The organism is Hymenobacter jeongseonensis (assembly GCF_015694725.1).
Lineage (GTDB): Bacteria > Bacteroidota > Bacteroidia > Cytophagales > Hymenobacteraceae > Hymenobacter > Hymenobacter jeongseonensis.
The window spans coordinates 172,160-228,778 of record NZ_JADQDQ010000007.1; the positions used below are offsets into that span (position 1 = coordinate 172,160).

Annotated in this window: 57 protein-coding genes (1 of these 57 running past the window's edge); 3 read left to right on the forward strand and 54 right to left on the reverse strand. The window is 56.9% G+C overall.

Annotation, left to right across the window (positions count from 1 at the left end; translation table 11 throughout):
- Positions 1–995: the 3' portion of an Ldh family oxidoreductase gene (locus I2I05_RS15070; protein WP_196283105.1), read on the forward strand. Its footprint begins 70 nt before the window's first position; only the last 995 of its 1,065 coding nucleotides appear in the window; its start codon lies off the left edge, out of view; the stop codon is at positions 993–995.
- Positions 996–1,301: 306 nt separating this feature from the next.
- Here I2I05_RS15070 and I2I05_RS15075 read toward each other — a convergent pair whose 3' ends face one another.
- Together I2I05_RS15075 and I2I05_RS15080 are read right to left on the reverse strand one after the other, a co-directional pair.
- Positions 1,302–2,141 carry a murein L,D-transpeptidase catalytic domain family protein gene (locus tag I2I05_RS15075; RefSeq protein WP_196283106.1) on the reverse strand — a complete coding sequence of 280 codons (840 nt, stop codon included), beginning with the start codon at positions 2,139–2,141 and terminating at the stop codon, positions 1,302–1,304.
- A 244-nt stretch (positions 2,142–2,385) separates the two neighbouring features.
- Positions 2,386–3,243: a murein L,D-transpeptidase catalytic domain family protein gene (locus I2I05_RS15080; protein ID WP_196283107.1), complete on the reverse strand. Its 858-nt coding sequence runs from the start codon at positions 3,241–3,243 to the stop codon at positions 2,386–2,388.
- Between the two features lie 352 nt (positions 3,244–3,595).
- Here I2I05_RS15080 and I2I05_RS15085 point away from each other — a divergent pair, with 352 nt between their 5' ends.
- Positions 3,596–5,965 (forward strand): alpha-amylase family glycosyl hydrolase, encoded by a 2,370-nt coding sequence (locus tag I2I05_RS15085; RefSeq protein ID WP_196283108.1) that lies wholly within the window; start codon positions 3,596–3,598, stop codon positions 5,963–5,965.
- 115 nt (positions 5,966–6,080) lie between these two features.
- Here the strand turns inward: I2I05_RS15085 and I2I05_RS15090 are convergent, their stop codons facing one another.
- From I2I05_RS15090 to I2I05_RS15115, 6 genes are all read right to left on the reverse strand, one after another.
- Complete coding sequence (locus I2I05_RS15090; protein ID WP_196283109.1) at positions 6,081–7,643, reverse strand: DUF4139 domain-containing protein; 1,563 nt, start codon at positions 7,641–7,643, stop codon at positions 6,081–6,083.
- 134 nt (positions 7,644–7,777) lie between these two features.
- Complete coding sequence (locus I2I05_RS15095; protein ID WP_196283110.1) at positions 7,778–10,114, reverse strand: TonB-dependent receptor; 2,337 nt, start codon at positions 10,112–10,114, stop codon at positions 7,778–7,780.
- 140 nt (positions 10,115–10,254) lie between these two features.
- Positions 10,255–10,650 (reverse strand): hypothetical protein, encoded by a 396-nt coding sequence (locus I2I05_RS15100; protein WP_196283111.1) that lies wholly within the window; start codon positions 10,648–10,650, stop codon positions 10,255–10,257.
- A gap of 33 nt (positions 10,651–10,683) precedes the next feature.
- Positions 10,684–11,379 (reverse strand): HupE/UreJ family protein, encoded by a 696-nt coding sequence (locus I2I05_RS15105; RefSeq protein ID WP_196283112.1) that lies wholly within the window; start codon positions 11,377–11,379, stop codon positions 10,684–10,686.
- A gap of 1 nt (position 11,380) precedes the next feature.
- Positions 11,381–12,709, reverse strand: coding sequence for a tetratricopeptide repeat protein (locus I2I05_RS15110; RefSeq protein ID WP_196283113.1), 1,329 nt, complete (start codon positions 12,707–12,709; stop codon positions 11,381–11,383).
- Between the two features lie 111 nt (positions 12,710–12,820).
- Positions 12,821–14,968: a DUF4331 family protein gene (locus I2I05_RS15115; protein ID WP_196283114.1), complete on the reverse strand. Its 2,148-nt coding sequence runs from the start codon at positions 14,966–14,968 to the stop codon at positions 12,821–12,823.
- A 312-nt stretch (positions 14,969–15,280) separates the two neighbouring features.
- On the opposite strand from I2I05_RS15115, the gene hscA reads away from it, so the two are divergent.
- Entirely contained in the window at positions 15,281–17,155 is a 1,875-nt protein-coding gene (gene hscA / locus I2I05_RS15120) for a Fe-S protein assembly chaperone HscA (RefSeq protein WP_196283115.1), read from the forward strand.
- Positions 17,156–17,206: 51 nt separating this feature from the next.
- Here hscA and I2I05_RS15125 read toward each other — a convergent pair whose 3' ends face one another.
- The 46 genes from I2I05_RS15125 to secE all read right to left on the reverse strand — a co-directional run bounded on the left by I2I05_RS15125 (position 17,207) and on the right by secE (position 56,604).
- A complete protein-coding gene (locus I2I05_RS15125) occupies positions 17,207–17,707 on the reverse strand; it encodes a hypothetical protein (protein WP_196283116.1) in 501 nt (166 codons plus the stop codon).
- Between the two features lie 80 nt (positions 17,708–17,787).
- Positions 17,788–21,804: a CARDB domain-containing protein gene (locus tag I2I05_RS15130; protein WP_196283117.1), complete on the reverse strand. Its 4,017-nt coding sequence runs from the start codon at positions 21,802–21,804 to the stop codon at positions 17,788–17,790.
- 102 nt (positions 21,805–21,906) lie between these two features.
- Positions 21,907–22,221, reverse strand: coding sequence for an FtsB family cell division protein (locus I2I05_RS15135; protein WP_196283118.1), 315 nt, complete (start codon positions 22,219–22,221; stop codon positions 21,907–21,909).
- A 74-nt stretch (positions 22,222–22,295) separates the two neighbouring features.
- Positions 22,296–23,567, reverse strand: coding sequence for a phosphopyruvate hydratase (gene eno, locus I2I05_RS15140; RefSeq protein WP_196283119.1), 1,272 nt, complete (start codon positions 23,565–23,567; stop codon positions 22,296–22,298).
- A 210-nt stretch (positions 23,568–23,777) separates the two neighbouring features.
- Positions 23,778–24,380: a 50S ribosomal protein L17 gene (gene rplQ, locus I2I05_RS15145; RefSeq protein ID WP_196283120.1), complete on the reverse strand. Its 603-nt coding sequence runs from the start codon at positions 24,378–24,380 to the stop codon at positions 23,778–23,780.
- Positions 24,381–24,559: 179 nt separating this feature from the next.
- On the reverse strand, positions 24,560–25,549 hold the full coding sequence (locus I2I05_RS15150; RefSeq protein WP_196283121.1) for a DNA-directed RNA polymerase subunit alpha: 990 nt from the start codon (positions 25,547–25,549) through the stop codon (positions 24,560–24,562).
- Between the two features lie 90 nt (positions 25,550–25,639).
- The gene (gene rpsD / locus I2I05_RS15155) at positions 25,640–26,245 is read right to left on the reverse strand and encodes a 30S ribosomal protein S4 (protein ID WP_196283122.1); all 606 of its coding nucleotides are present in this window, start codon (positions 26,243–26,245) and stop codon (positions 25,640–25,642) included.
- A gap of 26 nt (positions 26,246–26,271) precedes the next feature.
- Complete coding sequence (rpsK, locus tag I2I05_RS15160) at positions 26,272–26,664, reverse strand: 30S ribosomal protein S11 (protein ID WP_035567868.1); 393 nt, start codon at positions 26,662–26,664, stop codon at positions 26,272–26,274.
- Positions 26,665–26,751: 87 nt separating this feature from the next.
- On the reverse strand, positions 26,752–27,129 hold the full coding sequence (rpsM, locus tag I2I05_RS15165) for a 30S ribosomal protein S13 (protein WP_046246596.1): 378 nt from the start codon (positions 27,127–27,129) through the stop codon (positions 26,752–26,754).
- Between the two features lie 108 nt (positions 27,130–27,237).
- A complete protein-coding gene (rpmJ, locus tag I2I05_RS15170; RefSeq protein WP_046246595.1) occupies positions 27,238–27,354 on the reverse strand; it encodes a 50S ribosomal protein L36 in 117 nt (38 codons plus the stop codon).
- A 21-nt stretch (positions 27,355–27,375) separates the two neighbouring features.
- A complete protein-coding gene (infA, locus tag I2I05_RS15175) occupies positions 27,376–27,594 on the reverse strand; it encodes a translation initiation factor IF-1 (protein WP_035567874.1) in 219 nt (72 codons plus the stop codon).
- 5 nt (positions 27,595–27,599) lie between these two features.
- Complete coding sequence (gene map / locus I2I05_RS15180; RefSeq protein WP_196283123.1) at positions 27,600–28,385, reverse strand: type I methionyl aminopeptidase; 786 nt, start codon at positions 28,383–28,385, stop codon at positions 27,600–27,602.
- Between the two features lie 7 nt (positions 28,386–28,392).
- Positions 28,393–29,712 (reverse strand): preprotein translocase subunit SecY, encoded by a 1,320-nt coding sequence (gene secY, locus I2I05_RS15185; protein ID WP_196283124.1) that lies wholly within the window; start codon positions 29,710–29,712, stop codon positions 28,393–28,395.
- Positions 29,713–29,727: 15 nt separating this feature from the next.
- Positions 29,728–30,177, reverse strand: a complete 450-nt coding sequence (gene rplO, locus I2I05_RS15190) for a 50S ribosomal protein L15 (RefSeq protein WP_196283125.1) — start codon at positions 30,175–30,177, stop codon at positions 29,728–29,730.
- Between the two features lie 13 nt (positions 30,178–30,190).
- A complete protein-coding gene (gene rpmD / locus I2I05_RS15195) occupies positions 30,191–30,370 on the reverse strand; it encodes a 50S ribosomal protein L30 (RefSeq protein ID WP_092676456.1) in 180 nt (59 codons plus the stop codon).
- A gap of 5 nt (positions 30,371–30,375) precedes the next feature.
- Entirely contained in the window at positions 30,376–30,867 is a 492-nt protein-coding gene (rpsE, locus tag I2I05_RS15200) for a 30S ribosomal protein S5 (RefSeq protein ID WP_035567955.1), read from the reverse strand.
- A gap of 90 nt (positions 30,868–30,957) precedes the next feature.
- Positions 30,958–31,308: a 50S ribosomal protein L18 gene (gene rplR / locus I2I05_RS15205; RefSeq protein WP_196283126.1), complete on the reverse strand. Its 351-nt coding sequence runs from the start codon at positions 31,306–31,308 to the stop codon at positions 30,958–30,960.
- A 9-nt stretch (positions 31,309–31,317) separates the two neighbouring features.
- Complete coding sequence (rplF, locus tag I2I05_RS15210) at positions 31,318–31,872, reverse strand: 50S ribosomal protein L6 (protein WP_196283127.1); 555 nt, start codon at positions 31,870–31,872, stop codon at positions 31,318–31,320.
- A gap of 27 nt (positions 31,873–31,899) precedes the next feature.
- The gene (gene rpsH / locus I2I05_RS15215) at positions 31,900–32,298 is read right to left on the reverse strand and encodes a 30S ribosomal protein S8 (RefSeq protein WP_068191741.1); all 399 of its coding nucleotides are present in this window, start codon (positions 32,296–32,298) and stop codon (positions 31,900–31,902) included.
- 923 nt (positions 32,299–33,221) lie between these two features.
- Positions 33,222–33,491, reverse strand: coding sequence for a 30S ribosomal protein S14 (gene rpsN / locus I2I05_RS15220; protein WP_035567891.1), 270 nt, complete (start codon positions 33,489–33,491; stop codon positions 33,222–33,224).
- A gap of 12 nt (positions 33,492–33,503) precedes the next feature.
- Positions 33,504–34,058: a 50S ribosomal protein L5 gene (gene rplE, locus I2I05_RS15225; RefSeq protein ID WP_196283128.1), complete on the reverse strand. Its 555-nt coding sequence runs from the start codon at positions 34,056–34,058 to the stop codon at positions 33,504–33,506.
- Positions 34,059–34,072: 14 nt separating this feature from the next.
- Complete coding sequence (rplX, locus tag I2I05_RS15230; RefSeq protein ID WP_196283129.1) at positions 34,073–34,417, reverse strand: 50S ribosomal protein L24; 345 nt, start codon at positions 34,415–34,417, stop codon at positions 34,073–34,075.
- A gap of 3 nt (positions 34,418–34,420) precedes the next feature.
- Positions 34,421–34,789: a 50S ribosomal protein L14 gene (gene rplN / locus I2I05_RS15235; protein ID WP_035567895.1), complete on the reverse strand. Its 369-nt coding sequence runs from the start codon at positions 34,787–34,789 to the stop codon at positions 34,421–34,423.
- Between the two features lie 9 nt (positions 34,790–34,798).
- Positions 34,799–35,098, reverse strand: a complete 300-nt coding sequence (rpsQ, locus tag I2I05_RS15240) for a 30S ribosomal protein S17 (RefSeq protein ID WP_196283130.1) — start codon at positions 35,096–35,098, stop codon at positions 34,799–34,801.
- Between the two features lie 5 nt (positions 35,099–35,103).
- Positions 35,104–35,316, reverse strand: coding sequence for a 50S ribosomal protein L29 (rpmC, locus tag I2I05_RS15245; RefSeq protein WP_196283131.1), 213 nt, complete (start codon positions 35,314–35,316; stop codon positions 35,104–35,106).
- 3 nt (positions 35,317–35,319) lie between these two features.
- The gene (gene rplP / locus I2I05_RS15250; protein WP_035567899.1) at positions 35,320–35,745 is read right to left on the reverse strand and encodes a 50S ribosomal protein L16; all 426 of its coding nucleotides are present in this window, start codon (positions 35,743–35,745) and stop codon (positions 35,320–35,322) included.
- A 106-nt stretch (positions 35,746–35,851) separates the two neighbouring features.
- A complete protein-coding gene (rpsC, locus tag I2I05_RS15255; RefSeq protein WP_092676431.1) occupies positions 35,852–36,742 on the reverse strand; it encodes a 30S ribosomal protein S3 in 891 nt (296 codons plus the stop codon).
- Positions 36,743–36,748: 6 nt separating this feature from the next.
- Positions 36,749–37,204, reverse strand: a complete 456-nt coding sequence (rplV, locus tag I2I05_RS15260) for a 50S ribosomal protein L22 (protein ID WP_230688359.1) — start codon at positions 37,202–37,204, stop codon at positions 36,749–36,751.
- The gene (rpsS, locus tag I2I05_RS15265; protein WP_068191730.1) at positions 37,173–37,451 is read right to left on the reverse strand and encodes a 30S ribosomal protein S19; all 279 of its coding nucleotides are present in this window, start codon (positions 37,449–37,451) and stop codon (positions 37,173–37,175) included. Before rpsS ends, rplV begins: the two co-directional genes overlap by 32 nt.
- Before the next feature lie 3 nt (positions 37,452–37,454).
- Positions 37,455–38,282, reverse strand: a complete 828-nt coding sequence (gene rplB, locus I2I05_RS15270) for a 50S ribosomal protein L2 (RefSeq protein ID WP_196283132.1) — start codon at positions 38,280–38,282, stop codon at positions 37,455–37,457.
- A 44-nt stretch (positions 38,283–38,326) separates the two neighbouring features.
- Positions 38,327–38,614, reverse strand: coding sequence for a 50S ribosomal protein L23 (rplW, locus tag I2I05_RS15275; protein ID WP_196283133.1), 288 nt, complete (start codon positions 38,612–38,614; stop codon positions 38,327–38,329).
- Positions 38,614–39,252, reverse strand: coding sequence for a 50S ribosomal protein L4 (gene rplD / locus I2I05_RS15280; RefSeq protein ID WP_196283134.1), 639 nt, complete (start codon positions 39,250–39,252; stop codon positions 38,614–38,616). The genes rplW and rplD overlap by 1 nt, the downstream gene beginning before the upstream one ends.
- A gap of 9 nt (positions 39,253–39,261) precedes the next feature.
- On the reverse strand, positions 39,262–39,882 hold the full coding sequence (gene rplC / locus I2I05_RS15285; RefSeq protein WP_068191721.1) for a 50S ribosomal protein L3: 621 nt from the start codon (positions 39,880–39,882) through the stop codon (positions 39,262–39,264).
- A gap of 380 nt (positions 39,883–40,262) precedes the next feature.
- Entirely contained in the window at positions 40,263–40,568 is a 306-nt protein-coding gene (gene rpsJ, locus I2I05_RS15290; protein ID WP_035567915.1) for a 30S ribosomal protein S10, read from the reverse strand.
- A 39-nt stretch (positions 40,569–40,607) separates the two neighbouring features.
- Positions 40,608–42,746, reverse strand: a complete 2,139-nt coding sequence (gene fusA / locus I2I05_RS15295; RefSeq protein ID WP_196283135.1) for an elongation factor G — start codon at positions 42,744–42,746, stop codon at positions 40,608–40,610.
- Between the two features lie 106 nt (positions 42,747–42,852).
- Positions 42,853–43,320 carry a 30S ribosomal protein S7 gene (rpsG, locus tag I2I05_RS15300; protein WP_035567919.1) on the reverse strand — a complete coding sequence of 156 codons (468 nt, stop codon included), beginning with the start codon at positions 43,318–43,320 and terminating at the stop codon, positions 42,853–42,855.
- 90 nt (positions 43,321–43,410) lie between these two features.
- Positions 43,411–43,842 carry a 30S ribosomal protein S12 gene (gene rpsL / locus I2I05_RS15305; protein WP_068191715.1) on the reverse strand — a complete coding sequence of 144 codons (432 nt, stop codon included), beginning with the start codon at positions 43,840–43,842 and terminating at the stop codon, positions 43,411–43,413.
- A gap of 183 nt (positions 43,843–44,025) precedes the next feature.
- A complete protein-coding gene (locus tag I2I05_RS15310) occupies positions 44,026–44,349 on the reverse strand; it encodes a DUF3467 domain-containing protein (RefSeq protein ID WP_035567389.1) in 324 nt (107 codons plus the stop codon).
- Positions 44,350–44,647: 298 nt separating this feature from the next.
- A complete protein-coding gene (rpoC, locus tag I2I05_RS15315) occupies positions 44,648–49,000 on the reverse strand; it encodes a DNA-directed RNA polymerase subunit beta' (RefSeq protein ID WP_196283136.1) in 4,353 nt (1,450 codons plus the stop codon).
- 389 nt (positions 49,001–49,389) lie between these two features.
- A complete protein-coding gene (rpoB, locus tag I2I05_RS15320) occupies positions 49,390–53,259 on the reverse strand; it encodes a DNA-directed RNA polymerase subunit beta (RefSeq protein ID WP_196283167.1) in 3,870 nt (1,289 codons plus the stop codon).
- Positions 53,260–53,534: 275 nt separating this feature from the next.
- Positions 53,535–53,915, reverse strand: a complete 381-nt coding sequence (gene rplL / locus I2I05_RS15325) for a 50S ribosomal protein L7/L12 (RefSeq protein WP_068191708.1) — start codon at positions 53,913–53,915, stop codon at positions 53,535–53,537.
- Positions 53,916–53,983: 68 nt separating this feature from the next.
- Positions 53,984–54,532 (reverse strand): 50S ribosomal protein L10, encoded by a 549-nt coding sequence (gene rplJ, locus I2I05_RS15330; RefSeq protein ID WP_196283137.1) that lies wholly within the window; start codon positions 54,530–54,532, stop codon positions 53,984–53,986.
- Positions 54,533–54,547: 15 nt separating this feature from the next.
- Positions 54,548–55,246, reverse strand: coding sequence for a 50S ribosomal protein L1 (rplA, locus tag I2I05_RS15335; protein WP_196283138.1), 699 nt, complete (start codon positions 55,244–55,246; stop codon positions 54,548–54,550).
- Between the two features lie 19 nt (positions 55,247–55,265).
- A complete protein-coding gene (gene rplK / locus I2I05_RS15340; RefSeq protein WP_196283139.1) occupies positions 55,266–55,709 on the reverse strand; it encodes a 50S ribosomal protein L11 in 444 nt (147 codons plus the stop codon).
- Positions 55,710–55,830: 121 nt separating this feature from the next.
- Positions 55,831–56,397 (reverse strand): transcription termination/antitermination protein NusG, encoded by a 567-nt coding sequence (nusG, locus tag I2I05_RS15345; RefSeq protein WP_068191701.1) that lies wholly within the window; start codon positions 56,395–56,397, stop codon positions 55,831–55,833.
- Positions 56,398–56,409: 12 nt separating this feature from the next.
- The gene (gene secE / locus I2I05_RS15350) at positions 56,410–56,604 is read right to left on the reverse strand and encodes a preprotein translocase subunit SecE (protein ID WP_196283140.1); all 195 of its coding nucleotides are present in this window, start codon (positions 56,602–56,604) and stop codon (positions 56,410–56,412) included.
- Between the last annotated feature and the right edge of the window lie 15 nt (positions 56,605–56,619).

A 56,619-nucleotide genomic window follows, 5' to 3' on the forward strand; every position in this document is an offset into this window, starting at 1 on the left:
AAGATGCCACCCTCGCCACCGAAACCCTGCTTTCGGCCGACCTGCGTGGCATCGATTCGCACGGTGTGGCCCGCTTGGTGGGCTACGTGCGCCTCTGGGAAGCCGGTCGCATTAACCCCACGCCCCGCGTAGGCGTGACCTACGAAACCCCCAGCACCGCGGTGGTAGACGGAGACGGCGGCCTGGGCCTAGTGGTGGGCCCCAAAGCCATGCGCGTGGCCATCGAAAAAGCACAGCAAGTGGGTACGGGCTGGGTATCGGTAAAAAACTCCAACCATTTCGGCATTGCCGGCTACCACGCCATGCTGGCTTTGGCCCACGACATGATAGGCGTGGCCATGACCAATGCCTCGCCCCTGGTCGCGCCCACCTATTCGCTCGACCGCCTGCTCGGCACCAACCCCATTGCGGTAGCTGTGCCCGCCGGCGAGCAGCCCGATTTCGTAGCCGACCTCGCCACGACCACCGCCGCCAACGGCAAGCTCGAAATTGCCCAGCGCAAGCAACTGCCGGTGCCCGAAGGCTGGGTGCAGAACGCCGACGGCAGCGGCTCGACCGATGCGAACGCCGTGAAAAATGGGGGCGCCCTGCTACCCCTGGGCGGCGCCACCGGCTCGCACAAAGGCTACGCACTGGGCTCGGTGGTTGATATTTTTTCGGCGGTGCTCTCCGGCGCCAACTACGGCCCGTGGGTGCCCCCATTCGTGGCGTTCCTGCAGCCCCCTACTGACCCCGTAGGCCAGGGCCTGGGCCACTTTTTCGGCGCTATGCGCGTAGATGCTTTCCGGCCCGCCGACGAGTTCAAGGCCCACATGGATAACTGGATTACCACGTTCCGTAACGCGCACGCCATCGAGGGCAAAAAAGTCCTCATCCCCGGCGACCCCGAGCGCGAAATGGCCGCCGTGCGCCTGCTAGAAGGCATTCCGTTGCTGGATGCCGTGGTGAAGGATTTAGAGGGTGTCGGGCAGAAGTTTGGGGTAAAGCTGGGGTAGCCAGTTTATTTAAAGAAGCTTCTTTATCAATAAGCTTCACTCAAACGAATGTCATGCTGAGTGGAGTCGCAGCATCTGGCTCACGCCATATGTCATCCTGAGCATGTCGCGAATCAAGCGAGGTCGAAGAACCTTATCACGGCTGAACGAGAGTCGTTCTGCGGGGATAAGATGCTTCCTTCATCAGCATGACAGATGTCGCGAGTGGAAGCTTCGACAAGCTCAGCAGAAAATCTGGTTTTAACCAAAAGGAAAGGCCCTCCTGGAAATCCAGACGGGCCTTTCCTAATGCAACAAGTTTGTTTTCTAGCTTTGATTAGCGGCAGTAGAAGTCGACACCAGGGCGGCGATGGCGGCTTCTTGATTTAGATATTTCGAATCGTAACCGGCGTTTGACTTATTGATGAACAAGCAAGTGCCACCGTTTACGGCATCAATAATTTCATCCTTCAGGTCCATGGGCAAGGCGGGGCAGCCGAGGCTACGGCCCAAGCGGCCGTTCTGCTTGATGAAGTCTTCGCTGACATAATCTGCGCCGTGCATCACCACCGAACGGGCCGCCGCGTTGGTATTAAAGCCCTCATCGAGGCCTTCGAGGCGCAGGCTGCGGCCGTGCTTGCCCTGGTATTCTTTGCTGGTGGCATAGAACCCGAGACTGCTCATGTTGCTCTGGTCGGTGTTGGAGAAGTTGGTGGCTTCGTTCTCACCGGAGTTGTGGCCGTGGGCCACCAGCGTGTGGAATTTGGTTTGGTTGGTGGCCAAATCGAACACCCAAAGCCGCTTTTCGGTTGAGGGCAGGTCGAAGTCTACCACGGTCAGCAATTGCTTGTCGTCGGCTAGCTGGCCGGCTTCGCGCAGGTTGAGGTAGCCCGTCATGGCCTTGGCGAAGGTTTCAAACTTGAGGCCCTGCTGCTCGGCACCCAGCGCGTCGTAAGTAGCGCGCAGTTTCATATCGAAAACAGCGGTGGGCGAAGTGGCCACGTTGGGCATACGCACCTCGTTACCAGTCCCACCGGCCATGGATTTGGTCACGGGCGTTGCCAGCGGGGTAGCCAGGAACAATGACGCCAGAAAGGGCAGTACGCGACGGGCCACGCGAGCCCGCATCATCTTGCGTTTGCGCTGAATTACGCTGGTCTGGTGCATATTTTCTTGGAATTAGCAGGTGAAGCAAGTAGAACCACTGGTCCTGCATGCAGCTGTTGATTTGCAACCTTATACGTAGTTCGCAGTCCGGCGGCTGGTTTATAAACGGTTAGTTGGCCCAAATGATTCCTTCAGCGGGTTTTGGAACGGTAGCGCGAGGCTTGCGCTTCGCGTGTCGTTGAAGAATCCACTACTTCAATAAACAGCTGTTTTACAAAGTAATATAACGCAAAAATGGCCATTACTACTCCCAGCCCCGGGCCAGAAAGCGCTTGCCGGCGGCCCGGCCATCGAGCCAGCGCGAGGCCAGTCCCGGCCCGCTAATCAGCAGCATGCTGCCCACCCGCACCGAGGCGATAATTTCCTTGAACTGCTCGGGCGGCAGCGCAGGGCAGCCGCGGCTGTAGCCCAGGCGCCCGTGCTGCTGAATGTACTTCGGACTGGCGTAGTCGGCGGCATGCAGCACCACATAGCGGTCGAAGGCGTTGGCATTTTGGCCCTTGTCGAGGCCTTCAATGCGGCGCGAATAGCCGTGAATGCCCTCGTACGTGCCGGCCGTGCGGTAGAAGCCCAGCGAGGTGCAGGCCGATTTTTCCAGGTTGGAAAACCGGGTGGCCCGCAGCTTGCCCGAGCCCTCGCCATGGGCTACTAAGCTGTGGTGCAGCACGCGGCCGTTGCGCAGGTCCAGTACCCAGAGGCGCGGGGTAGTGTTGGGCAGGTCCATATCGGCCACGGCCAGCAAGCCGGCGCGCTCGATGCGGCCGGTGGGGTGCAGGGTGAGGTAGCCTACGCAGGCTTGCTCGAGTACTTCGGGGCGAAGGTCGGCGGCCTCGGGCCCCAGGGCGGCGTGCAACTGCTGGATAGCTTGACGCAGGGTATCGGGCACCTCGGCCAGCAAAGGAATAGGCGTCAGGGCCAGCGAGTCGGGGATGGTGGCGGGTGCGGGGGGCGAGGCCAGGGCCGCCCGGTGGGTCGTAACCGGTAGTTTGGTTGAGACACCGCCAAGCTCATCGGCCCGAAGCTGACAGCCCGCGGCGAAAGCTGCCAGCGCAATCAATAACCCGCGACGTCCCCAAACTTTCGCGGCAGTAGAATTCCTCATCCTTTTCAGCTTAAGATTTCCTGAAAGTACTCCGGGCGCACGCATCAGACCAATATTTCTCGTGCCAGCCTTGCGGATGCGAGGTAATTAAAGAGTTGCTGCCCCTATCTGGCTATTCCAGTTGGCTGTTGCCCGTTGCCTGTAGCGGGCGACGTATGCACCAGCTTTGAATATTACTAAAGCCCAAAACACAGCAGGCAGTGCCGGGCATCAAAAGATTCTGGCATTCATAGAGTAGAATGCTGCTAAATCGCTACCTTACTGAGCCAAATGGCCGTTTCAGCTTTTGCTTATTCGGCAATAAAATCGGTACACATTCTTCTTCTTTTTTTCATAAACCCAATTCCCACACATGAAGCATTTTACAAAATTTTCTTTTAAACGTCCGCTCCTGCTGCTGGCTCTGCTCTTGGGCATGGGCAACCAAGCGGTGCGCGCTCAACAGGTGGTGCTGCAAGGCTTCTGGTGGGACTACTGGAACAGCAATTACCCCAACGGCTGGGCGAACTACATCGCCGACCTGGCCCCGCGCCTGAAGGCCATGGGCATTGATGCCGTGTGGATGCCGCCCACCGTGAAAAGCCCCAACCAAGGCAACGGCTACTCGCCCTTCGACAACTACGACCTGGGCGACAAGTACCAGAAAGGCTTTTTGGCCACCCGCGTGGGCAACAAGGACGAATTGCTGCGCGGCGTGGCCATTCTGCACGCCAACGGCATCGACGTGGTGCAGGACATTGTGCTGAACCACAACGACGGCGCCGGCTCGGCTAGCGGCGGCGGCGGGCAAGACCCGGGCGCCTGGGAAGACTACACCACCAGCAAGTACAAGAACTTCCGCTACGTGAGCTACGCCACGCCGGCCGTGGACGAAAGCGCCGCCAACTATTTGGCCCGCAACGGCCGCTTCTCCAAAAACTGGCAGAACTTCAACCCCAACCCCGGCAACAATTCCACCAGCGGCGACTGGAACCAGGTGCTGTTCGGGCCCGACATCAGCTACTACAACGGCTCCTACGGCCAAAGCTCCAACGCCACCTTCAACCCCGTGCAAAGCGCCGACTACATGCGCAACAAGCAGCGCGAATGGCTGATTTGGTACAAGAAGCAAGTTGGCTTCGACGGCGTGCGCCTCGATGCAGTGAAGCACTTCCCGGACTTCGCCATGGAAGACTTCCTCTACAACCTGCAGAGCAACGCCGGCTGGGCCAACGGCAGCCCCACCATGTACGCCGTGGGCGAATGGGTGGGCTCCTCGAGCCAGATGGACGGCTGGGTGGCCAACGTGCAAAGCCGCGCCGGCACCTTCGACTTCTCGCTGCGCAACGGCCTCTACAGCATCGTGAGCGGCGGCGGCAACTTCGACATTGGCTCGCTGCCGGGCTTCCAGCAGGGCACCCGCGTGGTCCTCACCAACGGGACCTACGTGCACCGCACCGTGCCGTTTGTGAACAACCACGACACTTTCCGGCCCCAGGTGGGCAGCACTGGCAACTACACCGGCTGGAACACCGGCTCGGAGTTGGCCCCCCACATCGACCCGTTTGACCCCCGCCTGTCGGCGGCTTACGCCGCCGCGCTGGCCTTCGATGGCTCGCCCCAGATTTTCTTCGAGGACTTGTTCAACATCGGTAACACCGGCAAACGCTACTCGCACAGCCCCAAAAGCACCACGGATTTGCCGGTTCGCTCCGACATCGAAAACCTGATTTGGTGCCACCAAAACCTGAAGTTCAAGCAAGGCGCCTACAAGGTGCGCTGGCAGGCCGCCGACCACCTCGTGATTGAGCGCAGCACCAAGGCCATCATCGGCATCAACGACAACTTCAGCACCTGGCAGAACTCCACCGTGAGCTGCGACTTCGCGCCCGGCACCGTGCTCAAGGACTACTCCGGCGCCAACGGCACCGCCACCGTCACGGTGAGCGGCTCGCAGACGGTGGCCATCAACACCCCACCCTGCAACGGCACGGCCGCCGGCGGCCGCCGCGGGTACTCGGTGTGGGCACCCACCAACGCCGCCACCGGCTACGTGAAAACGGCCCGCACCACCACCCAGGAATGGGAGTTGGCCGATGACCTCGGCGACAAGGACAGCCGCTCGCTGGGCCAGGGCGGGCAGTTGCCCGCCTCTTCCACGGCCATTCGCAAGGCAGGCCGCATCTACGTGGCGTCGGGCAAAGTCATTTCCTACGTTCTCTACCCCACCGATGCCACCCGCAGCCTCACCGTGTCGGTGACGAACAGCGCCGGCACCGTTGTGAGCACCCTCACCGGCACCGGCAACCTCACGGGTTCCTACACCACCCCGGCCGAGGGCTGGTACACGTTGCGCGCTAATAACGCCTCCACGGCCAACCCTGCCCAGCGTTGCTTTATCAAAGCCACCTACATGCCGCCCGCGGTGGTAACCGGGGCCATGACCGGCCGCCGCGACAACGACACGCCCGCTGCCATCCCAGCCGCGCTGAGCACCGATTTGAGCGTGTACCCCAACCCCACCACCGCCGACCGCATCGACGTGGTGCTGCAATCCAAGCTCCAGCAAAACGCCACCATCCGCCTGCACGACCTCACCGGCCGCCTGGTGCACGAAGAAACCGTGCGCCTCTACCCCGGCTCGAACGAAGTGCGCCTGGGCGTGAAGCGGGCACTGGCTTCGGGGATGTACCAGCTGTCGGTGCCGGAGTTTAAGCTCAGCCGCAAGCTGGCCCTGCGCTAACCCTTCAGCCCAGCCGAACTGGCCCGTTGCCAGCCGGCTTTAGCACAAAAAAGCCTCTCCGAATAGCTCGGAGAGGCTTTTTTGTGTTTGTTGATTCAGTAGCTGCCGGGGCTTACTAGCGGAATTTGGGGCTGGAAATCCGGACTTGGTGGTTGATGATTTCTACTTTCTTATCCTTTGGGTAATCAACTTGGAAGCTAAACCGGAGCCGCTGATTCGCGCCCGAAGGCAAGGTCAGCAACCACGTTAGCTTGCCAGAACGCGCGTCGAGCTGGGCGCCGCTGGTTTCGAGCACTTTCACGCTGATTTCCTTCTCCTCCGATACCGGCACTTGGTCGAGGAGGCGGAGACGTACGGTTTCGGGATGGCGGTTGCGCACGTTGAGCTCATACGTGAGGCGCACGCGGCGCTTGTCGCTCAGGGGCACGTTGCCGCTGAAGTCTTCCAGTTTGGCGCGGCCCACCACCAGCTGCTCGTCGTGGCCCAGGGCCACTTCCAACGAGTCGTTAAACGCCCGGTCGTTCAGCTCCGTGTTGCCCACGTACATGCCTTGGTGGAATATCTTGGCGTCGTCGGGCAGCTGCAGCCCTTCCCAGCCCGATACTTTGGATTGCAGAAACACGTGCTCTGATACCCGCGGCACGGCCAGGTACTCGGGCCGGCCCACCAGCTTCACTGCAGGCAGCGTGAGTTCGCGCCGGGCGCCAGTGGCCAGCGTTACCAGTTCCGGCACCTCGTAGCGCGTGCCTTGCGACACTTCTATCGGGCGGCCCTTGGCCGTGCCCTTCACCACAAACTCGTCGATGCGGCCCTCGCCGATGTGGTCGCCGCCGTCGAAATCCAGTTCCCAAGGTGCTAGCTCAGGTCGCGAGATATCGTCGCCCTGCGCATGGCGCATCAGCACGAGGCGCACCTGCTGCCACAGCAGCCCTGTACCGTTGCGCAGCAGCCCGTGCGTCACGAACTCCACTTCCCGGCCTGTGGCGTTGGCCCGAATATCGAGCCGTGGAAGCCACAGTATCCGGGTGCGGACAAAGTACCGCATGGCCAGTGGCACTGTCACGGCGCGTGGGGCGCGCACCAGTAGCACCTGCCAGCTGCCCAAGTTGGTTTCGGTGGCGCGCGGGCGCAGCTCTTTGGACTGGGCGTTCAGTACCTCCTGCCGGGCTTTGAGCCGCTCTGTTTCGCGCTGAATGGCCGGCAGGCGGGTGCGCATTAGGCTGCTGCCCTTCTGCACCTCGGCGCTCCAGTTGGCCTGGGTGCCCGAGGGCAGGGTTTGGTTGGCCAGCAAGAAAGCCTTTTCCTGTTGCAACCCCTGCAACTCGCCTTCGATGATGCTCAGCTCGGCTTCGGCCCGCGTCAGGCTGTCGGCGGCAGTTTGGTTGAGCAGCTTGGGGACTGGGGCTTCGTCATCGTCGTCGCTCACGGAAAGCAGTTCGGCGGCCTCGCCCAAGCGCACCTCCAGCGTCTGGGCGTCGATGCGAGGCGACAGGTTGCCCACTACCAAACGGTTCAGGCCAGCGGCCAGGGTTACCTGGCCCTGGTGTTCCAAAGCCGAACCGTTGAGGTAAACCGTGACGTTGGTGAGGCGGGGCTTGATGGTTTGCGCGGGCGTTTGGGCCGCGCTGCCCAAGGCCAAAAGCAGGCCCGGTAGAAGCAGCAGTAAGTGTTTGGACATAAGTTGGGCCAAAGGCAAGAGGCATTGGCAGGGCGAAGTTGCACAACTTTATGCCCCAGAGGCCCGGGCCTGTCTTATTCGCTCATCCATTGCGGACGCAGAGCTGCTGGCGTCACTTCTCTTAAAGCGGCTTTTTAGAAAAACACGCTCGCATTCACCTTTATAAAAAACGGCGTGCCGGGCGTGAAATGCAGTTGCTCCACCACGGGCGTAGTTTGGCCGCGCAGGCGGCTGGGGTTGGCAAACTGGGCCTCGTTCCAGGCCACGTTGAATAGATTTTCGGCGGTGGCCCCGAGCTGGAAGCGCGAGCGAGTATAGCTCAGCACACCGTCGAGCAGGAAATAGCCGCGGGCTTGAATGGAGTTGTCCTCGTTGGCCGGGCGGCGGTCGAGGTGGCGGTAGCGCAGGCTGGCGCCGAAACCCTGCGGGCTTTTGAGGGTGAGGCCGCCCACGCTGGTGAAGCGCGGCGCCAGCGGAATGTAGTTCTGGCCCTCGGCCACGCCCACCAGGCGGCCGTGGTTGTAGTTCAGGTCCACGTCGGCAAACAGGGCGCGGGTGAGTTGGTAGCGCACCGAGAAGTCGGCGCCGTAGCGGCGGGTGCGGCCGGCGCTTTCCACAATGGCTTCGTCGCCCACGTACATCAGCTCGTCTTCCAGGTGCAGGGCCCAGAATGCGGCATTCACCACCACGCCCGGCAGGGGCTTGAAGGTGCTGCCCGCCTCGTAGCCCAAGGCACGGGGCAGCACATTATCGTTCCGGGTGCCGCGCACCACGCCGCGCGCATCGTTGGAATGAAACCCGTAGCCGGAGCGCGCAAACAGCTGCACCGTCGGGGTCAGCTCATAGTACACATTCAGCTTGGGCGACACGCGGGCGCGGGTTTTGCGGCCGTTCAACGGCTCTGGATTCCCGTTGTCGTTGGTGATGATGCCTTGAAAATCGAACGTAAACACGTCGGCCCGCACGGCGGCATTTAGCGTCAGGCGGTCGGTCAGGGCCAGGGTTTCGTCGAGGTAGGCGTTTAGGTTTTGCTCAAATACCCGGCCCGCCGTAATGGTATCGGAGATGGTGCGGCGCACAGCGCGGCGCAGGGTTACGTCGGCGGCGTCGATGCGGGTGCCGAGACCGAAGGTGGTGTGCAGGCTGCGGGCGCCCAGTTGGTCGTCGCGGTCGTAGGTACCGGTGTAGCCGTAGATGTTGCGGGCGTCGGTCTGGTTGATTTCGTCGCCGTTTTCCTCGTCATTCAGGAAGAAGGTAAAGTTGGAAAATAGGTTGAAGTTGTAGCGGGAATAATAGAGCTGCTGCCGAATCACGGCGTCGCCGGGCAGGCCGGTGGTGAGCACCACCGAGGCATTGGTGCGGTTGGTGTGGCCGCCTTCGCTGGGGTCGAGGCTGCCAAAACGGGAGATGATGCCGTCGCGCACGGCGCTTTCGGGAATCTGGCCGCTGGCATCCCAACTCGACGTAAAGTGCGAGCCTAGTAGCGTGAGGGCTGTGCGGTCCGAAAGCTGGCCGGTGTACTTGGCCAGCCCGTTGAAGCGCCGAAAATCCTGCGGCTGGTCAAAGTAGGCGTTGGTAAAGCTATACTCGGCGGCCACGTAGGCGCTTTCGGGCTTTTTGGAGAAAAGGTGGCGGTTGTTGTTGCCCAAAAGGTCCAGCATCACCAGCGCCCGGCGGGTGTCGAAGCGGCCGACTTCCAGCTTTACTTGGCTGGCATCGAGGCGGGTTTTGGTGCTGAACTCGCCCGCGCCGGCCGTGGCAAAATCTCCGAACCGCGCCGTGTACGGCCCTTTGTATACCTTCAACTGCTCCACCGTTTCGGGTATCACGAAGTGAAAATCGGCGTAGCCCTGGCCGTGGGCGTGGCTCACCATGTTCACCGGCAGGCCGTCTACGCTCACCGCGAAGTCGGTGCCGTGGTCCACGTCGAACCCGCGCAGGAAAATCTGCTCGGCCTTGCCGCCGCCCGCGTGCTGGGCAATGAACAGGCCCGGCACCAGCCGCAGCAGGTCTTGGGCCGAGTTCACGGGCCGTAGCACCTTGTCGATTTGGTTGATGGCGGCCAGGCTTTGGTTGGGGTCGCGGGGCTGGCTCACGGTCACTTCGGCCAGGCTCAGGGCCGCAGGCGCAATGCGGAACGTGCGCGTAAGCGTTTCGCCGGCCGCCACCGTCACCGGCTGCGCCGCGTTGCGGTAGCCCAGCGCCCCCACGCGCAGGGTGTACGTACCGGCCGCGACTCCGGCAAACCGAAAGCGGCCCAGGGCGTCGGTGGCAGTGCCGCCGGGCTGGCCTTCGAGGCCTACGCTAACGCCCGCCAATGGCTGGCCCGAGAGCGAATCGGCCACGGTGCCCCGCAGAATGGCAGTGGGTTGAGCAAAAGCCACTGGCCTGCCCAGGGTAGTGAGCAGCAGGCCCATAAGTGCCCCCACCCGCCGGAAGCGGGTTGTTATCAAAAAATAAAGAGAGTGCATAAAGCCGGAGAAATGATGGAACGCAAGCCGAAAGCTTGTGCGGCATCAGATAGAAAATAAGATGAGCAGGCGCTGCTGCAGGAGCGCGCCTCGTGAATGCGCCCAGGTTCGCCTAGAACTTGGCACATTCGAAACCCAGCTTATCCCCGGCGGGGTGGTGGATAATCACGGCTGCCAAATCCGGCCGCCATCGCGGCAGCGGCCGCCGCAGGTTGTGGCTTGCCCAAGGGCCGAATTACCAGCCGCGGGCTCAGCAGGGCAAACGCGGCGGGGCAATGCACGTCCAAACCCTTCAACTGGGCCAGGAAATGCAGCCCGGCGCCGGTGGGCAGTTTGGCCTTGGACGCCTGCTGCCGGCCGTTGCACTGCTCAAAACAGTCCAGCCGCAGGTAGTTCTGCTGCTGGCAGTGCTGGCTGTGCTCGTAGGGGTGGGCAGCCGAAAAAGTGGGCGCCGCCGCTCGCGCTACCCCAAGCCCCGCCCCTACCACCAGCAGGTAGTTGGCCAAGAGCAAGAAAGCGAGCAGAGTGCGCAGCATCGAAGCGTAAAAAGTAATTAGTTAAACAACTGTTTAAGTAAAAAACACCCGCTCCACTGTCCAGTAAGCGGCCACTAAGCCAATGGCCACGGAAACGGGAATGACGACCCGCTGCTTGTACCAAGCTTTATCGGCGGCCCACCGCCCCACCAGCCCCCAGGCCAGCAGTATCACGGCCACTTGGCCCAGTTCCACGCCCACATTGAAGGAAATCAGCGAGCCGAAGTAGTCCTTTTCCGGCAGTCCCAGCCCCGTGAGGGCACTGGCGAACCCCATGCCGTGTACCAACCCGAAACCGAACACAATGGCCACTCGCCACGGATTGAGCTTGTTGGTAATAATATTCTCGATGGCCACAAACAGAATGGACAGCGCAATAATTGGCTCAATAACTTCCGAAGGGGGCGAAATCAGCCCGTACATGGCCAGCCCCAGCGTGATGGAATGGGCCACCGTGAAAGCCGTGGCTTGCAGCAGCACCGGCTTCAGGCGCGGCTCCAGAATATAGAGGCTGATGATGAACAGAATGTGGTCGAACCCCAGCGGAATGATGTGCGTGAACCCCAGCTTCAGGTAAGTCCCAAAAATTTCGGTGCGCGAGAGCTTGCTCAGGTCGGTATTGAGGACGTGGGCGGCGGCGGGCAGGGCCAGCAACACCAGCAGCGGCACGGCCGCTAGGCTGCGCCAAGCGGCTTTTTTCACCCAAGCTGGTCGGCCGGCAGTAGTCATGTTAGCGGGCGGCCAGCAGTTTTTTGCCTTCCGCTTCCAATTCCGGATTGAGGTAGGGCGCGGTTTTCAGTGCGCTTTCAATCAGGCGCTGGCCTTCGGCCGTTTTGCCTACTTTGGTCAGGAGCAGGCCCGCCCGGCACAGCAGCGCGGGATTTTTGGAACCGGTGCGGCGGGCCACCTGCATGTATTTCTGGGCCTCGGCGTAGTCGCCGCGCTTGTAGAGCACCCAGGCCACGGTTTCGTTCACGTCGATGTTATCGGGGCGGCGGTCATATTCAATTTTGGCGTGCTCCAAGGCCTTGTCCAGCTCATTGGTTTTGAGGTAGGCATAGGCTAGCTCCCGGTCCACGTAATGGCCGAGCTGCTCGTTGTCGTCGGCTTCCTGGGCCGCGCCCGCCAGCATTTCAATGGATTCTTTGGCCATTTTCTGGGCTTCTGCGGGCTGCCCGTTGAGGCGGTACAAGTCTGTCAGCTCATCGGAAAAGGCATAGTCCTTCACCATGGCGCGGGCCTGCTGGTGAAGCTTGATGGCTGTGGCGTAGTCCTTTTGGGCGGCGGCCAGGCGGCCCAGGCCCGCTAATGCGTAGGCGTAGCCGGGGCGAGCCGCCAGTGCCATCCGAAACGTGTTGCGGGCGCGGGCGGTGTCACCGCTCACTTCGTAAAGGTGCCCGAGAGCCACGCGGGTCCATTCGGTTTGCTCCAGGCCGATGTAGCCCGCTTTCACGGCGTAGCTCATGGCCTCAATGGCGCCCGGCACGTCGCCGTAAATTTCACGCAGGTAGCTCACGCGGGCATAGGCCGGCAGGTCGGGGCGCAGGGTATTCATCTTGTCAGCCATTTTCACGGCTTCCTCGTAGTGGCCCATCTCCACGTTGGCGTCGGTCAGCAATCCGTATACGAAACCACTGTTGGGATTCAGCTGCTGGGCTTGCTGGGCCAGGCCGAGGCCTTGGGCAAAGTGATGCTGCGTGAGGCTGAGCGAGGCTTTGCAGCACAAAGCCTCAAAGTTGTCGGGCTCGGCTTTTAGCACCACATCCAGCAGCTGCACGGCGGCGCCGTCATAATACGGGTGGTCGCCGGTCACGCGGGCTTCCTGCATGTAGGCTTGCGCCAGCAACAAGCGGCTTTTCTGGTCGTCGGGATTGGTGCGCAGCTTGGCCAGCAAGCCCTGAATGGCAGCCTTGGTATTCAACCATTCTTTGCCCACCGAAAGGTCGGCGTGACGCTCTTTGAGTTCGGGCGTCCGGACCGCTGGTTTTTTGAAGATAAATATGGCCGCTGCCAAACAGCAGAACACCACAATTAAGCTGGGGTAAAGGTATTTTTTCAAAGCATCGGGAAGTAAATAGCCGTGGAAAACCAGCCGTTAAAACTACCAAAAAAGAGCCGCCGACAGCCCAACCTGGACCTACGACGGCTCTCGTTTGCTAGCTACGGAAGCTTATTGGCGCTGCAGGCGCACCGATTGCACCACCGTTTTGCCGTTGTAGAGCGTGGCGATGTACTGGCCGGGGGCCACGTCGCGGCCCGGCTGCCAGCTTACTTCGTTGGCCCCTTTGGCAAAAGCCTTATCCTTGGTGATGGTGGCCACCTTGCGGCCCGTCAGGTCGCTGACGACGATGCTCATGTTGGCTTTGGCAGGCAACTCAAAGCGCAACGTAGTGCGGTCGAGGAAAGGGTTCGGGTAGGCTTGCGCCACGGTCAGGTTGGGCGAGAAGCCGAGGCCGCTGCGTTGTGAGAGAGCGGTGCGCTGGGCGGTGGTACCGCTCCAAGGCGTCTGAGCGTAGGGGAAGGCGGCCCGGAACGTGGTGTCGTTGGCCGTGATGCCGGCGTTGAAACCAAGCACGTTGCCCAGTTGCGCCGTCACGGGGTTCGTGGCGGTAGCGGTGTAGTCGTCGTACCACAGGCCGATGGCAGCCAATACTACCCCACCCACAGCTTGCAGCTCGATGCGAACTACGTCGTCCTCCAAGCGGCGGCCGTTCGGGAAGCCGTCCATGTTCGGGATGTTCTGGATGGTAGTGGTGGTGTTATAGCGCGCATCGGTCAGGCCCAGCACGGCGGCGGCCAAGAGGCCTTCCGAGCTGAAGTCGGCCGAGTTGCGGGGCGTGGGGGGCACGGCCATGTTCAGGCGGAGTACGTCGCCACCGGGATTGGTGGCACTTCCGCCCACCAGCAGGAAGTTGTTGATGAATGGCTTGCCGGCGGCTAGGGGGTTGCCGTTTTTGCCGGTAGCCAGTTGGTAAGGGGCCAGGTTGGGCACGCCGGTGTGGAAGATGGGCAGGATGTCCACCGAGCGGGGCTTGTTGGCACGCAGCAGGTATGGGCCATACGCATTGGCGGCCAGCGCCGTGCCGTTGAGGGCCGCGTTACCGGCTAGGCCACTCAAGCCGTCGGCGCCGTTGCGGAAGTCGAAGCCAGCAGCAGGCAAACCGGGGCGGCCAGCCAGCGACTTGGTTTGAATGCGCAAAGGGCCAAGGCCGGGCACGGCCTCGCCGTAGTAGGTTTGGCCAGCGGGCTTGGGCGCCGCAGGGGCCACGGGAACGTTGTCGGCCATGTACAGGCCCAGTTCGGGGTTCGAGAGGTAGTCGTCGGTGTCGGCGTCTTCGGCGTAAGGCGTGCGGGCATTCCAGCCATCCTTTTCGCCAATTGGCTCAATTACTTCGTTGGTCAACGGCATGCCGATACGCGACACTTGCACAAAAGCACCGGTGTGGGTCTGGGTACCGTTCACGTTCAGGGTACGCAGGGTGGGGCGGCTGGCCGAAGCCCACACGCCAATGATGTAGTTGCTGTCCAAAATGTTGGTGGTAGCCGTCAGGGCCGGAGCGCTGGCTTTCTTCAGCACCGACACCGGAATTTGCATGGCAATGGCGTGGGTGTTTTTGCGGGCCAAGCCGTCGCGAGCAGCGCCGGGGGCACGAATGCCGCCCAGGTCAAAGATGCCGCCCAGGTCCGCGAAAAACGGGTCATCGGTCGGGCCGCAGAATATTTTGGTGCCATCAGACAGCTCCTCGATGGCACTCGTCATCAGCGCGTTGTAGCTGGTGCTCAAGCCAGCCGCACTTGTGATGGAGCGCGGACCGACATTAGGCGGGGGCACCGCGCCATCGGTCACGATGGTGGTGAAGGCGCCACCGCCTACGCTCTTCTGGCAGGTATACGTGGTTTTGAGGTTTTCCTGCCCCAGGCGGATGTTGAAAAACGTGGTGGGGTCCTCGTTGGTCCGGTCGAACACGAAGCGGTAGGTGATGTCGTCGCCCGTAGTAGTTGGGTCGTTTTTCACGTGGATTTCGTAGCGCACGTTCTCACCAAACGTATTGTAGTTGGGGCCGCCCTGGGGCAGTTCCAACGGAATGTAGTTGGCGATAATGGTGACGCTGGCGTTGCCGTTGTTAGCCGCCGATTCCGGGCTGCGGAACGCATACAAGTCGGTGTTATCGGCCAAGGGGTCATCGGCGATAAGCGGGGCTTCGCGGTGGCTCGAAGCCTCCAAGGCATTGTGCTGACCACTCCAGGCCAATATCCCTCCCACGGAAGTTGCGAGCAGAGCAACGTGGAAAAGGGGACGAGTAAGCAAGTTTTTCATAAACTGAAAAGGGCTTGAGATGAAAGGAAATAGGAAACGAAGAAAACCGGTCATCCTGGGCATAACTCGCCGAAATCAGGTCGCTGTATCCAGCATATCCCGGTATTCTATATCCTACGAGAGCCGTTGCCCATCCGGTTTTAAACGCTTGAATATTCTTTTAATAAGATTATGGCATGGGCGTAGCCCGACAATGACGCGTGTGCGTTGTTTCAATGCCGGGGTGGTTTACCCGCTACTTTTGCAGCGCGAGGCCGGCCGTTTTTCTTATCATTCCCTGAGCTGTTTTTCGAGCAGCACCGACTATACCCTATGGCTACTGTAGCTATCAATCTTGCCACTGGCACCTTTCAGCAGGAAGAAATCATCGTTGGCATTGACCTGGGCACCACCAACAGCTTGGTGGCCTACGTGCACCCCGACAGCCGCCAGCCCGTGGCCATCAACGACCAGGGGCGCGGCAGCATCGTGCCCTCGGTGGTGCACTTCCCGGCCGACGGCGCCGAACCCGTGGTGGGCACCGAAGCCCGCGAATTCCTGCTCACCGACCCGCAGCGCACCATTTATTCGGTGAAGCGCCTGCTGGGCAAAAGCTACCGCGACCTAGGCAACCACGCCGACCAGCTCGGCTACAAAGTCATCGACGACAACTCCGAAAGCCTGGTCAAAATCCGGGTTGAGGACCGGTTCTACTCTCCCATCGAGCTGTCGGCGGATATTCTGAAGGAGCTGCGTGCCCGTGCCGAGCACGCCCTCAAAACCCCCGTGAACCGCGCCGTTATCACCGTGCCGGCTTACTTCAACGATTCCCAGCGCCAAGCCACCCGCGACGCCGGCCGCCTCGCCGGCCTCGAAGTGCTGCGGATTGTGAACGAGCCCACGGCCGCCGCGCTGGCCTACGGCATCGGCCTGGACCCCAGCGACGAGAAAACCGTGGCCGTGTACGACCTCGGCGGCGGCACGTTCGACATCAGCATTCTGCGTATTCAGCAGGGCATTTTTGAGGTCCTGAGCACCAACGGCGATACCTACCTCGGCGGCGACGACTTTGACCGCGTGGTGGCTGAGTACTGGACCAGCGCGTTCCAGCTGCCCGCCGCTTTTCGCTCCAACCCGCATCTGCAGCAGCAGTTGCGCCTGGCCGCCGAAATGGCCAAGAAATACCTCAGCCAGCACGACGATTTCACTACCCACCTCACCGACGAGGCCGGCCAGAACATCGCCGTCATGCTCACCCGCGCGCAGTTCAACGACCTGATTCGCCCGTTGGTGGACCGCACCATTGCCGCCTGTCGGCAGGCGCTGCAGGATTCAACGCTTGCGGCCACCGACCTCGACGCCGTGCTGCTGGTAGGCGGCTCGACGCGCGTGCCGCTGGTGTACGACGCGGTTTCGGCGTTTTTCGGCCAGCCGGCCAACAATTCCCTCAACCCCGACGAAGTGGTGGCCTTGGGCGCCGCTATTCAGGCCGACATTCTGGCGGGCAACCGGCGCGATGTGCTGCTGCTCGACGTGACGCCCCTCACGCTGGGCATCGAAACCCTGGGCGGCTTGCTGGACCCCATCATCCCGCGCAATTCCAAGATTCCGACCAAAGCTGGCCGCCAGTACACCACCAGCATCGACGGCCAGGTAAACCTGAAAATTGCCGTGTACCAAGGCGAGCGCGACTTGGTAAGCCAGAACCGCAAGCTGGGCGAATTCGTGCTGACGGGCATTCCGGCCATGCCCGCCGGCCTGCCCAAGGTCGACGTCAACTTTCTGCTGAATGCTGACGGCATTTTGCAGGTGGAGGCCATTGAACTGCGTTCCAACACCCGGCAGCAAGTCGAAATCAAGCCGCAGTACGGCCTGACCGACGAACAGGTGGAGCAAATGCTCATGGATTCGCTGGTGAATGCCAAGGAAGACGTGGCCGCCCGCTTGCTCATCGAAGCCCGCACGGCAGCCGAACAGCTACTTTATCAGGTTGGTAATTTCACGAAGAAGAACCGCCAGCACCTGACCGAGGAAGAGCTGACCGCCACCGAGGCGCAGGTTGGAAAAGTACGCAGCGCCCTCGCTGGCCCTGAGCGTGACCCCATTCTCAAAGCCATGGATGAACTGGACGAGCTGACCCGGCCTTATGCCGAGCGGGTGATGAACATCTCCATTCAGCAAGCCATGGCGGGTAAAAAAATCGGCTAACTTCAATGCGCGCTTAGGTAATTACCCCCGCGGGCCGAGCGTTGCTCCGCCTCAGCGGCGCTGTCCGCTCGTTTTGGCAGGAGTAGGCGGCGGCCGCAACACCGGGCGCAACCCAAACCCTAAAACGGCCCGGGCTGCCGTATCCCGAAAAACCACTTCCAAAACGGCTGGTGGTGGTTTGGCTGCTGAGTCGCTGGCGAACGCAAAAGCATAAAACAGCCTCGATGAACCGCCGTCACCGAGGCGGACGCCCAGTTTGTAGAGCTCTATTCCCTGCCCGCGCCGCTGCCCGCTCTTCCACAAGGGGCGGGCAGCGGCCATAAAGCGCTGCAGGGTGATGCCCCGGCGCACTTCGGGCGCCAGCCGACTGTAGGCCGTTGCGTAATCGGCGCGGAGCACCGCGCGCAAAAACTGATATGCAGCTTGGCCCTGACTGAGGCGCGCAGCCGAACGAGATTGGGCGAGCAAGGGCTTCCCTCCTATTCCCGTAGCAACTACAGCCAAGTGCAGCGCAAAAGCCAGCGCCAGCCGACGAGTAAAGGGTAGCTGCATGAACAAAAATAAGCGGAGGCAACTGCCCCGGCTGCCTGCCAGCCCAGTCACCCCGCTCCAATCTGTTCCGGACAGTGGATTTATTCAATTATTACGCGGCGCGTGACGTTCAGCCCCGGCCCCCTCAGGCGCACCACATACACGCCTGTGGCCAGGTTTTGGGTGGCCACTTCCGCTTGATTGGCCCGACCTGCGCCCAACGGCAACGGTTGGGAACGGACGCGCTGCCCCAGGGCATTATAGAGGTCGAGCGTGGCGGTGCACGTGGCCCCCACTCCGCTCAGCTGCACGCGCAACGGACTGCCACTGGCAACGGGATTGGGGGCAATGCCCACGGTGTAGCCCGCCGTTTGCTCGCGGTTGGGCAACACCTGGGTGAGCGTCACGGCCAGTGCCGCAAGGTTGTTGCTCTCGTCCAATTCACTCACCGCATTCAGCGGGTCGGCCACAAACAGCACGTAGTACGTGCCTCCGGGCATAGTACTCGGCACGGCGGCGGTCATGCGGCGCGTGGCGCTCAGGTTAGCGGCCATGAAGCTGCCGGAACTGGTGCCCAGCAAGTGGTCGCCCGCATCCAGGGTTTGATTGGTGGAGAGGTAGTAGCCCAGCACCGAACTGGCGGCTGGGCCGGCGCCTTCGTTGGCAATTACCCCGCTCAGGGATAAGCTACTGCCCGCGGCCACGGTCGAGGGCGAAGCGCCAATCTGCGTGAGCAGCAAGTCGGATTGCGGAGCCGTGCGGCAGGTCACCGTGGCATCGAAGCCGGAGCCATTCACGTTGGCGTCGCTGGTGAACTGTACCGTGAGGGCGCCATTGATGTTGGTGGCTACCAAGGGAGGGGGCATTTGGTAGCCGGTATAAATGCCTAACAACGGCGCGTTGGCGTTCAGCCCATCGTAAACCCGCACGAAATCAAATCCCGATTCCATCGAAAACGTGTTGAATACCAACTCAACCACGGTGCCCGGGGTGGCGGGCAAAATGGTCAGCGAGCCGTTGGAGTAATCGACGTAGTTGTTGTAGCCGCCGTTGTCGTAAATCGTGGTTGCACACGTGGTCACGGTGGCACCGCCCATCGCCGGCACGATGCTGCCGGCAAAAGGCCCGAGTACGGTGATGGGCAGCAATCCAACGTTGTTGGCTTCGTTGGTTTCAGCCACAACGCCCTGGGGGTCGGCCACATACAGCAGGTAGTAATTGCCGGCTGGGGTGCCAGTGGGAATCATTAAATTGGAAGTGCGCACCGAACTGATGCCTGCTTGCAGCAAACCGCCAGCCGTGGTGTTCAGCAACACGTCGCTGGCATCTAAGACTTGGTTGGTCGAGAGGTAAAAGCCTACCGTGCTACTCGCAGCCACGGCATTCCCGGCGTTTTGAATGTAGCAACTGGCTGCAATAGCAAATCCCGGCGTTACGCTGCTCCCCGAATGGTTGGGCTGCTGAATCGCCAAATCGATGCCTGGGGCCTCCACCAGCAGCGCCACGGCAGCCACGTTGTTGGTTTCGTTTGTCTCTGTCACCGCATTCAGCGGGTCGGCCACAAACAGCACGTAGTAGGTGCCCGGCGTTACGCTGGCCGGAATTACTGGATTGCTGTTTCGGTAGTCGCTTTGGCCAGCCGCTAAAGGACCGCCAACATTGGTTGCAAGCAATACATCGCTGGCATCCAGCACTTGGTTAGTGGATAAATAGTAGCCAATTGTACTATTGGCTACCACCGAATTGCCCGAGTTCTGAATGGAGCAGTTGGTACTAATGGCATTGCCCGGCGCAGTTGCCAATGGGTTCACGTAGGGCTGGGCAATCGATAGTTCGACCTCCCGTGCCACCACTAGCAACGGCTGCGCGGTCACGTTGTTGGTTTCATTGGTTTCGGCCACGGCATTCTGCGGGTCGAGCACAAACAGCACCTGATAAGAACCCGGCACTGTCCCAACGGGCACAATCGGGGCGTTGTAGCGCGAGTAGTATTGGCTGGCAGGCAGCACACCGCCCGGGCTGGTAAGCATCAACACGTCGCCGGCATCCAACACTTGATTGGTCGACAAATAGTAGCTCACCGTGCTGCTGGGCGAAGGTGTATTGCCCCGGTTTTCGACGTAGCAACTGGTGTTGATGGCATTGCCGGGCGCCGTGGTATACGGCGAAACGTAGGCCTGCGAGAACGAGAGGTCTATGCTGGGCGCGACAACCTGTAGCATGACACTGGCCAAGTTGTTCCCTTCATTGGTTTCGACGAGTTGATTGAGGTAGTCGGCCACAAATAACACGTAGTAGGTCCCCACTGCCGTGCTTGCCGGCACCGTCAGGTCAACGTAAGGCGACAAATAGCTGCCGCCCACCAACGGGCTTCGGCTATTGCCCAGCAGCACATCGCTGGCATCCAAAACCGAATTTGTCGATAGGTAATAGCCCACCGTGGCCGGATTGGCCATTGCATTTCCTTGGTTATAGAGGTAGCACGAGGCCGAAGTAGTGCCGCCCGTGGCCACCGAAGTGGGGTTGAGATACGCACTCTGTACCACCAAATCAATGGTAGGCGGCACCACCGTAAGCGGCAGGCTGCGCACGTTGTTGGTTTCGTTGGCTTCTACCACCGTGTTCTGCGGGTCGGCCACAAACAGCACGTAGTAGGTGCCCGGCGCCGTGCCCGCGGGCACCACCGGATACGCCGAATTGTAGCTGTATTGGTAAGGCGCCAGCATGCCGCTGATGCGGTTGCTCAGCAGCACATCGTTGGCATCGAAGGTTTGATTGGTCGAAAAATAAAAGCCCATGGAGCTGCTATTGGTCGCCGTGTTGCCCTCGTTCATCAGCGTGGCGCTGACTTCAATTTGCTGGCCCGCCACCACCGTGCTGGGCGACAGCTGCTCGTACTGAATGACCAGGTCAATGCCGGGCGGCGCCACCGTGATGCTCACCGCCGACACGTTGTTTGCTTCGTTGGTCTCGCCGACCTGGTTCTGAAAATCAACGACGAACAAAATGTAGTACGTCCCCGGCACCACCCCAGTGGGCACCGCCGCCGTGCCGTAGCGCTGCTCCGAATAAGGCGGCGACAGCTGGCCGCCGTATTGCGAAGTCAGGAGTTGGTCAGTGGCATCCAATGTGGCATCCCGCGAGAAGTAAAAGCCCACGCTGCTGCTACTGGCCACGGAATTGCCCTGGTTGGTGATATAGCAGCCCAAATTGAGCGGATTCCCCGCCGCCGTACTGAGCGGCGACACCGATGCTTGCTGCGTAATCAGATCGATGCTGGGCGGTGTTACCGTGAGGTTGACCGCCGTCACGTTGTTGGTCTCGTTGCTTTCGCTGATTTGGCTCAGCGGGTCGGCCGCGAACAGCACGTAATAGTTGCCCGGGGCCGTGCCCGTAGGCACCGTAAAATTGTCGTAGCGCGAAGAGTACTGGCCCACCGGCAGCGGATACCCCTGAACACTGCTCAATAGCTGGTCTGCGGCATCCAGCACCGGGTTGCTCGAGAGGTAATATCCAATGGGGCTGCTACTAGCCTGCGACCCCGACAGGTTGTAAATCGAGCAGCTTGCCGTAAGCAAGCCGCCGGCTACCACACTCATCGGCGAAACCGAAGCCCCTTGTACCGTAAGGTCCGGCTGCGCCTGGGGCGGGATGGTTCTCACGCACTCGATGGTAGCGGCAAAGCCACTCAGCTCAACCGACCCGTCCGACGTCAAGCGCACCGTCAGCGCCCCCGAGGCGGAAGTGCCATACACGGTGCCGGGTTGGTTGGTGGAGTTGTACGTGCCAATCAGGGGCGCATTTGTGCTGGTCCCGTCGTAGATGTACACGTAGTCATAACCGCTCTCCAGGGAGATTGACGTAAACTGCAGCTTAACCTTATTGCCTGCAATGGCGGGCATAATCGTCGTCGAACCATTGGCATAAGGAGAATAAGATGCGCTGGCCCCGCCGTTGTCATACAACATGCCCGAGCAAGCGGTTACCACATTGGTGCCCGTAGCGGGCAACTGGTAAGCCTGAGCACGCAGGGAACCTGGTACGGCAATTCCCACAATAAATAGTAGACTCAGAACCCCAATAAGCAGCCGCAAACCGGCAGGGTAGATGTGCTTCATACCGAAGTAAAGAAAAGAACAGACAGCAGAATATTCAGATGAAAGGAGCACCCAGAGAAACGGTTACCGTGGGAAATGCTTCCCCAAAACCTCCTTCGTGGATTACTCCTCAGTTGCCGGAACCAGCACGAAAACGTCCTCACCTGGCCGCTTCATCAGGTAACGCTCCCGGGCAAATTTTTCCAGCAGCGCCGGCGAGCTCATCAATTCAGCCCGTTCCCGCTTCACTACCTCGATATTGTCGAGGTAATACTGCTTCTCGTTGCGCAGCTCCTTCCACTTTTGATAAATGTCGAACTGCTTGCCCAAATCGTTGGCATCAAATACCAGCATCCAAACCAGAAACCCTACTCCAGTAAGGAAATAAAAGCTGCGGACGACGCGCAGAATTGGGCTAATAAAAGGAGGTAATTGCATCAAAGTAAAAGTAATACAAACGGCCGATTCAGCTCTCGCTAAATCGGCCGTTTGGCAGTTACACAACCAGGAAATTACATTTTGCGACCGGGGAAGTAAGCAACCTCGCCCAATTCCTCCTCAATGCGAAGCAGCTGGTTGTACTTCGCCATCCGGTCCGAGCGCGAAGCCGAACCTGTCTTAATCTGGCCGGTGTTCAGGGCCACGGCCAAGTCGGCGATGGTGCTGTCTTCGGTCTCACCCGAGCGGTGGCTCATGATGCTCTTGTAGCCGTTACGGCGGCCCAGGTTCACGGCCGCAATGGTCTCGGTCAGGGTACCAATCTGGTTTACCTTGATGAGAATGGCATTGGCAATGTTCTCGTCGATGCCGCGCTGCAGGCGGTCCACATTGGTCACGAACAAGTCATCACCCACCAGTTGGATTTTGTTGCCCAAGCTCTCGGTGTGCAGTTTCCAGCCGGCCCAGTCGTCCTCGTCCATGCCATCCTCGATGCTGATGATGGGGTACTTGCTTACCCAGTCAGCCCAATAGTCGGCCATCTGCGAAGACGTCAGCTTATCGCCGGTGCTCTTTTTGAAGTGGTACACGCCATCCGAATAAAACTCCGAAACAGCCGCGTCCATGGCAATCATCACGTCCTCGCCGGGGCGGTAGCCCGCTACTTCAATGGCCTGCAATACCACCTTGATTGCTTCCTCGTTCGATTTGATGTTCGGTGCAAAGCCGCCTTCATCGCCCACGTTGGTGCTTAGGCCCTGCTTCTTCAACACGCCTTTCAGCGTATGAAAAATCTCCGAGCCCCAGCGCATGGCTTCCGAGAAAGACGACGCACCCACAGGCATAATCATGAATTCCTGGAAGTCAATCGAGTTGTCGGCATGCGAGCCGCCGTTGAGGATGTTCATCATAGGCACCGGCATGGTGGAGGCACCAACGCCGCCCACGTAGCGGTACAGCGGCATGTTGGCATCTAGTGCCGCCGCGCGGGCCGCCGCAAGGCTCACGCCCAAAATGGCGTTGGCACCCAAGTTAGCCTTGTTGGGCGTACCGTCCATCTCCAGCATAATCTTGTCGAGCAGCGCCTGCTCGTACACCGAGAAGCCTACCAATTCTTCCGCAATGCGGGAATTGACGTTATCTACGGCCTTCAGTACCCCCTTGCCCATGTACTGGGTGTTGTCTTCGTCGCGCATTTCCACGGCCTCGTGCTTGCCCGTGCTGGCGCCGGAAGGCACCGCCGCGCGGCCCATAACGCCCGAATCAAGCGTTACATCAACTTCTACCGTGGGATTGCCGCGGGAATCAAAAATTTGGCGGGCGTGAATTTGCGAAATGAAGCTCATAGGGTCTCGGTTTTAAATCAGTTTACGTTGCCACAAACCTACGGGAATCAGCCGGCATAAGCACGTTTTGCTTGCAAATCGTCCATACGAACGCATGACCTAGCCCCAATCGTTTGCAGCGCGAGGCTTTGCGTTACTAGGGTGTAAACACAAACAAAAAAGGGACGCACCTCACGGCGCGTCCCTTTCGATTCTAACAGTTAGTGCGAATTAAGCCTTAGCCTCGTCAGCCTTAGCTTCATCGCGGCTTTCGCCTTCTTTAACAGTCTCAGTAGCGGTATCAGCCGTAGCCGACGTCTCAACTACAGCAGCAGGAGCAACTGCTTCGCCTTGTACTTCGGTAGCCGAAGTAGCAGCGTCGCCAGCAGCTTTCTTACCACCACGGCTGCGCGAACGACGGGTCGTAGCAGTAGCCTTCTCAGCAGCAGCCGACTTAGCTTCGAGCAGGGTCTCGTTGAAGTCAACCAGCTCGATGATGCACATCTCCGCGTTGTCGCCCAGACGGGTGTCGCTCAGCTTCAGGATGCGAGTGTAGCCACCGGGACGGGTAGCAATTTTGCTCGAAATGTTACCGAACAACTCCTTGATGGATTCTTTGTCCTGCAATGCGGCGAACACCATCCGACGCGAGTGCGTGGTGTCTTCCTTCGACTTAGTCAGCATCGGCTCCACGTACTTGCGCAGGGCTTTGGCCTTAGCCACAGTCGTCGTGATGCGCTTGTGGAGGATGAGCGACGAAGCCATGTTCGACAGCATCGCGTGACGGTGGGCGGTAGTCCGGCCCAGGTGGTTGATTTTTTTTCCGTGTCTCATTGGACGTTTGAAAAGATGTGCGCTTGCGGGCGGCGACCACGGCGGGCCTTGAAGGCCTCATTAGAACCGCTGCCCCAAGGGCGCACTAGTAAAAAAGAAAATGATATAAAAAGCGAATGGCTGAACCGTTGGCCGCCGACTGCAACACAGTCAACTTTCCAACGGTTCAGCCATTACGACTAGTCTTCTTCGAGGCGATACTTGCCCAGGTCCATGCCGAACTCCAGGCCACGCTCTTCAACGAGGTTCTCCAATTCGGTCAAGCTCTTCTTACCGAAGTTGCGGAACTTCATCATGTCAGCAATTTCGAGCTGCACCAATTCGCCCATCGTTTTGATATCGGCAGCCTTGAGGCAGTTCTTGGCACGTACGCTGAGCTCCATGTCCTCCAGCGGAGTCTTGAGCATCTTGCGCATTTGCATGGTTTCCTCATCAATCGGCTCGTCTTCGGTAACGCGAGGACCTTCGAGAGTCATCGTATTATCCGAGAATAGCATGAAGTGCTGAATGAGGATATTGGCCGCACCTTTCAGTGCTTCCTCCGGGTGAATCGAACCGTCGGTCTGAATCTCAATGATGAGCTTCTCGTAGTCGGTCTTTTGCTCCACGCGGGTATTCTCAATGCTGTACTTCACGTTCTTGATGGGCGTGTAGATGGCATCGATAGCAATCTGACCGAAAACTTGGTCAGTTGGCTTGTTCTCGTCGGCGGGCACATAGCCACGGCCACGGGCAATCGTCAACTCAAACTCCAGCTCAGTGCTAGGGTCCAAGTGAGCAATTACGTGGTCGGGGTTCAGTACTTCGAAACCGCTGGCGAACTTGGCAATATCGGCACCCGAAAAGGTCTCCTGACCTTTCACGCGCACCGTAATTTTATCAGCAATGGCGTCGCTGGTCTTCTTGAACCGGACCATTTTCAGGTTCAGGATGATTTCGGACATGTCCTCAATCACACCTTCGATGGTCGAAAACTCGTGCAACACGCTGTTCGTGCGAACCGACGTGATGGCGAAACCCTCCAGCGACGACAACAGAATGCGACGCAGCGCATTGCCGATGGTGACGCCGTAGCCCTTCTCGAGCGGCTTAAATTCAAACGTCCCGGTGAAGTCGTCGGATTTCTCCATCACCACTTTCTCCGGCATCTGAAAAGCTAAGATTGACATATGTGGGGCGTAAAAAATGTAAAAAAAGTTGGTGAAGTATAAGCACAAGTGCGGCCCGACAAACTGCCGGGCCGCTACCAGTAGCGTTACTTACTTCGAATACAATTCGACGATGAGCTGCTCCGTGATTTTCTCCGGAATCAGCTCGCGGGCCGGGGCGTTGATGAACTTGCCAGCCATCTCCTTGCCGTCCCACTCCAACCAGGAAAACTGGCGCGAGTTGCGAACCGACAGGCTCGTGGTGATGGCTTCCAACGACTTCGACTTCTCGCGAACACCTACCACGTCGCCAGCCCGGAGGTGGTACGAAGGGATGTTTACAACTTCGCCGTTAACGGTGATGTGCTTGTGGCCCACCAGCTGGCGAGCAGCGCGACGCGTCGAGGCGATGCCCAAACGGTACACGGCGTTGTCCAGACGGGCTTCCAGCAGAGCGAGCAAGTTGTCGCCGGTGATACCGGGCATGGTAGCTGCTTTGTGGAACAGGTTTTCGAATTGCTTCTCCAACATGCCGTACATGTACTTAACCTTCTGCTTCTCCATAAGCTGGACAGCATACTCCGACTGCTTCTTGCGACGGCCGCGGCCATGCTGGCCCGGAGGATAGGCTTTCTTATTGAGCGCTTTGTCGGGGCCGAAAATCGGCTCGTTGAAGCGACGGGCAATTTTTGAGGTAGGGCCGGTATAACGTGCCATCTTAATCTAATACTAGAAGTGAAAAACTAAACGCGACGACGCTTGGGGGGGCGGCAGCCGTTGTGCGGCAGCGGCGTTACGTCGCGGATGGTGGTCACCTCAATACCCACGTTGCCGAGGGCGCGGATGGCCGACTCACGGCCCGAACCCGGACCTTTAACGAATACTTCGGCTTTGCGCATGCCCAGGTCGTGGGCTACTTTACCGCAGTCGCTCATCGCCATTTGGGCAGCGTAGGGCGTGTTTTTCTTCGAACCACGGAAGCCCATTTTGCCGGCCGAAGCCCACGAAATAACTTGACCGTTGTTATTGGTGATGGAGATGATGATGTTGTTGAACGAGGCACGGATGTGTACCTGGCCAACCTGCTCCACCACGACAACGCGCTTCTTGGCTTTGTCTTTTCTTTTTTGTGCCATTTGGTTATCGCAAAAAATGCGGGAGGTGTTGGCGCTGGCCGCGCAAGTGTATTACTCGCAGCCGCCAGCGCCGATTCCCGTGTGAGATTATTTGGTTGCCTTCTTCTTGCCGGCCACCGTCTTCCGCTTGCCCTTGCGGGTACGCGAGTTGTTCTTGGTGCGCTGACCACGAACTGGAAGGCCTTTGCGGTGACGCAAGCCACGGTAGCAACCAATGTCCATCAAACGCTTGATGTTGGTGGTTACTTCCGAGCGCAGAACGCCCTCGGTCTTGTGCTCAGCAGCAATGATGGCACGGATAGCGCCCGACTCCTCGTCGGTCCAGTCCTTTACCTTCTTGTTGATGTCAACCCCGGCTTTCACCAGAATTTTCTGAGAATTGCTCCGGCCAATGCCAAAGATATAAGTCAGGGCGATTTCGCCGCGCTTGTTGTCCGGGATATCAACCCCTGCGATACGAGCCATTTTGTGTGGTTATGTGTTTGCGGACAGAAACCCGGCAACTGCTTGGAAGGCGGGAAGAAGGATTAACCAACTCCTCAGTACCCAAGGTTCCGGGGTTCTAAAATAGGATTAACCCTGGCGTTGCTTAAAGCGGGGGTTTTTCTTGTTGATGACGTAGAGCTTGCCATTACGGCGGACCAATTTGCAGTCCACGCTACGCTTTTTCACCGAGGTTTTTACTTTCATGACCTGTGAAGGAAAACGGGTTTATTTATAACGATACTTGATGCGGCCCTTCGACAAGTCGTAGGGAGACATTTCCAGTTTCACCTTGTCGCCGGGCAGAATCTTAATGTAGTGCATCCGCATCTTGCCCGAGATGTGGGCAATCAACTGGTGGCCGTTTTCCAATTCCACGCGGAACATGGCGTTGGAAAGGGCTTCGAGGATGGTACCGTCCTGCTCAATCGAGGCTTGTTTTGCCATAAGGGCTACTGCTGCAATGCTTTTTCTATGTACTCAAAGGAGGTGAGAATCTCCGCCTTATCTTTTCTAACTACTACGGTGTGCTCGAAGTGAGCTGAAGGCTTACGGTCCTTAGTGCGGATAGTCCAGCCATCCGCTTCCTGTACCACGTCCTTCTTGCCCAGGTTCACCATTGGTTCAATGGCAATCACTAACCCGGTTTGCAAGAGCGGCCCGGAACCCCGTTTGCCGTAATTCGGCACCTCGGGCTTCTCGTGCAACTTAGCGCCAACTCCGTGGCCAACCAGCTCACGCACCACCCCGTAGCCCATCGGGGCCACATGGTTCTGGATTGCAAAGCTAATATCGCCCACGCGGTTACCACTCACAGCTTGTTCAATGCCTTTGTACAGCGCTGCTTTGGTTTCCCGCAGCAGAGCCAATACTTCCGGCTCTACCTCCCCGATTGAGTAGGTATAAGCACTGTCTGAATGAAAACCATTAAGAAAAACCCCACCATCCACCGTCAAGATATCGCCACTTTTGAGGGGCTCATCGGTAGCGAACCCGTGCACCACCACCGAATTCGGTGAAAGGCACAGGCTGAAGGGAAACTTATTATAACCTTTGAAAGAAGGTACCCCGCCGTGGTCCCGGATGAATTCTTCCGCACGCTTGTCAAGCTGTCGCGTCGTTACTCCTTCCTTCACCATGCCCGCGACTTCGCCATGGGCCTTAGCCAGCACCAAGGCGCTGGCCCGAATAAGGTCAATCTGTTCTTCGGTTTTATACTGAATGCTTCCGCTTGCCATGATTGGTTTACGAGGCCACCGAAATAGGCTGGGCTGTGCGACCGCGCAGCTTGCCTGATTTCATCATGCCATCGTAGTGTTGCATGAGTAAGTAGCTCTGCACTTGGTTTACCGTATCAAGCACCACACCCACCATAATGATGAGCGATGTACCGCCATAGAAAGCCGAGAAAGGACGCGTAACGCCAAGCAACAAAGCAATAGCAGGGAAAATTGCAATCAGTGCAAGAGCAACAGCACCGGGCAGCGTAACACGGGTCAGGATTTCATCGATGAATTCCGACGTATCCCGACCTGGCTTCACACCTGGCACAAAGCCCCCGCTACGCTTCAGGTCATCGGCAATCTGGTTAGGATTGACGCTGATGGCTGTATAGAAGTAAGTAAAGATGATGATGAGCAATGCAAAAGTCAGATTGTACTGCCACGACGTGTAATCCGAGAACTTCACACCGATGTAGCTTGCCATGTCGCTCTGGTTTTGCCATACCGAAGCCACAATGGCCGGCACGAACATCAACGACTGAGCGAAAATGATGGGCATTACTCCAGCCGCATTCACCTTGAGGGGAATAAACTGACGCTGGGCATCCAACTGCGTAGTACCGCCTACCTGCTTGGCATACTGCACCGCAATACGACGAACAGCCTGGGTTAGCACGATTACGGCCATCACGACAAGGAACAGAACCACCATTTCCAGAAGGAAGATGAGTGACTTGTTAACTCCTTTCGCAACTGCCTCACCGATAATAGCACCGGGCAGACGCGACACAATGCCAATCATGATGAGCATTGATATACCGTTGCCGATGCCTTTATCCGTGATTTTCTCACCCAGCCACATGCAGAACAATGTACCGGCTGTGATGATAATCATGGTCGACACGGTGAAGAACGTGCCCGGATTGATGATGGCATCCGCGTTGATGGTAGCAATAAAGCCAACCGACTGAGCCAACACAATTGGGATTGTGAGAATGCGCGTGTACTGATTGATTTTCTTACGGCCCGACTCTCCCTCCTTCTGCAATTTCTGGAAGTAAGGAACAGCAATAGTGAGCAGTTGCAACACAATGCTGGCGGAGATGTACGGCATGATGCCCAACGCGAAAATGGACGCGTTGCTGAATGCACCTCCGAGGAGGGTATCCAGAATGCCAAACAAACCTTCGGCACCCGTCTTAAGGCGAGTCGGGTCTACACCCGGCAACACCACGTAAACGCCGAGGCGATAGATGGCAATGAAGAAAAGCGTATTGAGGATTCGCGTACGCAAATCCTCAATACGAAAGATGTTCTTTATCGACTCGATAAACTTATTCATTGCCGAAGGTAGGCTTTAGAGCGTTACGGCTTTGCCGCCGGCCTTCTCAATGGCTTCTACAGCCGACTTTGAGAATGCATGGGCGTGAACCTCCAAGGCAGTGGTTACTTCACCACGACCGAGGATTTTGATTTTGGCATTTTTCGAAACCAGACCGTTGGCGATGAAGTAAGCGGCATCCATGGTGGTGGCGCTGTTCTTCTCGAGCAGGGTAGCAAGCGCATCAAGGTTGATGGCTTTATACTCTACACGGTTGATGTTGGTGAAGCCAAACTTAGGCACACGGCGCTGGAGGGGCATCTGGCCACCTTCAAAGCCGGACTTGCGCTTGTAGCCCGAACGCGACTTGGCGCCTTTGTGACCACGGGTCGACGTGCCACCGCGCGTGGAGCCTTCGCCCCGGCCAATCCGCTTCTCGTTTTTAGTCGAGCCGTAGGCGGGCGATAAATTGCTGAGATTGAGCATGACGATAATAGTCTTACAGTTCGGTTACTTCTAGCAGGTGCTTCACGCTGTTCACCATGCCCATGATGGACGGGTTTACTTCGTGCTGCGCGGTGCTGTTCATTTTGTTCAGGCCGAGGGACTGAACGGTGCGCTTTTGACGCTCGGGGCGGTCAATGGCGCTGCGCACGAGCTTTACTTGAATTTGTGCCATGTCAATTAACCGTTAAAAACGCGGGCAAGAGAGATACCACGTGCCTGTGCGATTTGCAACGGGTCACGCATTTTGGCCAAGGCAGCAAAGGTAGCCTTTACCACGTTGTGGGGGTTCGACGAGCCTTTCGACTTCGCCAACACATCCTTGATACCAGCGCTCTCGAACACGGCGCGCATTGCACCGCCGGCGATTACACCCGTACCAGCCGCTGCGGGCTGGATGAGCACGAAACCACCTCCGTAGCGGCCTTCCATGAGGTGAGGAACGGTGTGCTTGTACATGGGTACTTTCACTACGTTCTTCTTAGCGTCGTCAATGCCTTTGGCAATGGCGTCAGTTACTTCGTTGGCTTTGCCGAGGCCGTAGCCTACATTGCCGTTGCCGTCGCCTACTACCACGATGGCAGAGAAGCTAAAGCGGCGACCGCCTTTCACCACCTTCGCTACGCGGTTGATGGCTACTACTTTTTCTTTGAAGTCGGAATCAGCCCCCATGCGGGAGTTGTCCTTGTTCCGGTCGCGGTCGTTGCTGCGCTGACGGTCTCCGCCAGGACGATTAGTGTCGCGTTCTTGCGCCATGATAGTTTAGAAATTGAGGCCGCCTTCGCGAGCACCTTCAGCCAATGATTTAACGCGACCGTGGTAGAGGTAACCTGAGCGGTCAAACACCACTTTGGTAATACCCTTCTCCAGAGCAACGGCGGCAACCTGCCGACCTACGGCGGCGGCCAAAGCCACGCCATTGCCGCCTTCGGCGGTTACTTTTTTCGACGTAGCAGCCGCCAGCGTGCGGCCGGTGGTGTCGTCGATAATCTGAGCGTAGATGCCCGTGTTGCTACGGAACACCGAGAGCCGCGGCCGCTCGGACGTGCCAGCCACCTTGGTACGGATGATGCGCTGAATCCGCTTGCGGCGTTGTGCCTTATCAAATGCCATGATACGAACTTATTTAGAGGCCGTTTTACCAGCTTTGCGACGGATGATTTCGCCCACGAAGCGTACACCTTTGCCTTTATAAGGCTCGACTTTACGCAACGAACGAATTTTAGCGGCTACCTGACCCAGGAGCTGATTGTCGATGCTGTTGAGCGTGACAATCGGGTTTTTGCCTTTTTCGGTAACGGCTGTAGCAGTTACCTCTTTCGGCAGAGCAATGAAGATGTTGTGCGAGAAGCCCAAAGCCAGCTCCAGCGTGGTGCCAGCCAAAGATGCTTTATAACCTACACCTACCAGCTCCAGCTTCTTCTCGAAACCGTTGCTTACACCTTGCACCATGTTGTTGATGAGCGAGCGGTACAGGCCGTGCATGGCCTTGTGGCGCTTCTGCTCCGTGGGACGGGTTACCGTGAGGGTACCGTCTTCGATGGCAACGTTGATGTCGCGGTCCACTTGCGTGGTTAGCGTGCCCTTTGGGCCTTTCACCGTTACCACGTTGTCTTTCTCAACCGAAATAGCGACCCCGGTAGGGACGGAAATCGGCAGTTTACCAATACGTGACATAATTGAGTTAGCTAAAGCGGTTCCGGATTAGTACACGTAGCACAGCACCTCGCCGCCCACGTTCTCGGTTTTGCACTCTTTCTCCGTCATCACACCCTTCGAGGTGGAGATGATGGCGACACCCAGGCCGCTGAGGACACGGGGCAGGTTGTCGGCGGCCACGTACTGACGCAAGCCGGGCGTCGAAACGCGCTGCAGCTTGGTGATGGCGGGGGCCTTCGTGGTCGGGTTGTACTTCAGAGCAATTTTGATGGTGCCCTGAACCGATGAATCATCAAAACGGTAGGACTGAATGTAGCCCTTGTGGTAAAGCACTTTCGTGATTTCCTTTTTGATGTTGCTGGCCGGGATTTCTACCACCCGGTGGTTCGCCTTGATGGCGTTGCGTACCCGGGTCAGGTAGTCGGCAATGGGGTCAGTGTTCATTATTTAGTAAATACGTCCGCTTTTTTCGGAGCGCAAAGATAAGAAAATTTCGCCGGGTGCCCAACGGGACCAACGAAATTTCGGTTAAGACTACTTGGCACGTCCGGCGACGGTCCGGCCAATGGTTTCTTTTGGCAACCTGCCAAATGGTTTTGAGGCAAGCCTCAGGGTTTTGGGAGTGCAAAGGTAGCAGGCTTACAGGGCTTTTGCAAGGGGAGCGTGGAAATTCCTTTTGCACAGACCAGTATACTTAGGCTTCAATTAATTGACTCCCCTACCCACCCGGCGCGCACCTGGATAAACTTGGAGTGGCAGAAGGCTCGGCAGATACTTGGTTATAAATTTCTCTTTGCCCTTTTTGACTCCATTGAATCAATGAATGCTTTTCGACCCGTATCAAAATCACTCAGATTTATCCTCACGTATTTTCCATTTGGCAGAATCCACAAGGTGTCGCTGACCACTCCAGGTCCTTGGCTTATGGACGCGGGTGTCTCAAAACTGATGCAGCCCTGTCGTAATGTAAGAGTATCACCCCTAGCTTTAAGCTTTAAGCTATGGTGACCCTGATAACTTTAAAGAAACAGTTGATTATTCACTTCTCGAATGCCTAACCAATTATTCATCCAACTAGGATTAAATCCTCCGAACCGATTCTTCTTAGGTGCAGGCGTTACCCTTTGCCATCCATCAATAATGTCTGCTTTATATATTCTCGATTCTTTTTTAACACAACTGAATAAGATACTACTTGTGCTGAGAAGCATGCATAACATAATGAGCTTCATATCAACAACATTACTTGATTTATATATAAAATTGGTTTCTCGAATAAAAAAGCAATCTGATGTATAAAAGAAAAATCCCCAAGCCAAAGCTAAAAGCTTCAACTTGGGGATTTAAACTTACATCGAAACCGGATACTACCAGCTCGACTTGGTCACACCGGGAATTTTGCCGGCGAGAGCCATTTCGCGGAAACGCACGCGGCTGATGCCAAACTTGCGCATGTAGCCGCGGGGGCGGCCGTCAATCATGTCGCGGTTGTGCAGGCGCACGGGCGAAGCGTTTTTGGGCAACTTGTCGAGACCTTCGTAGTCGCCGGCAGCTTTCAGAGCCTTGCGCTTTTCAGCGTAGCGGGCCACGGTGGCAATGCGCTTGCGCTCCCGTGCTTTGATGGATTCTTTAGCCATGAGTTCGGGAGATTAAGCTTCTTTTTTAGCGTTGGCGAAAGGCATACCGAACGCTTTGAGCAGCTCGTAGCTCTGCTCGTCGTTCTCGGCGGTGGTCACGAACGTAATGTCCATGCCCGAGATGCCTTTGATTTTGTCAATCGAGATTTCGGGGAAGATGATTTGCTCCTTCACGCCGAGCGTGTAGTTGCCACGACCATCGAACCCTTTATCGTTGATGCCTTTGAAGTCACGTACGCGGGGCAGGGCTACCGTCAGGAGACGGTCCATGAACTCGTACATTTTTTCGCCGCGCAAGGTCACTTTTGCACCGATAGGCATACCTTCACGGAGCTTAAAGTTCGACACTGAACGCTTGGCGATGGTCGCAATGGCTTTCTGACCGGTGATGGTCGTCAGCTCTTCCACGCCGTTATCCACCAATTTCTTGTCGGCAACCGCCGCGCCAATGCCGCGGTTGATGCAGATTTTGGTGACACGGGGTACCTGCATGATGCTCTTGAACTGGAATTTCTCCTGGAGCGCGGGTACGATGTCTTTGTTGTAAATGTCTTTGAGACGGGCCATGATGCAGGGGGCAGTTACGCCGTTTTCTTGGCAGTGGCACGCTTGGCCTTAGCAGGAGCAGCCGGAGCTGCGGCCGCTGCAGCGCCTTTGCGCACACGCTCACCAGTGGTGGGGTTGATAGCCTGCACGTTGCTCACGTGCATGGGCGCCTCCATCTTGGTGATGCCGCCCTGGGGCGATTTGGCGCTCGGCTTGTTGTGTTTCGTCACCAGGTTCAAACCTTCAACGGTTACACGCTGGGTCACCCGGTTTACCGACTTGATAACGCCGGTTTTGCCACGCTCGTCGCCTGCAATCACCTTCACGGTATCGCCCGACTTTACGTGCAGTTGCACGGGGTCTGCTTTCTTGATAGCCATGGCTTAGAGTACTTCGGGGGCTAGGGATACGATTTTCATGAACTGACGCTCACGCAGCTCGCGGGCCACTGGGCCGAAGATGCGCGTGCCGCGGGGCTCGTCGTTGTTGTTGAGCAACACAGCAGCGTTGTCGTCGAAACGGATGTACGAACCGTCTTTGCGGCGTACTTCCTTCTTCACACGCACTACTACGGCCTTGCTCACGGTGCCTTTCTTGGCGTTGCCCGAAGGGATAGCTGACTTGATGGCCACCACAATCTTGTCGCCAACGCTGGCGTATTTCTTGCCCGTGCCACCCAAAACGCGGATGCAGAGGACTTCCTTAGCGCCGCTGTTGTCGGCCACCGTCAGGCGGGATTCTTGCTGTATCATCGAATTAGATTATTTAGCGCGTTCAATAATTTCCACCAGGCGCCACCGCTTGGTTTTGCTCAGCGGGCGGGTGCTCATGATGAGAACCGTGTCGCCTTCGCCGCACTCGTTGTTCTCGTCGTGGGCGTGAAATTTCGTGGTTTTGGTCACGAACTTGCCGTACATGGGGTGCTTTTGTTTCTGCACCACAGCCACGGTGATGGACTTGTCCATCTTGCTGCTTGTCACCTTACCGGTGATTTCCTTGCGCATGTTGCGCGAGGCTTCAGCAGCAGCGGTTTGGTCTTGGGTTGTTTCGTCGGTTGCCATCGGAATTAAGCGGGGTTAGAGGCCTGCTCGTTGTTCCGACGAGTCTGCTCGGTGAGCAAGCGGGCGACGTTTTTACGGTTGGCCTTGAGGCGGGCGGGGTTTTCCAAGGGCGAAATCGCATGAGCGAAACGCAACTGCTGGCCCGTAGCCTGCTCGGTTTTGATTTGCTCTTTCAGCGCTTCGGCGGAAAGGCCTTTGTGGTCGGTCTTGTTCTTCATGACTTAGGCGGCGTCCGTGTAGTCGCGGCGAACCACGAATGAAGTACGAACCGGCAGCTTCTGAGCCGCGAGACGCAGCGACTCTTTGGCTACTTCCAGCGATACGCCGTCCGACTCGAACATGATTTGACCCGGCTTCACGCAGGCTACCCAATACTCGGGCGAACCTTTACCCTTACCCATCCGCACTTCAGCAGGCTTCTTGGTAATGGGTTTGTCGGGGAAAATGCGAATCCATACTTGCCCTTCGCGTTTCATGGCGCGGGTCATGGCGATACGGGCAGCCTCAATTTGGCGAGCCGTAATCCAAGACACTTCCAGCGACTTGATAGCGAACGAACCGAAGTCTATGGAGCTGCCGCGGTAGGCGAGGCCTGTTACGCGACCCTTTTGCATCTTGCGATACTTGGTCCTTTTCGGTTGTAACATTTGATTTTAATAAAAGAGAGTGTTCTGTAAGAGAGAGGGTCGAACAGCCGAACATTTCGCTTCGTTCACCAAAGCGGCAAACGAAGCGAAATGCCTTGACTTTGTTCTAGCGACGTGGGCCGCGAGCGGCACCACCGGCAGCTCCACCACCTTGGGCGGGGCCGTTGCGGCGGGGACCAGCGTTGTCGCCGCGGGGAGCACCGCCGCCGGCGTTGCCACCACGGTCGTTGCCACCACGGCCACCAGCACCACCATCACGACGCGGGCCGCGGTCGCCTTCACGACGCTCGCCACGAGGGCCACGGTCGTCACGACGTCCACCGGCATCGCCACCGGGGTTGGTGAGCTGCTGGTTAGGCGAGAGGTCGGGCTTGCCGAACACCTCACCGCGCATTACCCACACTTTAATGCCGATTTTGCCATAAACGGTCTGAGCTTCCGACAAAGCGTAGTCGATATCGGCGCGCAGCGTGTGCAGCGGCGTACGACCTTCTTTGTACTGCTCCGAGCGGGCAATTTCAGCACCGCCGAGACGGCCACCGCACTGAATCTTGATGCCTTCGGCACCAACACGCATAGCAGCCTGAATCGACATTTTCATGGCGCGACGGAAGGAGATACGAGCGGCCAGCTGCTGGGCGATACTCTCGCCAACCAGCTTGGCATCCAACTCCGGACGCTTAATTTCGAAGATGTTGATTTGAACGTCTTTGCTGGTGATTTGCTTCAGCTCGTCCTTAATCTTGTCAACTTCCTGGCCGCCTTTGCCGATTACCACACCCGGACGCGCCGTGTTGATGGTGATGGTGATGCGCTTCAGGGTGCGCTCAATCACAATGCGGCTGATGCCACCTTTCTGAATGCGCGCGTTGATGTACTTGCGGATTTTCTCGTCCTCCACCAGTTTCTCGGCGAAGTCCTTGCCGCCGTACCAGTTGGAGTCCCAGCCTTTGATAACTCCCAAGCGGAAGCCAACCGGATTTACTTTCTGTCCCATATTAAATTAGGATTTGGCGTCGGCCTTAGGTTTTTCGGTAGTACCAACTTGCTTGGCGTGCTCGGTGGTTTTCTTGCCGAGCTTCTCCACTTTCGTGTCGATTTTCAGCGTCACGTGGTTGCTGCGCTTGCGGATGCGGTGACCACGACCCTGAGGGGCGGGGCGCAGGCGCTTGAGCTGGCGTCCTTCGTCCACGAAGATTTCGCTGATGTAGAGGTTTGCGTCCTCAATCCGCTCTTCTTCGTTGTGCTGCTGCCAGTTGGCCAAGGCCGAAAGGAGCAGTTTCTCAATCTTCTCGGCGCCGATGTTGGCTTCGAAGCGCAACAGGCCGAGGGCCTGGGTCACTTTCTTGCCGCGCACGAGGTCGGCCACCAGTCGCATCTTACGAGGCGAGGTCGGCACATTGCGGAGTTTTGCTACTGCTTCCATCTTAGCGCTTGCCTTTATCTTTTTTGGCGACATGACCACGGAAGTTACGCGTCGGGGCGAATTCGCCCAACTTGTGCCCTACCATGTTCTCGGTCACATACACCGGGATGAACTTATTGCCGTTGTGAACAGCGAACGTGTGGCCAACGAAATCCGGGGAAATCATCGAGCGGCGCGACCAAGTCTTTACCACCGATTTCTTACCAGCCGTTTCGAGTGCCGTGACTTTCTTTTCCAGCCGGAAGTCAATGTACGGCCCTTTTTTGAGTGAACGTGCCATATATTACTTCTTGCCTTTGCGGCTCACAATCAGGTTCTCCGAATACTTGTTCTTGTTACGGGTCTTTTGGCCCTTAGCCAAAATGCCGTTGCGGCTCCGTGGGTGACCACCCGACGATTTGCCTTCGCCACCACCCATTGGGTGGTCGACAGGGTTCATGGCTACACCACGAACGCGAGGACGACGACCAGCCCACCGGTTACGGCCAGCCTTACCCATCCGGGTGTTCATGTGGTCACCATTCGAAACCGTTCCAACCGTAGCCATGCAAGTCACGAGGACCATACGCATTTCGCCGGAAGGCAATTTCAACGTGGCGTACTTCTCTTCGCGGGCTACGATTTGGGCGTAGGTGCCGGCCGAGCGAGCCATGGCCGCGCCCTGACCGGGCTGCAGCTCAATGTTGTGGAGGATGGTACCGAGGGGAATCTCGCGGAGCGGCAAGGTATTGCCTACTTCGGGAGCTACGCCCGTGCCCGATACTACCGTCGTACCTACCTGCATGCCGGCGGGCGCGATGATATAGCGCTTCTCGCCGTCAGCGTAGCTGAGCAGGGCGATGCGGGCGGTACGGTTGGGGTCGTACTCGATGGTCTTCACGGTAGCCGGAACACCGGCTTTATCGCGCTTGAAGTCCACGATACGATACTGGGTTTTATGACCACCGCCGATGTAGCGGTTGGACATTTTACCGGAAGAGTTCCGGCCACCCGATTTGGGGAGGGAAGTCATCAAGGACTTCTCCGGGGTCGACGAGGTAATCTCGTCGAACGCCGGCGCAACGCGGAAACGTTGCCCTGGGCTGGTTGGTCTGAGTTTTTTAAGTGCCATTACTAGCTAGTTGTGCTTTTGCGGCGGAAGAATTAAGGCGAAGCCTAGAGGTTGCTATAGAAGTCGATTACGTCGCCCTCTTTAACAGTCACAATGGCTTTCTTGCCGTGGGCACGACGACCGGAAACCTGGCCGCCTTTGGTGCCTTTCGACTTCATTTTGCCAATGGTGCGCATCGTGTTGATGTCGGTTACCGTCACGCCGTACAGCGTTTCGATGTCCTTCTTGATTTGCACTTTGTTGGCGGTGCGCTCCACTTCGAACGTGTAGCGACCTTTCTCGTTGAGGCCGGTGGCCTTTTCAGTAACGATGGGGCGTTTCAGGGTGCTCATTATTCGGCGGTGCTATAGAGTTCAACCAATGAAGCCATGCCGTCTTCCGAAATCAGCAGCGTGTCCGTGTTCAGCAGGTCGTGGGTGTTGAGGCCGATGGGCGTCGACACGGTCACTTTCTGCAGGTTTCGGGCGCTGAGAACAACGTTCTTGTTTACCTCACCGGTAACCAGCATGGTCTTTTTGCCATTGTTCAGTTTGAGGCCGTTCAGGATGGCCAAGAAGTCCTTGGTGCGGGGAGCATCCATGGCGATGTTCTCCACGAGGGAGATTTTGCCATCCTTCGCCAGGCTCGACAGAGCCGAGAGACGAGCTACGCGCTTGGTCTTCTTGTTCAGCTTGAAGCCGTAGTCGCGGGGCTGCGGACCGAACATCCGGCCACCACCTACGAACACACCCGACTTCATGCTGCCGGCGCGGGCACCGCCCGTACCTTTTTGTTTCTTCAGCTTCTTCGTGGTGCCGTGCACCTCGTTGCGCTGCTTGGACTTGTGCGTGCCCTGGCGCTGGTTGGCCAAGTACTGCTTCACGTCCAGGTACATCACGTGCTCGTTTACTTCGAGACCGAAGATGGCGTCAGACAGGGTCACTTTGCGGCCGGTGTCTTCGCCTTTGAGGTTATATACTGCGAGTTCCATCGTACTAGTCTATTTCTCGATTACCACGTAAGAATTCTTCGCGCCGGGAATCGAGCCGCTCACCAGAATCAGGTTCTTGTCGCCTACTACGCGCATCACCTTCAGGTTCTGCACTTTCACGCGGTCATTGCCCATCCGGCCACCCATGCGCATTCCTTTGAATACGCGCGAAGGCCAGGAGCAAGCACCGATAGAACCGGGGTGACGCAGGCGGTTGTGCTGGCCGTGGGTCTGGCCACCAACACCCTGGAAGTTGTAACGCTTTACAACGCCCTGGAAACCCTTGCCTTTGGAAGTGCCCACTACGTCAACGAACTCGCCTTCCTCAAAGAGGGTAGCGTCGATAGTTGCGCCAGCGGCGTAGGTCGATTCGGCATCGAGGCGGAATTCAACCAATTTTTTCTTGGGGGTAGTACCAGCTTTAGCGAAGTGACCAACCAAAGCTTTGGTGGTGTTCTTGGCTTTTTTCTCGCCGTACCCAATTTGAATGGCGGTGTAGCCGTCATTCGCGATAGTCTTAACCTGCGTCACTACGCACGGACCCGCTTCGATGAGCGTGCAGGGAATGTTTTTCCCATCCGGAGTGAAGAGGCTTGTCATACCGATTTTCTTACCGATGATGCCAGGCATTCTGTTAATGATTAAATGACACAAAAAGAAAACGACCGAGTGCCGTTTTCGCTAAGGGAGTGCAAAGATAGGAAAAAAGGCTTGGGAATCACAACCATACTTAGAAATATTTTCTAGGTGAGGCTGTTAGCTATGCGGGAAGGAATTAATATGTTTCGACACCGTGACTTTGTTTTTACTCTGTAACGCGGCTAATTGAATTTGAATAGTTGCAATGCTTGGCCTATTTCTGGAAGCTTTACTGCGGCATTTTCATGTTCAATTCGAGCATCCCTAGCCAATTCCATTGACGCAGTGCTGGCTATATTATAATTTAAGAAAAAGCCCCAACGCGACGAATCACGGTGGGGCTTTTCTTAATTAAGACTGAAATCGAATCCTCAGACTTTGATTTCTACGTCGACGCCGCTGGGCAATTCCAGCTTCATCAGGGCATCTACCGTCTTCGACGAAGTCGAGAAGATGTCTACGAGACGCTTGTAGGTGCAAAGCTGGAATTGCTCCCGGCTCTTCTTGTTCACGTGGGGCGAGCGCAGCACGGTGAACTTTTCCTTTTGGGTCGGCAAAGGAATCGGGCCGCTAACGATGGCACCGGTGGCCTTCACAGCTTTCACGATTTTCTCGGCCGATTTGTCTACGAGATTGTGGTCGTAAGACTTCAGCTTAATGCGAATTTTCTGGTTCATTGGGGGTTTTGGTCCGATTGACCAAGTTAGTGACCGGTATTATTTACTTCCTTTTACTTTGGCAATGATGGCATCAGCCATGTTGCTCGGCACCTGCTCGTAGTGCGAGAACGTGAGCGAAGCCGAAGCCCGACCCGACGAAATCGTACGGAGTGCAGTTACGTAGCCGAACAGCTCCGACAGTGGAACATCGGCCTTAATCAACTGGGCACCGCCTTTGGTGTCCATGCCTTTCATCAGACCGCGACGACGGTTCAAGTCACCGGTTACGGGACCCGTGTATTCGTCGGGGCAAACCACTTCCACGCTCATGATGGGCTCGAGCAATTTAGGGCCAGCCTGACGGGCAGCTTCGCGGAAACCACCACGGGCAGCGAGTTCGAACGACAGGGCGTCCGAGTCAACGTCGTGGAAGGAGCCGTGGTACAGCCGCACCTTCATGCCTTCAATCGGGAAGCCGGCCAGCGGGCCCTGCTTCATCGCCTCTTCAAAGCCCTTCTGAATCGGGGCAATGAATTCGCGGGGGATAACACCACCCACAATGGCGTTGTCGAACTCGAAGCCGGGCTTTTCGGGCTCGGTCTCTTTCGGACCCAGCTCGAACACGATGTCGCCGAACTTACCGCGGCCACCGGTCTGCTTCTTGTAGGTTTCGCGGTGGTCAACTTTCTTGGTGAGAATCTCCTTGTAGGCTACCATCGGGGCACCCTGATTGATTTCCACTTTGAATTCACGACGCATACGGTCGATGATGATTTCCAAGTGCAACTCGCCCATGCCGCGCAACACCGTCTGACCGGTCTCGGGGTCGGTGTTTACTTTCAGCGTGGGGTCTTCCTCGATGAGCTTGGCGATGGCCATGCCCATTTTATCAACGTCGGCTTGAGTCTTAGGCTCGATGGCGTAGCCGATTACTGGCTCGGGGAAGCTCATCGACTCGAGGACGATGGGGTGCTTTTCTTCGCTCAGCGTGTCACCGGTTTTGATGTCTTTGAAGCCAACACCTGCTGCAATGTCACCCGCTTGGATTTTGTCAATCGGGTTTTGCTTGTTGGAGTGCATCTGCATCAGGCGCGAGATACGCTCCTTCTTGCCGGTGCGGTTGTTCAACACGTAAGAGCCAGCGTCCAGCACGCCGCTGTAGCAGCGGAAGAAGCACAAACGGCCTACGAACGGGTCAGTAGCAATTTTGAATGCCAGCGCGGTGAAAGGCTCCGAGTTGTCCGGGTGACGCTCGATTTCTGCGCCGGTCTCCGGGTCGGTACCCATGATGGCAGGCATGTCGAGCGGCGATGGCAGGTACGCCATAACGGCATCCAGCATCGTTTGAACACCCTTGTTTTTGAAAGCCGAACCGCACAATACGGGCGAGAACTTCATGTCGATAACCGCTTGGCGGATAACAACCATCATTTCCTCTTTCGTAATGGAATCGGGGTTGTCGAAGAATTTCTCCAGCAACGCATCATCGTACTCAGCAACGCTCTCGACGAGCTTCTGACGCCACTCAGCTACCGTTTCAACGAGGTCCTCGGGAACGGGGATTTCGTCGTACGATTTGCCTTCGGTTTTGTCGTCCCACACAATGGCTTTACCAGTCAGCAGGTCAACTACACCTTTGAAAGTATCTTCAGCGCCAATCGGAATCTGCAACGGAATCGGGTTAGCACCCAATTTGTCTTTGATTTCGGCAACGGCTTTGAAGAAGTCAGCGCCGGCACGGTCCATCTTGTTGACGAAGCAAATGCGGGGCACTTTGTATTTGTCAGCCTGACGCCATACGGTCTCCGACTGCGGCTCAACGCCCGAAACGGCGCAGAAAAGGGCCACGGCACCGTCCAGTACGCGGAGCGAGCGCTCCACTTCCACCGTAAAGTCTACGTGGCCGGGGGTGTCAATCAGGTTGATTTTGTACTGCTTGGTATCCGGAGTTGGGTCACCCTTGATATCGGTAGGGTAGTTCCAGAACGTAGTCGTGGCAGCCGAAGTAATCGTGATGCCGCGCTCCTGCTCCTGCTCCATCCAGTCCATCGTGGCGGCACCATCGTGCACTTCCCCGATTTTGTGGGTTTTACCCGTGTAATACAGAATACGCTCCGACGTCGTGGTCTTACCGGCGTCGATGTGCGCCATAATCCCGATGTTACGGAGGTAGTAAAGTTCTTTGTTAACGGCCATGATGTTGGTTAAGGCTTAAAATTTAGGGTCTCAGGTCTTGGGTCGTTTAACAGAACAGTCCGTCAAATAAATCCAAGTCCCTAAGACCCCAAACCCAATTTCCAGTTTAGAAACGGAAGTGCGAGAAGGCCTTGTTGGCCTCTGCCATGCGGTGGGTGTCGTCTTTCTTCTTAACGGCAGCACCTTCGCCTTTGGCAGCAGCAATGATTTCGCCAGCCAGCTTGTCCTTCATGGTTTTCTCACCACGACGACGAGCATACTGAATCATCCATTTAGCACCCACCGAAATGCGGCGGTCGGCGCGCACTTCAATCGGAACTTGGAAGGTAGCGCCACCTACGCGGCGGCTCTTTACTTCCACGGTGGGCATCACGTTGTTCAACGCTTTGCGCCACATTTCGAGGCCGCTCTCCTTAGTGCGCTGCTCCACGAGGTCGCAAGCGTCATAGAAGATGGTATACGCCAGGTTTTTCTTACCGTCGTACATCATGTAGTTTACGAAACGGGTTACCAGCGTCTCCTTGTACTTAGGGTCCGGCAGCAAGATGCGCTTCTTTGGTTTAGACTTTCTCATGATAGGTAGTTGATGTTGAGTAGTCAGTATCAAGGATGCGCGGCGCCGTTTCCGGTGCCACGCATCACTAACTACTCACTACTAGCTGATTTATTTCTTTTTAGCGGGTGCGCCTTTGCCACCCTTGCCAGCTGCTGCTGCGGGTTGACCGGGCTTCGGACGCTTAGCACCGTACTTCGAACGACGCTGGGTCCGGCCGCTTACACCGGCGGTGTCCAGAGCGCCACGGATAATGTGGTAGCGAACACCTGGCAAGTCTTTAACCCGGCCACCACGAATCAGCACAATGCTGTGTTCCTGGAGGTTGTGGCCTTCACCGGGGATGTATGCGTTTACTTCCTTACCGTTGGTAAGGCGCACACGGGCCACTTTGCGCATAGCCGAGTTCGGCTTCTTAGGCGTGGTGGTGTACACACGGGTGCACACGCCCCGACGCTGCGGGCACGAATCAAGGGCGGGCGACTTCGACTTGGTAGTCAAAGCCTCACGGCCTTTCCGTACTAACTGATTGATGGTTGGCATTTAGCGAATGGTTTGTTTGGAGCCGTTTGCCCCTAAAATTTGGCTTGCAAAGGTAAGATTATTTCGCCGCAATAGCAAACAGAGTGAGGATGTTAATTTTAGGAGTGTCGGTTTTAGCCTAAAATTGAAAGTGCCTCCACTAAAAAATGGAGGCGCTTCCGCAAATACAACTTCTGGTTCAGCTTATGCCTCCCCTACCGCGCCGCCGAAATTCATCGGGTAGCTTGGGGCTTCGTTCTGCATTTTGATAGGCCCGAAAGCAGCTTCAAACCGCTCGATGTTCTCGGTGAGGGCTTGTAGCAGGCGCTTGGCGTGCTCGGGCGTGACGACGATGCGCGCCTTCACTTTGGCTTTGGGCAGGCCGGGCATCATGCGGATGAAGTCAATCACAAACTCGCTGTTGCTGTGCGCAATCATGGCGAGGTTGGCGTATTCGCCCTCGGCCATGGCTTCGGAAAGCTCGATGTTGATGGCGTTGGGGTCCGGGTTTTGGTCGGTTGGTTGCATAAGGGGTTAATTAGTCTTGGACTGCCAATAATCCATTGTGGAACGCACCGCAGCAAAAGATGCTGGCAAAAAGATTATTGATGTGAAAGCAAAAAGAGCAACCGCGCCTTCGCCAAGTTCATCTTGCCAGATACTATAGCCAAAAGTAAAAACCACAAATCCGTAAAAGGTCAGTACTACGGCAGCAATTATTATCCGAATTACGAGTTCTGTGGTCCTTATAAGTTCCACGCATCAAAGAAACAAAAAAGCCGACCAGTTCGCACCGGTCGGCTTCTTCATGCTTTAAAGAGCCAGCTTACTCAGCCGATACTTCACGCTTGCCAGCGCGGCTAGGCCGCTTGGCAGGCACCACTTCCTCGGCGGCCTTGGCGGCTTGAGCAGCCTCCATTTCCTCCTTCGAGCCTACTACCTGACGCGTGTACTCGCGCAAGCCAGTACCAGCCGGGATGAGGTGACCAACGATTACGTTCTCCTTCAAGCCCAGGAGCTGGTCGGCTTTGCCACGGATGGCGGCTTCGCTCAGCACCTTGGTCGTCTCCTGGAAGGAAGCGGCCGAGATGAACGAGGCCGTACCCAACGAAGCCTGGGTGATGCCTTGAAGCGTCGGACGCGAAACGGCAGGTTGGGCATCGCGCACTTGCACGAGGGCAAGGTCACGGCGCTTCAGGCTGCTGTTCTCGTCGCGAAGCTTGCGGGCGTTCACAATCTGACCGGGCTTCATGTTGGTCGAATCACCGGCTTCGGTCACGACTTTCATGTCGATAATCATGTCGTTCTCGGCCATGAAGATGATTTTATCAATCACCTGGTTTTCGAGGAACGACGTGTCACCGGCATCCAGAATCACAACTTTCTGCATCATCTGGCGAACTACCACCTCGATGTGCTTATCGTTGATTTTCACGCCCTGCAAGCGGTATACTTCCTGAATCTCGTTCACGAGGTATTCCTGCACGGCGCCGGGGCCCTGAATGCTCAGGATGTCCGAAGGCGTGATGGCACCATCCGACAGCGGCATGCCGGCACGGATAAAGTCGTTGTCCTGCACCAGAATGTGCTTCGACAGCGGCACCATGTACTTCTTCTTGACACCGTCTTTCGACTCCACGTAGATTTCGCGGTTACCACGCTTCACGGTGCCGTAGGTTACCACGCCATCGATTTCCGATACCACAGCCGGGTTCGACGGGTTCCGAGCTTCGAACAGCTCAGTAACACGCGGCAGACCACCGGTGATGTCGCGGGTCTTGCCCACGGAGCGAGGAATCTTAGCCAGGATGTGACCGGCCTTGATTTTATCGTTGTTCTCCACGTTCAAGTGCGAGCCCACGGGGATGCTGTAGCCCTTCTGACCTTCGGCGTCGCCCTTTTTGCCGGGGCGCACGATGATAGAGGGGTTCTGGTCCTTGGCCTTCGATTCGATGATTACCTTCTCGCGGTGACCGGTCTGTTCGTCCGACTCTTCACGGTACGTAATGCCTTCGGTGATGGCGTCGAACTGAACGGTACCGTCGAACTCAGCCAAAATAACGGCGTTGTAGGGGTCCCAGTTGTTCAACTCCTGGCCTTTCTCCACTTCCTGACCTTCCTCTACCAGCATGAAAGAGCCGTAGGGAACGTGGTTGGTGGTGAACACTTTGCCAGTGCCTTTTTCCACGATGCGAATCTCGCCCGAGCGACCCATTACCACGGCACCCTTTACACCCTCCGGCGTAGTGGTAGCCACGGTACGAACGTCTTCGAACTCAACCACACCAGCGAACTTCGACTTGATATTGGCTTCCACCGCAATGTTGGAGGCCGTACCACCTACGTGGAAGGTACGCAGGGTCAGCTGCGTGCCGGGCTCACCAATCGATTGAGCGGCGATAACACCAACAGCCTCGCCACGCTGCACCATGCGGCCCGAAGCCAGGTTACGGCCGTAGCACTTGGCGCAGATACCGCGCTTGCTTTCGCAAGTCAGTACCGAGCGAATCTCCACCGACTCTATGCCGGTGGCATCAATGCGACGGGTCGTGTCTTCCTTGATTTCCGAACCGGAAGTCAGGATTACCTCGTCCGTGATGGGGTCGATGATATCGTGAACCGTCACACGGCCCAGGATACGCTCCGACAGCGGCTCCACGATGTCCTCGTTGTCTTTCAACGCGAAGGTTTCGATGCCACGCAAGGTACCGCAGTCCGGCTCGTTCACGATTACATCCTGCGAAACATCTACCAGACGACGGGTCAGGTAGCCAGCGTCAGCCGTCTTCAGAGCCGTGTCAGCCAGACCTTTCCGGGCACCGTGGGTCGAGATGAAGTACTCGATTACGTCCAAGCCTTCTTTGAAGTTCGACAGAATCGGGTTTTCGATAATCTCACCAATAGAGCCCTGCAGCGACTTCTGCGGCTTGGCCATCAGACCACGCATACCGCCCAGCTGACGAATCTGCTCACGCGAGCCACGGGCTCCCGAGTGCATCATCATGTAGATGGAGTTGAAGCCCTGGTTTTCGCGCTCCAAACGACCCATCAGCGTTTCTGTGATTTGGTTGTTGATACGCGTCCAGATGTCGATAACCTGGTTGTAACGCTCGTTGTCGGTAATCAGACCCATCTGGTAGTTCTGAGTTACGGCCTTCACGTCGTTCTGCGCCTGCAGCACCAGCTCGTCTTTCTCTTTCGGAATCTGGATGTCGCCCAGACCCATGCTCAAGCCGCCTTTGTAAGCCGACTGGAAACCGAGGGTCTTGATGTCGTCCAGGAATTGAGCCGTACGAGCCATGCCCGTACGCTTGAACACCGTCGAGATGATTTGCTGCAGCTTCTTCTTGGTCAGCAGCTCGTCAATAAAGCCGACCTCCTTGGGAATCATCTGGTTGAACAGCACGCGGCCAGCCACGGTGTCCACGATTTTGGTTACCAAGTCGTCGTTCTCGTCGCGAATCTGCGTCCGCACCTTAATGTAGGCGTGCTTCGATAGCTGGCCTTCATTCAGGGCAATCACAACTTCCTCGTCCGAGTAGAACACACGGCCTTCGCCCTGAATCGTCTCGTTCTCGGTGCTGCGCTTGCCTTTGGTTACGTAGTACAGACCCAGAACCATGTCCTGCGACGGTACCGCGATGGGCGCGCCGTTGGCGGGGTTCAGGATGTTATGCGAAGCCAACATCAACATAGAGGCTTCTAGGATAGCGGCCGGTCCGAGCGGAACGTGCACAGCCATCTGGTCACCGTCAAAGTCAGCGTTAAAGGCCGTACAAACGAGGGGGTGCAGCTGGATAGCCTTGCCCTCGATGAGGCGCGGCTGGAACGCCTGGATACCCAAGCGGTGAAGCGTAGGAGCACGGTTGAGCAACACGGGGTGGCCTTTCAGCACGTTCTCCAGGATGTCCCAAACCACAGCGTCCTTGCGGTCCACGATTTTCTTAGCCGATTTCACCGTCTTCACGATACCGCGCTCGATGAGCTTGCGGATGATGAACGGCTTGAACAGCTCGGCTGCCATGTTCTTGGGCAGACCGCACTCGTGCAGTTTCAGCTCAGGACCCACCACGATTACCGAACGACCCGAGTAGTCGACACGCTTACCGAGCAGGTTCTGACGGAAGCGGCCCTGCTTGCCTTTCAGCATATCGGACAGCGACTTCAGGGCGCGGTTGCCTTCAGCGCGCACGGCGTTCACCTTACGCGAGTTGTCGAACAAGGAGTCAACCGCTTCCTGCAGCATGCGCTTCTCGTTCCGAAGAATTACCTCAGGAGCCTTGATTTCAATCAGGCGCTTGAGGCGGTTGTTGCGGATGATAACGCGACGGTACAGGTCGTTCAAGTCGGACGTAGCGAAACGGCCACCATCCAAGGGAACGAGGGGACGCAGTTCCGGGGGAATCACCGGCACCATGCGGATTACCATCCACTCAGGGCGGTTTTCCACGCGGGTAGCAGCGTCACGGAAAGCTTCCACTACACGCAGACGCTTCAACGCCTCAGCCTTACGCTGCTGCGAAGTCTCGTGGGCAGCGGAGTCACGCAGCGAGTAGCTCAACTCGTCCAGGTTGATGCGCTCCAGCAGCATGTGCAGGGCATCGGCACCCATGCGGGCGATGAACTTGTTGGGGTCCTCGTTGGGCAGCATCTGGTTCTCCCGGGGGAGTTTGTCGATGATGTCCAGGTACTCGTCCTCGGTGAGGAAGTCGAGAATCTGCACGCCTTCTTCAGCCAGGGTACCGGGCTGAACTACGACGTACCGCTCGTAATAGATAATCTGGTCGAGCTTCTTGGTGGGCAGGCCCAGCAGGTAGCCGATTTTGTTTGGCAGCGACTTAAAGTACCAGATGTGAGCAACGGGCACCACCAGTTCGATGTGGCCCATGCGCTCACGACGCACCTTCTTCTCGGTCACCTCCACGCCGCAACGGTCGCAGATGATGCCCTTGTAGCGAATGCGCTTGTATTTACCGCAATGGCATTCCCAGTCCTTCACGGGACCGAAAATCCGCTCACAGAACAAGCCACCCATTTCGGGCTTGTACGTGCGGTAGTTGATGGTTTCAGGCTTCACCACTTCGCCCGTGCTGCGCTCCAGAATTGCTTCGGGCGAGGCCAGCGAAATAGTGACTTTGGAGAAGTCCTGAACTATTTTCTTGTTTTTTGCGAAAGCCATTTGATTGGTTTTAAGCTGTTAGCTGTTGGCTTTGAGCTGTTGGGCGCCTCATCCTTCGCCAGAAGAATGCAAGAGTTCCAAACAGTTTGACGCTAAAAAAAGTGCCGGCACGGACCAGATAGGTATGATGCGTAACAGCCTTTTAGCAGGTCGGGTAATCTAGTTGCCGGACCAGCGGACGGATGGGAAGGCCTTCGGTTAGGAAACTCAGAGAGTGAATTGTTGTCCTGACCATATCTCGGAACAACCTCTCCTTTATCTGTCACCGAAGCGTTTTCACACCCTTCGTTACATGAGCCGCTCAAGTAGCAACTCGTATGGCTTGCCAGCAATTAAGCTGCTTGTTGCTTGCAAAGCTTTAGGCCTCACAAGCAACAAGCAACTGGTAACTATTCCATCGTGATTTCGAGTGCCAGACCACGGAGTTCGTGGAGCAACACGTTGAACGACTCGGGGATATTCGGCTTGGGCAGAACGTCGCCTTTTACAATGGCTTCGTACGCCTTCGCGCGGCCGACCACGTCGTCCGACTTCACCGTCAGGATTTCTTGGAGAACGTTGGAAGCACCGAAGGCCTCCAATGCCCACACCTCCATCTCGCCGAAGCGCTGGCCACCGAACTGCGCCTTACCACCCAGCGGCTGCTGCGTGATGAGCGAGTACGGCCCGATGGAACGAGCGTGCATCTTGTCGTCAACCAAGTGACCCAGCTTGAGCATGTAAATCACGCCCACGGTTACCGGCTGGTCGAAACGGTCGCCCGTTAAGCCATCGTGCAGGTAAGCACGGCCCCAGTCGGGCAAGCCAGCTTCGGTCAATTCACGAGCCACTTCGTCTTCGGTAGCGCCGTCGAAAATTGGGGTAGCATACGTGCGACCCATTTTCAGACCAGCCCAACCAAGTACGGTCTCATAAATCTGACCGATGTTCATGCGGCTTGGTACACCAAGCGGGTTCAGCACAATGTCCATTGGCGTGCCATCGGGCAGGAAGGGCATGTCCTCATCGCGCACGATGCGGGCTACCACACCCTTGTTACCGTGGCGGCCGGCCATTTTATCACCCACCTTCAGCTTGCGCTTCTTGGCGATGTAAACTTTAGCAAGCTGCACGATGCCGGCGGGCAGTTCGTCGCCCACCTCCAGGGTGAAGCGCTGACGCTTGAATTTCGCGGTGATGGTGTTGCGGCGCTTGGCGTAGTTACGCACCAGCTCCAGCACCAGGCCATTCACGCGGGCATCAGCCGTCCATCCTTCCAGAATCAGGTCCTTAAACAGGTTCACTTCTTCGGGAACGGCGTAGTTGCTTTCGTCCTTGTAAGGGTTCTTCTCGGGGAACATGCCCTCGTTGATGTTCTTGCGGTTGAACTTCACGCCCTTGGCAATCATCTCCTCGCCGAAGCGGTGTTTGATGCCCTGCGACGTTTTGCCTTCCAGCAATTGTACCAGCTTGTCAATCATGATGGCTTTTACGCCACGCAGTTCCTGCGCGTAAGTCGCCTTCAAATCTTCCACTTCCTTCTTCGACTTGGCCCGGAGGTTTTTGTCTTTCTTAGGACGCGAGAACAGTTTGGTGCCGATAACCACACCCTGCAAGGAGGGCGGCGCCTTAAGCGAAGCATCCTTCACATCGCCAGCCTTGTCGCCGAAGATGGCGCGGAGCAGCTTCTCTTCCGGCGTCGGGTCCGTCTCGCCTTTCGGCGTGATTTTGCCAATCAGGATGTCGCCTTCCTTCACCTCGGCACCGAGGCGGATGATGCCGTTGTCGTCGAGGTTGCGCACAGCTTCTTCGCTTACGTTCGGAATCTCCGAGGTCAGCTCTTCTTCGCCGCGCTTGGTCTCGCGCACTTCCAGCTCAAACTCCTCAATGTGAATCGAGGTAAAAATATCGTCGCGAACCACACGCTCCGAGATGACGATGGCATCCTCGAAGTTGTAGCCCTGCCACGGCATAAACGCCACCTGCATGTTGCGACCCAAAGCGAGTTCGCCTTGGTTGGTACCGTAACCTTCGCACAGCGCCTGGCCCTTACTCACCCGCTCACCGCGCTTTACGAGCGGCGTCAGGTTGAGGCAGGTGTCCTGGTTGGTGCGACGGAACTTGATGAGGTCGTAGGTAATTCGTTCAGCATCGAAGCTAACCATGATGTCGTCCTCCGTGAGGTCGTACTTCACCACAATTTTATTAGCATCAACGTAGTCAATCACGCCTTCGCCTTCCGACATAATCAGCGTACGCGAGTCGCTGGCAATTCGGCCTTCTAGGCCCGTGCCCACAATCGGAGCCTCGGGACGTAATAAGGGAACTGCCTGGCGCTGCATGTTCGAGCCCATCAGTGCACGGTTGGCGTCATCGTGCTCCAGGAACGGAATCAGCGAAGCAGCTACCGACACAATCTGGTTCGGGGCAACGTCCATGTAGGAGTATTCCGACGGATTCACCACCGGGAAGTCACCTTCGAAACGGCCTTTCACCAGCTCTTGGGTCAAGTTGCCGCCCTCATCCAGCAGGGAGTTGGCCTGCGCGATGTGGTGGGTATCTTCTTCCTCAGCAGTAAGGAATTTCACATTGGCGCTCATATCCACCTTGCCGCCTTTAACGTCACGGTAAGGCGTCTCAATGAATCCCATGGCGTTCACGCGAGCGTGCACGCACAGCGACGAAATCAGACCAATGTTAGGTCCTTCCGGCGTTTCAATGGTGCAAAGGCGACCGTAGTGGGTGTAGTGAACGTCACGTACTTCAAAACCAGCACGCTCACGCGACAGACCTCCTGGCCCGAGTGCCGATACGCGACGCTTGTGCGTCACCTCGGCCAGCGGGTTGGTCTGGTCCATGAACTGCGACAGTTGGTTCGTACCGAAGAACGAGTTGATAACGCTGGACAAAGTCCGGGCGTTAATCAGGTCAACCGGCTTGAAGTCCTCGTTGTCACGCACGTTCATGCGCTCCTTGATGGTACGCGCCATACGGGCCAGACCCACGCCAAATTGGGCGTAGAGCTGCTCCCCTACCGTGCGCACACGACGGTTGCTCAAGTGGTCAATATCATCGACAATGGCTTTGGAGTTACTCAAGCCAATCAGGTACTTCACAATCAGAACAATGTCCTGGTTGGTCAGTACCCGCGACTCTTGGTCCATGCCAATCTGCAGCTTCTTGTTAATCCGATAGCGGCCCACCTCACCGAGGTCGTAGCGCTTATCCGAGAAGAACAGCTTCTGAATAATGTCACGGGCAGTTTCTTCGTCAGGAGCCTCCGTGTTCCGGAGCTGACGGTAAATCTGCTCCACAGCTTCCTTCTCCGAGTTGGAGTTGTCCTTCTGCAGCGTGTTGTAGATAATTGCGAAATCCGCAATGTTCACATTCTCACGGTGCAGGATTACTGACTTAGCGCCGGCCTCCAAAATCACATCGATGTCAGCTTCCTCAATGGTAGCGTCGCGCTCGAGCAACACCTCGTTGCGGTCAATGGATACCACTTCGCCGGTGTCTTCGTCCACGAAGTCTTCCGTCCAAGTGCGGAGCACCCGGGCAGCCAACTTGCGACCAACGGCTTTCTTGAGGTTTTTCTTGTCAGCCTTCACTTCCTCCGACAAACCGAACAGGTCGAGAATGTCTTTGTCCGTGCCGTAGCCGATGGCGCGAAGCAGCGTTGTCACCGGGAATTTCTTCTTCCGGTCGATGTACGCGTACATCACGTTGTTCACATCCGTGGCGAATTCAATCCACGAACCTTTGAACGGAATGATACGGGCCGAATACAGCTTGGTACCGTTCGTGTGCTTGCTCTGGGCGAAGAATACGCCCGGCGAGCGGTGCAGTTGCGATACGATAACGCGCTCGGCGCCGTTGATAACGAACGAGCCCTTCACGGTCATGTAAGGGATGTTCCCGAGGAACACCTCCTGCTCAATCGTCTCGAAGTCCTCGTTGTCCTTATCATTGCAAATCAACCGGAGCTTGGCCTTCAGGGGAACCGAGTAGGTCAGGCCGCGGTCGATGCACTCGTCAACCGAATATTTCGGCGGGTCGACGTGATAATCGATAAAGTTGAGCACGAAATTTTCGCGCGAATCCGAAATCGGAAAGTTCTCGGCAAACACTTTGAACAATCCTTCGTTAGAACGACGCTCAGCAGCGGTTTCCAACTGAAAGAATTCCTGGAACGAGCGTACTTGCACGTCCAGGAAGTCCGGATATTCAATAACCTTCTTAATCTTGGCGAAATTGATTCGCTCGGCGGCCGTTTTCTTCAGGGCGGCCGTCTTTGCTTTCGGTGTAGCCAATGCGATGGGGATTAAAAGATGGACACAGAAGCGTAATAAAGGAGGCCGAAATGGCGGCTGGCCAGCAATGCGAGGCAGAACTCGCACTCCCTAACGCACACAATAACAGTGGCATTAGCTGACGCAAAGAAGCGCGAACTAGAAAGCTCGCGCTTTTGACACACCACAAACAGGAAAAGACCTGGCTAAGTTGCCAGGTCTAATCCTTATTCGAAGCGGGTCCGGAGATGCTTCAGGAGCAGAAATTACTTAACTTCTACTTCAGCACCGGCTTCCTCGAGCTGCTTTTTCAGCGACTCAGCCTCGTCTTTGGTTACGCCTTCTTTCAGGGGCTTGGGAGCACCGTCAACCAATTCCTTGGCTTCTTTCAAGCCGAGGCCGGTCAGGTCCTTCACCAGCTTAACTACAGCCAGCTTGGCACCACCAGCAGCCTTCAGGATAACGTCGAACGACGTCTTCTCCTCAGGAGCCTCGTCAGCGGCAGCAGCGCCACCACCGGCCATCATTACGGGAGCAGCAGCAGCGGGCTCGATGCCGTACTCGTCCTTCAGGATGGTTGCCAATTCGTTTACTTCTTTCACCGTCAGGTTTACAAGCTGCTCAGCGAATGCTTTCAAATCTGCCATTTCTGTAGATTGTTAAAAAAATGTGTTGTTGAAAATTTATTGTTGAAGTCGAAAAAGAAGAGTGGCGCTTAGGCGGCCTCTTTTTCGGAAAGCGTTTTGAGGATACCGGCCAGTTTGTTGCCACCGCTCTGAAGAGCCGAGATAACGTTTTTGGCTGGCGATTGCAGCAGGCCGATGAGTTCACCGAGCAGTTCCTGCTTGCCTTTGATGCTGGTCAGGCCTTCGAGCTGGTCTGCACCGATGTAGATGCTAGCATCTACATAAGCGCCTTTCAGCACGGGCTTGGGCGTTACGCCGCGGCCATAAGCTTGAGCCTTGTAGAAGTCACGCAGAAGCTTGGCAGGAGCCGAGCCGCTCTCCGAAGAGAACAACACGCCCGAAGAGCCTTTCAGCGCAGCATCCATCTCCGACGTATCGTGGCCAAGAGTGTCAAGCGCCTTACGGATGAAGGTGTTTTTGTACACCTTGTATTCCATACCACGGTTGAAGCACAGACGACGGAAATCGTTGATTTTCGCTACCGACATTACCGAAGCATCGACAATGTAGAACGAGTTGTGCGATTGAAATTTTCCGCTCAACTCATCCACGAGGGTTTGTTTTTCTTCCCTGGTCATGTTTGGTTGGGTTAATTAGTTAGCGGAGTTTACTTGGCTGTCCACCGGAACGGCGGGCGACATCGTGCTGCTCAAGGTGATGCTGCGGATGTAGGTGCCTTTCGAAGAAGAAGGCTTCAAGCGACCCAACGTCTGGATAATCTCCAGGGCGTTTTCGGCCAGCATCTTCTCGTCGAACGATACTTTACCCACCGAGCAGTGAATGATACCAGTTTTGTCAACTTTGAAGTCGATTTTACCAGCTTTCACTTCCTGCACAGCCTTGGCTACGTCGGTCGTAACGGTACCAGACTTCGGGTTCGGCATCAGACCACGGGGACCGAGCACACGGCCCAGGCGACCTACCTTAGCCATTACGGCCGGCATGGTGATGATGACGTCGATGTCGGTCCAGCCTTTCTCGATTTTCGCGATATAGTCGTCCAGACCCACGAAGTCGGCGCCGGCGGCCAGAGCTTCGGCCTCCTTGTCGGGAGTAACCAGAGCCAGAACGCGAACGGTTTTGCCGGTGCCGTGGGGCAGGGTGGCCACGCCACGAACCATCTGGTCCGCTTTGCGAGGGTCCACGCCGAGGCGAACGTCAATGTCTACCGAAGCATCGAATTTGGTGTAGGTAATGTCCTTCACCACTTTGGCAGCCTCCAGGAGGCTGCGCACTTCCGTGAGGTCGTGCTTGGCAAGGGATTCCTTGCGCTTTTTGCTGATTTTTGCCATCTGTCGTTTTTCCTTTTAATTATTCAGCAAAAGGAGAGTCGCCCTTGATGGTAATACCCATGCTACGGGCCGTTCCTGCCACCTGCTTCATAGCTGCTTCCACCTTGAAGGCGTTCAGGTCAGCCATTTTGGTTTCGGCGATGGTGCGGACTTGGTCCCACGTCACGGAGCCCACCTTATTGCGGTTTGGCTCTTTCGAACCGCTCTGCAGTTTAGCAGCTTCCATAAGCAACACCGGAGCCGGTGCCGTCTTCACCACAAAGTCAAACGACTTATCGGTGTACATGGTGATAAGTACAGGACAAACTTGGCCGGCTTTATCTTGGGTGCGAGCATTGAACTGCTTGCAAAACTCCATGATGTTCAAGCCTTTGCTACCAAGTGCAGGTCCTACCGGCGGCGATGGGTTCGCTGAGCCTCCCTTTATCTGCAGACGCAGATAACCTCTGATTTCTTTGGCCATTGGATTGTGTTGGCTGTGGCTCCTGCGTCGTAACTCGCGCTTGCCTCAGTACATATAAACTCCTGTTTGGAAGCCCCGCCGACCCGGAGCAATTAGCCGGCGTGGTATAATCGAGAGAGGGTTACACCTCTTTTTCTACTTGGGTATAGCTGAGTTCTACCGGCTGCGAGCGGCCAAAAATCTTCACAACTACGTTGAGCTTCTTGCGCTCTTCGAATACTTCGTCGACGTTGCCGGAGAAGCCGTTGAACGGACCATCTACCACTTTCACAAGTTCACCTACTACGTAAGGCTTGTCGAGGGTAGCGGTAGTCTGCTGCTCGGCTTCGTCTACAATGCCGAGTATCCGGTTCACTTCGGAGATATGCAGGGGAACGGGCTTGTTGTTGGCCGCGTCCTTCTTGTCTTTATCACCGAGGAAACCAATCACACCAGGCGTGCTGGTGATGATGTGGTCTACCTCACCGTGGCCGAGGTCGGCGTGGATGATAATGTAGCCGGGGTAGAGGTTCCGCTCGCGCACACGCTTCTTGCCGTTGCGCATCTCGAACACCTTCTCTACTGGAATCAGCACCTGCGGCACCAACTCAGTCAGATTGTGCCGACCGAGCTCTGTTTCGAGGTAATTTTTGGCTTTTTTCTCCTGGCCGCTCACTGAGCGAACCACGTACCATTTCAATTCGCCCATCTTAATTGCTGATTAGCGAAACGAGTTATAAAAAGCCTTGAGAACAGTTTCAAAGCTTACATCCATAATGCCCACCACAATGGCAAACACAAGCGAACCCACCAGCACGAGACCGGCGCTCTTTTGCAGTTCCGTCGTTGAAGGCCACGTTACGTTGTAACGCATCTCCTCGATGGTAGTGCGGAAATAATTGCTCAGTTTGTCCATTAGTTGAGGGAAAAA

Coding starts and splice junctions, on each gene's coding strand:
- I2I05_RS15075 (WP_196283106.1), bottom strand. CDS start 2,141: ATGCACCAGACCAGCGTAATTCAGCGCAAACGCAAGATGATGCGGGCT.
- I2I05_RS15080 (WP_196283107.1), bottom strand. CDS start 3,243: ATGAGGAATTCTACTGCCGCGAAAGTTTGGGGACGTCGCGGGTTATTG.
- I2I05_RS15085 (WP_196283108.1), top strand. CDS start 3,596: ATGAAGCATTTTACAAAATTTTCTTTTAAACGTCCGCTCCTGCTGCTG.
- I2I05_RS15090 (WP_196283109.1), bottom strand. CDS start 7,643: ATGTCCAAACACTTACTGCTGCTTCTACCGGGCCTGCTTTTGGCCTTG.
- I2I05_RS15095 (WP_196283110.1), bottom strand. CDS start 10,114: ATGCACTCTCTTTATTTTTTGATAACAACCCGCTTCCGGCGGGTGGGG.
- I2I05_RS15100 (WP_196283111.1), bottom strand. CDS start 10,650: ATGCTGCGCACTCTGCTCGCTTTCTTGCTCTTGGCCAACTACCTGCTG.
- I2I05_RS15105 (WP_196283112.1), bottom strand. CDS start 11,379: ATGACTACTGCCGGCCGACCAGCTTGGGTGAAAAAAGCCGCTTGGCGC.
- I2I05_RS15115 (WP_196283114.1), bottom strand. CDS start 14,968: ATGAAAAACTTGCTTACTCGTCCCCTTTTCCACGTTGCTCTGCTCGCA.
- hscA (WP_196283115.1), top strand. CDS start 15,281: ATGGCTACTGTAGCTATCAATCTTGCCACTGGCACCTTTCAGCAGGAA.
- I2I05_RS15125 (WP_196283116.1), bottom strand. CDS start 17,707: ATGCAGCTACCCTTTACTCGTCGGCTGGCGCTGGCTTTTGCGCTGCAC.
- I2I05_RS15130 (WP_196283117.1), bottom strand. CDS start 21,804: ATGAAGCACATCTACCCTGCCGGTTTGCGGCTGCTTATTGGGGTTCTG.
- I2I05_RS15135 (WP_196283118.1), bottom strand. CDS start 22,221: ATGCAATTACCTCCTTTTATTAGCCCAATTCTGCGCGTCGTCCGCAGC.
- eno (WP_196283119.1), bottom strand. CDS start 23,567: ATGAGCTTCATTTCGCAAATTCACGCCCGCCAAATTTTTGATTCCCGC.
- rplQ (WP_196283120.1), bottom strand. CDS start 24,380: ATGAGACACGGAAAAAAAATCAACCACCTGGGCCGGACTACCGCCCAC.
- I2I05_RS15150 (WP_196283121.1), bottom strand. CDS start 25,549: ATGTCAATCTTAGCTTTTCAGATGCCGGAGAAAGTGGTGATGGAGAAA.
- rpsD (WP_196283122.1), bottom strand. CDS start 26,245: ATGGCACGTTATACCGGCCCTACCTCAAAAATTGCCCGTCGCTTCAAC.
- rpsK (WP_035567868.1), bottom strand. CDS start 26,664: ATGGCACAAAAAAGAAAAGACAAAGCCAAGAAGCGCGTTGTCGTGGTG.
- rpsM (WP_046246596.1), bottom strand. CDS start 27,129: ATGGCTCGTATCGCAGGGGTTGATATCCCGGACAACAAGCGCGGCGAA.
- rpmJ (WP_046246595.1), bottom strand. CDS start 27,354: ATGAAAGTAAAAACCTCGGTGAAAAAGCGTAGCGTGGACTGCAAATTG.
- infA (WP_035567874.1), bottom strand. CDS start 27,594: ATGGCAAAACAAGCCTCGATTGAGCAGGACGGTACCATCCTCGAAGCC.
- map (WP_196283123.1), bottom strand. CDS start 28,385: ATGGCAAGCGGAAGCATTCAGTATAAAACCGAAGAACAGATTGACCTT.
- secY (WP_196283124.1), bottom strand. CDS start 29,712: ATGAATAAGTTTATCGAGTCGATAAAGAACATCTTTCGTATTGAGGAT.
- rplO (WP_196283125.1), bottom strand. CDS start 30,177: ATGCTCAATCTCAGCAATTTATCGCCCGCCTACGGCTCGACTAAAAAC.
- rpmD (WP_092676456.1), bottom strand. CDS start 30,370: ATGGCACAAATTCAAGTAAAGCTCGTGCGCAGCGCCATTGACCGCCCC.
- rpsE (WP_035567955.1), bottom strand. CDS start 30,867: ATGGGGGCTGATTCCGACTTCAAAGAAAAAGTAGTAGCCATCAACCGC.
- rplR (WP_196283126.1), bottom strand. CDS start 31,308: ATGGCATTTGATAAGGCACAACGCCGCAAGCGGATTCAGCGCATCATC.
- rplF (WP_196283127.1), bottom strand. CDS start 31,872: ATGTCACGTATTGGTAAACTGCCGATTTCCGTCCCTACCGGGGTCGCT.
- rpsH (WP_068191741.1), bottom strand. CDS start 32,298: ATGAACACTGACCCCATTGCCGACTACCTGACCCGGGTACGCAACGCC.
- rpsN (WP_035567891.1), bottom strand. CDS start 33,491: ATGGCTAAAGAATCCATCAAAGCACGGGAGCGCAAGCGCATTGCCACC.
- rplE (WP_196283128.1), bottom strand. CDS start 34,058: ATGGCCCGTCTCAAAGACATTTACAACAAAGACATCGTACCCGCGCTC.
- rplX (WP_196283129.1), bottom strand. CDS start 34,417: ATGGCTATCAAGAAAGCAGACCCCGTGCAACTGCACGTAAAGTCGGGC.
- rplN (WP_035567895.1), bottom strand. CDS start 34,789: ATGATACAGCAAGAATCCCGCCTGACGGTGGCCGACAACAGCGGCGCT.
- rpsQ (WP_196283130.1), bottom strand. CDS start 35,098: ATGGCAACCGACGAAACAACCCAAGACCAAACCGCTGCTGCTGAAGCC.
- rpmC (WP_196283131.1), bottom strand. CDS start 35,316: ATGAAGAACAAGACCGACCACAAAGGCCTTTCCGCCGAAGCGCTGAAA.
- rplP (WP_035567899.1), bottom strand. CDS start 35,745: ATGTTACAACCGAAAAGGACCAAGTATCGCAAGATGCAAAAGGGTCGC.
- rpsC (WP_092676431.1), bottom strand. CDS start 36,742: ATGGGACAGAAAGTAAATCCGGTTGGCTTCCGCTTGGGAGTTATCAAA.
- rplV (WP_230688359.1), bottom strand. CDS start 37,204: ATGTCGCCAAAAAAGATAAAGGCAAGCGCTAAGATGGAAGCAGTAGCA.
- rpsS (WP_068191730.1), bottom strand. CDS start 37,451: ATGGCACGTTCACTCAAAAAAGGGCCGTACATTGACTTCCGGCTGGAA.
- rplB (WP_196283132.1), bottom strand. CDS start 38,282: ATGGCACTTAAAAAACTCAGACCAACCAGCCCAGGGCAACGTTTCCGC.
- rplW (WP_196283133.1), bottom strand. CDS start 38,614: ATGAGCACCCTGAAACGCCCCATCGTTACTGAAAAGGCCACCGGCCTC.
- rplD (WP_196283134.1), bottom strand. CDS start 39,252: ATGGAACTCGCAGTATATAACCTCAAAGGCGAAGACACCGGCCGCAAA.
- rplC (WP_068191721.1), bottom strand. CDS start 39,882: ATGCCTGGCATCATCGGTAAGAAAATCGGTATGACAAGCCTCTTCACT.
- rpsJ (WP_035567915.1), bottom strand. CDS start 40,568: ATGAACCAGAAAATTCGCATTAAGCTGAAGTCTTACGACCACAATCTC.
- fusA (WP_196283135.1), bottom strand. CDS start 42,746: ATGGCCGTTAACAAAGAACTTTACTACCTCCGTAACATCGGGATTATG.
- rpsG (WP_035567919.1), bottom strand. CDS start 43,320: ATGAGAAAGTCTAAACCAAAGAAGCGCATCTTGCTGCCGGACCCTAAG.
- rpsL (WP_068191715.1), bottom strand. CDS start 43,842: ATGCCAACCATCAATCAGTTAGTACGGAAAGGCCGTGAGGCTTTGACT.
- I2I05_RS15310 (WP_035567389.1), bottom strand. CDS start 44,349: ATGCAACCAACCGACCAAAACCCGGACCCCAACGCCATCAACATCGAG.
- rpoC (WP_196283136.1), bottom strand. CDS start 49,000: ATGGCTTTCGCAAAAAACAAGAAAATAGTTCAGGACTTCTCCAAAGTC.
- rplL (WP_068191708.1), bottom strand. CDS start 53,915: ATGGCAGATTTGAAAGCATTCGCTGAGCAGCTTGTAAACCTGACGGTG.
- rplJ (WP_196283137.1), bottom strand. CDS start 54,532: ATGACCAGGGAAGAAAAACAAACCCTCGTGGATGAGTTGAGCGGAAAA.
- rplA (WP_196283138.1), bottom strand. CDS start 55,246: ATGGCAAAAATCAGCAAAAAGCGCAAGGAATCCCTTGCCAAGCACGAC.
- rplK (WP_196283139.1), bottom strand. CDS start 55,709: ATGGCCAAAGAAATCAGAGGTTATCTGCGTCTGCAGATAAAGGGAGGC.
- nusG (WP_068191701.1), bottom strand. CDS start 56,397: ATGGGCGAATTGAAATGGTACGTGGTTCGCTCAGTGAGCGGCCAGGAG.
- secE (WP_196283140.1), bottom strand. CDS start 56,604: ATGGACAAACTGAGCAATTATTTCCGCACTACCATCGAGGAGATGCGT.